This is a genomic window from Brevundimonas sp. TWP1-3, from assembly GCF_049896085.1.
In the GTDB taxonomy this organism is placed as follows: domain Bacteria; phylum Pseudomonadota; class Alphaproteobacteria; order Caulobacterales; family Caulobacteraceae; genus Brevundimonas.
The window spans coordinates 162,873-220,189 of sequence record NZ_JAFCTP010000001.1 but is presented as its reverse complement, the minus strand read 5'-3'; the positions used below and the strand labels follow the sequence as shown (position 1 = coordinate 220,189).

The following is a 57,317-nucleotide window of genomic DNA, read 5'->3' as shown; positions in this document are numbered from 1 at the left end:
CAGGGTGACGCTGTCATTGGCTGTGCCGGTGCTGATGGCGTCGCCGGTGACCGAGAGCGAGGCGTGCCAAACGCTGCCGGTCAGTTTGGAGGTCACGCCGACACCATAGGCGCCGCGTTCCGGGCCGATGGTCGAGACCATCAGGCTGCGTTCCAGGAAGGGAACCACGTCTTCCGCCGTCCCGCCCTCGACGCCGCGGTCGTTCAGGCGCTGGCCTGCCGAGACCTCCAGGTCGCGGCCGCCGATCTTGGTGTTATAGGCGACGAAGGCGTTGGCGACGCTGACGGCGTTGTCCGCGAGGTCGGCTTCGATCCAGTAGGTGAAGCCGCCGGCGATCTTGCCTTGGCCGCCAAGGCGCAGGCCGCGCAGCTCGGTCGTGGTCAGATTGCGGTTGTCGAAGTCCGAGCCGAATGTGTTGGACAGGTCGGCCGTGACGCGGATGCGCGGCTTGAAGGTGAAGCCGCCGTCCGGGCTGCGCAGTTCAGGCAGGCCCGTGGCCCAATCGACAGGCGCCGGAGCCGGCGAGGCCGTGGTGGCGGCGGTTTGAACCGAGCGCGGCGCAGATGCCGTGAGGGCGGCCGGGCTTCCAGCGACGACGGGCCCGGCTTGAGCGGCAGTCTGCGACTGCGCCTCAAGCTGTTCGAGGCGGGCGGACAGGGCCTGCACCTGAGCGCGCAGAGCGGCGATCTCGTCGGCGGACGGCGCCGACTGGGCAAAGGCGGAGGTGGCGAGCGCGGCAAGGCCGACACCCGCCGCGAAAGTGCGGTGAATGTGCATGAACAACACGTCTAAAGGACGATTGTTAAGGAGCCCCCAAATCGCGATACGGAAAACTGCGTAGCTTGGGAGCAGCGCCGCCAGAGGTTTGCAAGCGCGCCGGGATCACGCAGGTGCGAACTCACCGCCTCTACCTGGGGGCGCGGGTCTCATCGATCAGAACGGGAAGAAGATCGGGATCGCCACCATGGCCGCCACCCAGGTGACCAGGTTCAGCGGCAGGCCTACACGCACGAAGTCCATGTAGCTGTAGCCGCCCATGTTGAAGACCAGCACATTGGTCTGATAGCCGAACGGCGTGGCGAAGGCGGCGGAGGCGGCCATCATCACACAAACCAGGAAGGGCCGGGGATCGACCCCCAGGCTCTCGGCCAGGGCCACCGCGATGGGGGTGATCAGCACCGCGACCGTGGCGTTGGACAAGAGTTCGGTGGCGAACAGGGTCACGCCGTACAGCACGATCAGCGCGCCCAGCGGACCCATGGGCCGGATCACGCCGATGAGACGATCCGCGCCCGCAGAGGCCAGGCCGGTCACCTCGATGGCCGTGCCGACGACCACCATGCCGGCGATAAGCAGCAGGATTTCGGGCCGTAAGCCGGCATAGGCCTCTTCTGGCGTGATGACCCTCAACAGGATCAGCCCCACCGCGCCCGCGAAGGCCGAGGCGGCGATCGGCGCCCAGCCCAACGCGGCCGAGGCGATCACCAGGACGAAGATGGCGAGCGAGATCATCGCCGGTCGCAACTGGAAGGGTCGATCCGCCGCTCCATACAGATCAACGTCGCCCAGGTGCGCATCGCCTGAACCGTCGGACTGATTGCGCGACTCGCCCAGGCGCGGCAGGCCGAAGGGCAGGATGCGTTTACGTCGCCCTGCGGCCTCCGCCTCGGTGCGCCGGCGCGTCTCTTCCATCTCGGCCAGGCGCGCGGCCTGCGCCTCGTCCATGGCGACTGACCGGCCCAGTTGCCGGGCGCCGACGAAATAGAGCCACAGGCCCCCGACGACGGCGATGAACAGGCCCACCGGCGTGATCTCGAACAGGCCGAAGACGGGCTGACCGGCGTTGCGCGCCATGTCGTTGACCAGAAGGTTGGTCGAGGTGCCGATCAGGGTCAGCAGACCGCCCAGCACGGTGACGTGGCTGAGCGGCATCAGGAAACGCTTGGGCGACAGTTTCAGCGACTGAGCCACATCCCGGATCACCGGCGCCGCCAGCACCACCACCGGCGTATTGTTCAGGAAGCCGCCGACCGAGCCGCACAGGCCGATGACGATCCATATGCCCCTCGCGCCGATCCGGGCGGCCAGCTGGGTCGCCTGGCGGATCAGCAGACCCAGCAGGCCCGACAACTCGATCGCATAGGCGATGACGAACAGGCCGGCCAGGGCGATGACGGCGGGACTGGCGAAGGCGCCCTGCACCTCGACGGGGCGCACGACGCCCAGCAGCAGAAGCACGGCGGCGCCGGTCAGGGCGACGACGTCGGCGCGAACCTTGCCGTGGATCAGCACGCCGACCACGCCGATGAGCACCGCAAGCGCAGCGATCTGATCGAATGTCATGATCCCGTGCAGACCGCCCCCCGCCACGCTCGTCAACCTTTTTCGGATGGTCGCCCCCAAAACAGCGAACTGCGTGCTAGAGTGGTTCCATGCTCGAACCGATCGCGTCGCCTCGCCCGTCGGTCGTCGCGCTCGCGGCGTCCCTTCTCCTTTTCGGTCCCGTTCTCGGTGGTTGCCAGCGCGAGGAGGCCGAGCCTGCGCCACAGCCCGCACCCGTTGCGGCGCCGACGCCTGTGGTCACCGTCGCCTCCTCACCGACCCTGGATCGCGCAAGCCTGCTTCAGGCTGTGGACCTCGCCGCCTCGGCCTTTGCGGCGGGACATGAGGTCGGGGGCGCGTCCCTGGCGGGCCGACGGTTCGTCGTGCGCCAGGCCTTTGGCTGCGGCGGTCCGGCCTTGTCATCCGCTGAAACAACCCCCGACGACGGTCTGCCGACCCTCTCATGGGGCGAGCGCAATCAAAGCCTGAAACTGAGCCTGGCGCCCGGCGACTGGTCGCAATCGGCCCTGATCGCCGATGACGCCGAGACCTGGGAAGCGGCCGAGGGCTTCTGGCTGGCGCGTCCCTGGTTGCGGGCCGAGGGGTGTCCGGCCGCGCAGGGCGATCCTCTGACCCAGGGTCAGGCGTCGCCGCAGACCATGGGGCTGGCGGCAGTCTTCAACGAGGGCGGTTCGCGGACCGGGCGTCGCAACGGTCGCGCCTATGAGTTCACCGTGCGGGGCGAGGGCGACCAGCCGCCCGTCGCGCCTGCCCAAGGGTATCGACTGGTGCTGGAGGGCCGCATGGCCGCCTTCGCAGACGGTCGCGCCGTCCGCTGCCGCGCGTCTGGCCCGGATCAGCGGCCGATCTGCATCGGCGCCGTCCAACTGGATCGCGTCGCCTTCGAAGACGCCGACGGCAAGATGTTGAGCGAATGGCGCGACGGCTGAGGGCCTGGTCGGCCGTCAAGCGGGCTTCGGCCAGCGTCAGGCGGCGTAGTATTTGCGGTAGGCCTGGTAGTCGTAGCCGGCATGGCCATAGTCTTGTTTCGCCTGTGCCCTGACATCGACCTGGGTCAGGGTAACGCCCAGGGTGCGAGCGCCGGACTGGTTCAGGATGCGGATTGCGGCGGCGACGGCGCGGGCGGGGGTTTTGCGCCAGCGGGCCAGCAGCAGGACGGCGTCGGCCTTGGCCGCCAGGACGCGGGCGTCGGCCAGGACCAGCACCGGCGCTGTGTCGATGACGATCAGATCGAACGCCTGACGCAGTTCGACCAGCAGGGCGTCCATGGGCGGGGCGGCGAACAGGTCGTCTGCCGACAAACCGGCGCCCGACAACGGCAGGACGTGCGCGCCTGAGGCTGGGTCCAGCACCAGGAGGTTCCGCCAGGACGCCGCGCCGTGCAGCACCTCGGCCAGACCCGCATCGGGATTCAGGCCCAGCATACGCGTGACCCCGCGCCGACGCGGGTCGCCGTCGATCAGCAGGATGCGGCCGCCCGACCGGGCTGCGACGCGGGCCAGGCAGACGGCGGCGGTGGTCTTGCCCTCGCCGGGCAGGGCGGAGGTGATGGCGACGACGCGGCCGGCCGGCTCGCCCACGACGCTGACGATGGGGGTGATCGAGGTGCGCAGGGCGCGAAACGCCTCGGTGAAGACCGACAACGGTCGGTGCAGCACCAGGTCGATGGGATGCAGGTCGCAGTCTTCCAGGGCGGCGACGGACGAGGCCAGCGGGATTGCGCCGATGGGGGGCAGGCCCAGCTTGCGTTCGATGTCTTCGGGACCGCCGAGGCCGGTCTGCATCGTATTGGCGACGATGACGGCCAACGCGCCTGCGCCGACGCCCAGCACCAGACCCAGCGCGAGGCTGAGCATCAGGTTCGGCGCGCTCTGCGAGGTCGGCGGCGTGGCGCGCGAGACGATGCGGGCGTCGGCCTGTTCGACGCCGGTCTGGGCGCTGGTTTCGCGATAGCGGTCCAGGAAGGCGCGGTAGATGGCTCGGGCAGCCTCGGCCTCGCCTTCCAGTTCGCGCAGGCGGACCGAGGCGGCGTTGTTGTCGGCCAGGACGCTGCGCGCGGCGTTCAGGCTGGCCTGGACCGAGGCGGCGCGCTGCTGGGCGACCTGGGCCTGGGCATCCAGGTTGGAGACGACGCGGCGGATCTCGGCCTGGATCTGGGCGTCGATGTCGGCCAGCTCCTGGCGGGCGCGGATCATGTCGGGGTGCAGGGGGCCGTAGCGGACGGACAGGTCGGCGACGCGGGTGCTGATCGCCGCGCGCTGGGCGCGCAGGTTCTGCACCACGGGCGAGGTCAGGGCCTCGCCGACATCGTCGCCGTTCGATCCGGCCGCTATCTGGGACCGGGCGGTGCGCAGGCGCGCGTCCTGTTCGGCCTGCTGGGCGCGGGCGGACGCCAGTTGCTGATTGTAGACCGAGATTTCCTGCTCGGTCAGGGTCGCGCCCTGGGCGCTGAGCAGGCCGTTTTCGATGCGGTAGAGGGAGACGGCGGCGTCGGCGGCCTCGACCTGGCGGCGCAGGTCCTCCAGCCGGGCGCCGAGGAAGGCGTTGGCCTGGCTGTTGGCGTCGAACTTGGCCGTCAGCTGGGACTGTAGGTAGCGTTCGGCGAAGGCGTTGGCGATGCGGGCCGCCTTGGTCGGGCTGTCCGAGGTGAAGCCGACCGCCATCGAATAGGTCAGGCCGACGCGGCGCACGGTCAGGCGACGGCTGACGGCGTCGATGACCTGTTGGCGTTCGATCTCGCGGTCGGGGATCGCGGCGCGGCCGATGCGGTCGGCGAGGGCGGCGAAGGTGGATTTGCGCAGTCGGGCGTTGAACTCGGGATCCTGGGTCAGGTTCAGCGCGTCCACGACGCCGGCCGCGAGTTGGGGCGACTTCAGCACCTCGACCTCGGTGTCGACGATGGCGGCCTCGACGTCGAGGGCGGACAGGACCGCCGGGCCGGCGATCACCTGTTCCTTTCGGGTGTTGATCTGAAGGTTGGCGGTGGCGGTATAGACCGGCGTCTGGCCTAGCATCAGGGCGAGAACGATCAGGCAGACGACGACCGCGACCGCCAGGAACAGGCCGGCGCGACGGCGGAAGGCGGCGACGTAGCGTTGGAGGTCGATGTCGTCGTCGGAAGGCATGGTTCCGAGGGCAGGGTCGTTCGTCTGTGTCATCGCGCCATCGAACGGTGATCGTCCGTGTCAGTGGTGCGGCGGCGCCTTCAGGTTGTCAATCTTCGCTCGACCTAGAACCGGGCGGTGGAGCCCACGTAGAACCGCGTGGTTCGATAGTTGGGGCCTTGGGCGGCGCCGGACGAGGACTGGTCGAGCCATGTCAAGCCGGCGGTGAAGCCGTAGCGGCGATTGATCCGGTAGACCGCGCTGACCCCGGCCCCGAAGCGCGTGTCGGTTCGGGCCAGACCGTTGTAGGCGTCATCGGCATAGGTCGCCTGTGCCGTCAGGATCAGGTTGCGCAGCAGCTCGTGATCGACGCTGAGCGACAGGTCGGTGCGCAGGGCGCCGGCCGAGCCGATTACGCCCGTATCCTCGACGGTTCGTGCTGCGGCCGCAGTAACAGTCGTCAGCTGCGTAGGGAACCAGGACAGCTTCGCCCGGCCGCCGAAACCGTCCAGGTCGCCGAACGCCGCGTCCTCGAAGTCCTGGCGGATATAGCCGGCGGCGATCTCGCCCCGGATCAGGGCGCCCAGTTCGAAATCCACGCCCGCCAGGGTCTGATGGCCCGACGAGGTCCGCAGGGGCCGGCCGGCGATGCGGTCGTAGTCGCGGTCGTCGCTGGTGATCTGCAGGAAAATCGCCGTAGTGGGCGAGAGGGCGTAGTCGGCGCGGCCGGTCAGGGTGAAGACCGCGCGGTCGCGGTCGTCCTGTTCGATTACGGCGCCGGTGTCGCTGAAACCGTCGCGATAGTCGTAGCGATGAACGGCGGCGCGCGCCGAGACGCGCAGACGCCCCGTGGCCCGTTCGGCGCCGAGAGAGGCGGAGGCCAGGTCGAAGGCGATGGGACGTCGCGCGGTCGGATCGGCGCCGGCGGCGGTGCGGACCTCGTGGTCATGGGCGTAGTCGGCAGCGAAGGTGATGCTGGAACCGCGAACGACATCGAGGCGGCCGGCGCCGCCCAGATTCCAGTCGATGGTATTCTCGCTGTCGAAGTCGAGATTTCGGTCGATCTGGGTGCGGGCTTGGGCCTGGAGTGCGTGGCGGGACCAGTTGGATTTGGCGGCGATCTCGGGGCGCAGTCGCAGGGTCGTGGCGGCTTGGCGGTCGTCGTCGGCGGCGAAGACATTGTCGTCATGGACGATGTCGAACTCAAGCCGTGGGAAGACGGTGAAGCCGCCGGTGCGGATGCCCAGGGCGTCATAGGCGGGTTGCGGACGGTCGCGGACGGCGATGGCGCGGTCGCGGGCGAACAGGTCGACCGTGCGATCCTGGGCTGTCCTGACGGACTGGGCCGAGGCTTCTGACCCGCCGAACAGAGCCAGTGCGGCGGCGGCCGGAAGGATGTCGCGTCGCATCGGCCCCCGCCTTTCGCTTCAGCCGTTCTCGTATTGCCGCCACCAGGCGACGAACGTCTCCAGCCCGGCTTTCAGCGGCACCTTGGGCTGGTAGCCGCAAAGGGCGTTCAGTTTGGAGATGTCGGCATAGGTGGCGGTCACGTCGCCCGGCTGCATGGGCCGCATGACCTTCTTCGCCTCGACGCCAAGTGCGTTCTCCAGCGTCGAGATCATGTCCATCAAGCCGACCGGCTGGCTGTCGCCGATGTTGTAGACCTCATGCACGCCCTGAGCCGGCGGGTGGTCCAGCACGGCGACCACGCCGTCGACGATGTCGTCGATATAGGTGAAGTCGCGCGCCATCCGGCCCTCGCCATAGACCTCGATCGGGTCGCCGCGCACGATCTTCTGGGTGAAGCTGAAATAGGCCATGTCGGGCCGGCCCCAGGGGCCATAGACGGTGAAGAAGCGCAGGCCCGATTGCGGGAAACCATAGAGCTTGGCGTAGCTCTGGCTCATCAGTTCGCACGAGCGTTTGGTCGCGGCGTAGAGCGAGACGGGATTGACCGTCGGGTCGTCCTCGCGAAATCCCGAACCCTCCAGCGGCCGGTCGCCATAGACCGAGCTGGAGGAGGCATAGACCATATGGGTCACGCCATTGTGCCGCGCGGCCTCCAGCATCGACAGATGACCGGCCAGGTTGGACCGCTCATAGGCGAAGGGGTTCTCCAGCGAATACCGCACGCCCGCCTGGGCCGCGAGATGGACGATCCGCTTGACGCCGGCGTCGCCGACCAGCGCCCGCATCTGTTCGTGATCGGCGATGTCGGCGCGGACCATCCGAAAGCCGTCGCGGCCTTCCAGCCGCGCGGCGCGGGCCGCCTTCAGGCGCGGGTCGTAGTAGTCGTTGAAGATATCGACGCCGATCACCTGTTCGCCCCGGTCCAGCAGGCGCTCGGCGACGTGCATGCCGATGAAGCCGGCCGCACCTGTGACGAGGATCGGCGACCCCATCAGCCGCGCCCGATGCCCATGTAGCGGAAGCCGCGGCTCTTCATGTCTTCGGGCCGATAGATGTTGCGCAGATCGACCAAGACCGGCTGTTTCATCAACAGCTTGATGCGGTCCAGATCCAGGGCGCGGAACTGGTCCCATTCGGTGACCAGGACCACGGCGTCCGCGCCGACGACGGCGTCATAGGCGCTGTCCTTCATCTCGACGCCCGGCAGCAGTTTGGCGGCCTCGTGCATGCCCTCGGGGTCGAAGGCCTGGACCTTGGCGCCGGCGGCGATCAGGGCGGGCGCGATGTCCAGGCTGGGCGCGTCGCGCATGTCGTCGGTGTTCGGCTTGAAGGTCAGGCCCAGCAGGGCGACGGTCTTGCCCGCGACACTGGTTCCCAACGTCGTCGAGACACGATCGGCCATGGCCTTTTTGCGGGCGTCGTTGACCTCGACCGTGGCCTCGATCAGCCGGGTTGGAGCGCCGTACTGCTGGGCGGTGCGGACCAGGGCGATGGTGTCCTTAGGAAAGCATGAGCCGCCGTAGCCGGGGCCGGCATGCAGGAATTTCGAGCCGATCCGCTTGTCCAGACCGATGCCGCGCGCGACCTGCTGCACGTCGGCCCCGACGGCTTCGCACAGGTCGGCCATCTCGTTGATGAAGGTGATCTTCATCGCCAGGAAGGCGTTGGCGGCGTATTTGATCAGCTCGGACGTGCGTCGGCCGACGAACAGCAGCGGGCTCTCGTTCAGGTTCAGCGGACGATAGAGTTCGCTCATCACCTTCTGGGCGCGCGACCCTGTATCGCCTTCGATGTCGTCGATGCCGATGACGACGCGGTCGGGCCGTTTGAAGTCGCCGATGGCGGCGCCCTCACGCAGGAACTCTGGATTGGAGACCACGGCGAAGTCGGCGTTCGGATTGGTCTTTCTGATGATGGCCTCGACCTCGTCGCCTGTGCCGACCGGGACGGTGGACTTGGTGACGATGACGGTGAAGCCCTCGATCAGGCCCGCGATTTCTTCCGCTGCGGCGTGGACGTAGGAGAGGTCGGCGTGGCCGTCGCCGCGACGCGTCGGCGTGCCCACGGCGATGAAGACGGCGTCGGCCTTACGTATGGCCTCGGCGCCGTCCAGGGTGAAGAACAACCGGCCTTCGCGCACATTGGCGGCGACCAGGTCGTCCAGCCCCGGCTCGAAGATCGGAATCTCGCCCCGCTCCAGCCGTTCGATCTTGGACGGGTCCTTGTCGATGCACGTGACGACGTGCCCGAAGTCGGCGAAACAGGCGCCGGACACCAGGCCCACATAACCCGTCCCAATCATCGCTACGCGCATCGAAATCCCTCATCAGCGGCGACGCGACCTTTAGCGGGGCGGTGCGCTTGGGGACAATGGCTTTTGGTTTCTTGGTGCAACCGGATGCAGCCGACGCCTCGCGGCGCCGGCTGCAGGCAACAGGCCTAGAGGACGCCGATCATCGAGGCGACCAGCGGGTGACGGACGATGTCGCGTTCGGCCAGGCGAACCACGGCGATGTCCGGCACGGCCTCAAGACGAGCGGACACATCGGACAGGCCCGAGATACCCGGCAGCAGGTCGGACTGCTGGGGGTCGCCCGTGACCACCATGGTCGAGTGCCATCCCAGGCGGGTCAGCAGCATCTTCAGCTGGACGTAGGTGCAGTTCTGCGCCTCGTCCACGACGATGAAGGCGTTGTTCAGGGTGCGGCCGCGCATATAGCCGATGGGGGCGATCTCGATCAGGCCCTCGGCCATCAGAGCCTTGACCCGCTTCATCGACAGACGATCCGACAGGGCGTCGTAGAGCGGGCGCAGATAGGGAGCCAGCTTGTCTTCCATGTCACCCGGCAGGAAGCCGATCGATTCGCCGGCCTCGACGGCAGGGCGGCTGAGCACGATGCGGCCGATCTTGCCGGCCTCCAGCGCCTCGACGGCCTTGGCGACGGCGAGATAGGTCTTGCCGGTGCCTGCGGGACCGAGCGCCATGACCAGATTGTGAGTGGCGATGGCCTCCATCAGCTCGATCTGGCCCTCGGACTTGGGCTTCAGCGTCTTGAGATAGGCCTGGTCGCGGTCGTCGTTCGACGGGTTGGGCGACCAGCCCGACCGTTCATTGTGAGGGGCATGGAGCCGGCGAACTTTCGACTCCTCCATGAAGTCACGCGAATCCAGAATTCCGTGTTCACGCGTTTGACGCTTGGTTGCAGCACGCTTGGTCATGGACGCCTCCAGGGCATGAAAAAAGGCGGACCCGAACGGGCGCCGCCTTGGATGGTCTTGGGGAGGAAAGGGTCGCGGCCCGCATCGCAGCGACCGCCCGGATCGACAGCAGGGCCGTCCGCAACGGGACAGGCCCGCCGCCGAACAACCGAACCAGGATCCCAACGCGCCACGCGAAAGCCCCGACTAGTGACCGGACCGGGCTTGATCCGGCTTCGGATCCGGGGCCGAAATGACGCCCCACGAATCGCATCAACAGTTTGATGCTATCGTGGTTAGCGATCCGTTAAAGCCCTCATTTTTCAAAGATTAGGCGGTGCACTGATGACCATTTACGCTTTGGGCGACAGCAAACCGCAGCTTCCGCCGCTGGGCGAATACTGGGTGGCGCCGAGTGCGTCGGTGATAGGGAATGTGATTCTGCACACCAACGCCAGCGTCTGGTTCGGCGCCGTGCTGCGCGGGGACAATGATCCCATCACAGTGGGTCCTGACAGCAACATTCAGGACGGCAGCGTCCTGCACACCGACATGGGATCGCCCCTGACCTTGGGGCGCGGCGTGACGGTGGGGCACAAGGCCATGCTGCACGGCTGCGAGGTCGGGGACTACAGCCTGATCGGCATCGGGGCGGTGGTGCTGAACGGGGTGAAGATCGGGCGCAACTGCATCATTGGGGCCAACGCGCTGATCACCGAGGGCAAGATCATTCCCGACAACAGTCTGGTCGTGGGGCAGCCCGGCAAGGTGGTGCGCGAACGCGATCCGGCGCACATCGCCGCGCTGCAGATGTCGGCCGAACACTATGTGCAGAACTGGAAGCGGTTTGCGGCGGAGCTTCGGGCTCTATGATCCGCTGAGAACCGCCCGCGCCGCCGCCGCGTCGGCGTCGATCTGGGTCTTCAGCGCATCCAGCCCGTCGAACGTTTCCTCGCCACGCAGCCAGGCGACCAGTTCGGTGTCCAGCGTTAGGCCGTAGAGGTCGCCGTCGAAATCGAACAGCCAGACCTCCAGCAGCGGGGTCTCCAGCGCATACATGGGACGCACGCCCAGGCTGGCGACGCCGTCGATGGTCCGGCCGTCCGCCAGGCGGCTGCGCGTCGCATAGACGCCGTAGGCGGGCCGCATATAGTCGCCTAACGCGACGTTGGCGGTCGGCACGCCGATGGTGCGGCCGCGCTTGTCGCCGTGGATCACCTCACCCCGGATGGCGAAGGGGCGCCCCAGGATGGCAGTGGCGCGGGCCATGTCGCCAGCTTTGAGGGACTCGCGCACGGCGCTGGACGACAGTTTCAAGCCATCAGAGTCGTCCAGGCGTTCGGCCAACGAGACGGTGAAGCCCAGCCGCTCGCCATAGGCGCGCAAAGCCTCGGGCGAGCCGGAGCGGCCCTTGCCGAAGGTGAAGTCGAAACCGACGGCGGCGTGGCGGACGCCCAGGCCGTCGGACAGCACGCGCTCGGCGAAGGCGGCGTCGGTCATGCCGGCCATCTCGGCGTCGAAGGGCAGCAGATACAGGATGTCCACGCCCAGCGGCGCCAGGGCCTCGGCCATCTGGTCGGCGGTCATCAGGCGGAAAGGGGCGGCTTCGGGCTGGAACCAGCGGCGCGGATGGGGATCGAAGCTGACGACGCCGAGGGGCGCGCCCAGTCGTTCGGCGGCGTCATGCGCGCCGGCGATGACGGCCTGATGCCCCCGATGCACGCCGTCGAAGGCGCCGACGGCGACCGCCGCGCCCTTCAGGGCCTCGGACAGGCCGCGCCAGTCGCGGACGATCTGCATCAGCGCTGGGACGGTTTGCGCCGACGAGGGACGCGGACGACGGCGACGCCGTCCATGATCATGGACTCGCCGACGAAGCCTTCGCAGCTGAGCTTGACCCGCGCGCTCTCGGCCTCGACCTCGATCACGGTGATCACGATGCGAACGACGTCGTCGATGCGCACCGGCTGATGGAAGGCCAGGGTCTGGGAGATGTAGATCGACCCCGCGCCCGGCAGCATGGTGCCGACCACCGCCGAGCCGAACGAGGCGCTGAGCAGGCCGTGGGCGATCCGGCCGCGATAGGCGGTTTTGGACGCAAAGGCCTCGTCCAGGTGGACGGGATTGAAGTCGTCGGACGCCTCGGCGAACAGCCGGATGCGGTCCTCCGTGGCGACGACGATTTTCTCCGCGGCCATGCCGACGTGAAGTTCGTCCAGGATGTAACCACCGGACGGATGCTGCTGAACCAATTCGACCATGAAGCAGGCTTTAGCTGCGGTGCGACAAAATGGCGAGCCTTACCAGGCGAGTTCGAGCGCGGCGTATCGCGCATATGTTGTTTCAGCCTTCAGCAGATCGCCGGCGCGGGCGGGGTCAAGCGTACCGTCCTCGCCCTTGGCCTGGTCGCCATGGATGCCCTGGGCGATGAACAGGCAATCTAGCGCCTGGGCGTTGGCGCCCATGACGTCGGTGACGACGCCGTCGCCGATGCACAGGACGCGCGACCGATCGACCGGACGGCCCAGCAGGGTTTGCGCCTCGTGGAGGGCCAGGTCGTAGATGGGGGCGAAGGGCTTGCCCGCCATGACCACGCGACCGCCCAGGGATTCGTAGAGGTCGGCCAGCGACCCGCCGCAGTAGATCAACTGGTCGCCGCGCTGCACGACGCGGTCGGGGTTGGCGCATATCAGTTCGATATCGCGCGCCGCGCCGACGGAGAACCGCTCGCGATAGTCCTCGGGCGTATCGACCGTGTCGTCGAAGGGGCCGGTGACGGAGATGAAGGCGGCATCCTGGGCGCTGTCGGCGCGCTTGAGGTCCAGGCCGGCGTACAGGGGGGCATCACGCTCGGGGCCGACGATCCAGGCCGGACCGGGCGCGCGCTTGGCCAGTTCGGCGCGGGTCGCGTCGCCGGAGGTGACGAAGGCCTTCCACGCCTCGCGCGGCACGCCCAGCCCGTCCAACTGGGCGATCACATCCAAGGCCGGACGGGGCGAGTTGGAGATCAGGACGACATGGCCGCCCTCGCGGTTGAACCGCGTCAGCGCCTCGCACGGCGCGGCCCAGCTCTCGCGGCCGTTATGGATCACGCCCCAAACGTCGCAGAGCAGGATGTCATAATCGCCGGCGACGGCGCCGAGGTGGGGCAGGGCGTGGGGGAGGGTCATGGGAGGCAAGTAGAGGTTCGGGCCCTCGCGCGAAAGTCTCCTCTCCATGAAATGGGGAGGAGACGTTCAGCTCAGCCCGCTTCCTTCAACTGCCCTTCCAGGCCCTGTTCGCGGACCTTGCGGTACAGGGTTGAGCGGCCGATCCCGAGGCGCCGCGCGATCTCGCTCATATGGCCGGCATAGACCTCAATGGCGTGCTGGATCAGGTCGCGTTCGATGTCTTCCAGCGTCCGCAGATGCCCGCGGTCGTCCAGGATGCGGATCGGCTGGTCCGCCTGGCTGGCGTTATCGGCCTGGGCGCTGGCGGCCGTGGCGGCATACAGGGGCTGGGCGTCCGGCATGGGGGCGGCGATGCCCGATACGGCGGGGAAATCGTGCGGCTGAAGGAAGGGCGCGTCGGCCAGGACGATGGCGCGGAAGACGGCATTCTCCAGCTGGCGCACATTGCCGGGCCAGTCGAAGCCTTGAAGCAGAGCCAGGGTCTCGGGCGCGCAGCCGGCGATCCGCTTGCCTTCCTCGGCGTTGAAGCGGGCGATGAAATGATCAACCAGCGGCGCGATGTCCTCGCGCCGATCGCGCAGGGACGGGGCCTCGATCGGAAACACGTTCAGGCGATAGAACAGATCCTCGCGGAAGGCGCCGTCCTTGACCTGCTGGGCGGGGTCGCGATTGGTCGCCGAGACGATGCGCACGTCGATCTTGACCAGCCGCTTGCCGCCGACGGGATCGATCTCGCCTTCCTGCAGGGCGCGCAGCAACTTGACCTGCATATCCAGCGGCAGTTCGCCGATCTCGTCCAGGAACAGGGTGCCGCCGTCCGCCTCGCGGAACTTGCCCAGCGTCTTGTCCACGGCGCCGGTGAAGGCGCCCTTTTCGTGCCCGAACAGGATGGATTCGATCAGATTGGCGGGCAGGGCGCCGCAGTTGACGGCGATGAAGGGCTTGCCGGCCCTTTCGCTGGCGCCGTGCAGGGCGCGGGCGATGACCTCCTTGCCGACGCCGCTTTCGCCGGTGATCAGGACGGGGATCGAGGATTTGGCGGCCCGGGCACCCAGCGCCTTGACCATCCGCATCGGGGCGCTGTCGCCCACGATGTCGTCGAAACTGGTGCGGCCCTGGACACGCTTGGTCAGGCGTCCGACCTCGGCCGTCAGACGCTTCATCTGCATGGCGTTACGCACGCCGACCAGCAGCCGCTCGGGCCCGACCGGCTTGACGAAGAAGTCCTGGGCCCCGGCCTGCATGGCCTTGACCACCATGTCGATACCGCCGTTGGCCGTCAGCACGATGACCGGCTCGTTGATCCCGGCGCTGCGCAGTTCGGCCAGGCATTCCAGCCCCGACATCTCGGGCATGATCATGTCCAGCAGGATCAGGTCGGCCCCGCCGCCGCGCACCATCCGGTCGATGGCCTCGCCGCCGCTGGCGGCATGGACCACGGCGTTGCCGTCCCGCTCCAGCACGGCCTGGATCAGCCGGCGCTGGGTCGGATCGTCGTCAACGACCAGAATGGTCTTGGCCATGAAAGCCCCTTGTGCTGTCGCCACCCCTGTCGCGGATGGATCGTTTCGGGACGATTTCTAGGAAGTCGAGGTGAAAATCGGGTGATGGGGCATGGTGTCCGCCGCGTTAACGGCCGCTGGGATCGTCGCACCGAATCTCGGGCGTCGCCTGCAGTTTTTGACCCCCGACGATCAGGTCCGGCAGGGCGGCTGGCGCCGTGGTCACGCCTGTCGAGAGGGCTCCGTACAGGGCCTCGGCATTGCGGTTGCATGCGGCCTGATACTGCCCGACCTTGCGCCACTGCACGTCTTCGCCGTTCTGCTGGAACGCCAGGACCGTTTGCGCCATCGCCACCAGCAAGTCGTCTCGGCCGTCGCCGTTCAGATCCAGCGTCCGCACCGTGCATGGACTGGCCACGGAGCAGCCGAACAGGACATCGGCCTGGCTTTCGATCTGCGTTTGGAAGCTGACGGGAATGGTCTGACCTGCAACGGCTTTCAGACGAACGGCCGCCGCGCGATCCCGACGCGCCTTGGGCGTGTCGCCGGACCGGTAGGTTCTGGCCTTGGCCGCGCGGGCCAGGCGCGCGGTCTCGGCATTGGTGGATCGCGTCAACACATCAAGTGCGGCCGTCCCGACCTTGCCGCTCTCGAGTCTCAGGAAATCATAGTCGAAGTCCCGAGCCGAGACTGCGCCGCGTTCCAGTCGCGCGATCTGATCCTTCACCGATATCCGCGCGGGATCAGCCAGGGGGCTGAACAGGGCCAGGATGACCAGGACCGACAGGACGGCGGCGACGACATTGGTCCGCTCCAGCGGCTTCATCCAGCCGCCCGGCTTCGCTGCCGCCAGTACATAGCCCGCGCCATAGACCGCCCCGACCAGGGCGCAGGCGGCGGCGATGATCCGGTCGGGCGTCAGGCCGTGCTGGCCGATCCGCAGAGCCAGTCCCCACAGGGCCAGGACGACCAGGGGCGCGATCAGCACCGAGGCGACGCGCACGCCGTATTTCAGCACGATCGGCGGCACATTGTCGGGCCGCCCGTCCTGATAGGCCGTGTTGATCAGCACGATCAGGGCGGCGGCGGCCGACAGCACCAGGGCCGTGGCGCTGCGCGTCTCCCACAGGCCGTCCAGTCCGGTGAAGGGCAGGGCCGCCAGGAAACCGCCGACCAGCACGGTGATCACCAGCAGCAGCCAGGACAGCAGCATCAGGGCCACGGTCCGCACGCCCCGGATCAGGCCATCACGCACATCGGTCAGTTGGACCGCCGTGGCGAAGATCAGGACCGTGACGGGGATGGAAAACCAGGCTTCGCCCAGGATGTCCTGCAGGAAGCTGAGGCCGATCATCTTGAACAGGGCCGCGCCCAGGTGCAGCAACACCCAGAAGGCGCCGGTGAACCCCAGCGACAGGGCCAGCTGCACCCCGGCCTTCCAGGTCACGTCGAAATACTCGCTATAGTCGACGATCAAGCGCCGTTCGCGGATCGCCGGGACGATCAGATGATGGGCGATGAACAGGGCCGCCGCGCCGAACGCCAACACCGGGAAGCTGAGGAAGGGCGCCTGCCGGAAGGTTTCCACCGCCTGACGCGCCACATCGTGCGCACCCAGCAGGGCCAGAACCAGGGTGGCGACGGCCGTCCATGGAACCAGCGCCGCCGGCTTGATCCGCCCCGCCCCCGCCAGCAGGACGACGGGACCATAGCCTGCGGCCAGGGCCAGGGCGCCGAACACGGCCGGTGGGGTTTCAGGCCAGACATTCTTGTCCGCCGCCAGATACAGCAGATATAGCGCCAGTCCCTGAACCAGGCCGGTCGCCAACCGAATCGCGAACAGGCCCGACGCCCCGCCCAAGCCTGTGCGGCCGGTGTCTTGATGCGTCGTCTCGGTCATTCACGTGTCTCCAAAATGCAGGATCGCACGGCCGGCGCCGTCGAGAAAGCGTGACGGAAGGTTGCGACTGTCGTCTGACATCCCCAGAACAGGGGTCATGAACGCTCCTTTCAAGACGCCCAGCACCGAAGCCCCGCTGTGGGACCTGACCGATCTCTATGCGTCGCGTGACGACGCCAAGGTCGCGGCCGACCTGGAAAAGGCGCGGGGCCTAGTGGATTCGCTGAACGGCCTGAAGGGAAAACTGGCCGCCGAACAGGACGCCGCCAGCCTGGGCGCCGTGCTGGACCGGGCCATCCATCTGTATGAGCAGGCGTCGGACGTGCTGGGCGCGCTGGGCGCCTACGCCTTCCTGTCGGCCTCGACGGCGCGCGACGATGCGACGGCCCAGGGGTTCGAGGCGGATGTGCGCGAGAAGATCACCGCCATCGCCACACCGACGGTCTGGCTGACGCTGGAGATCAATCAGATCGACGATGCGGCGCTTGAGGCCGCCCTGACCGCCCACGCCGGCGCGGGGCGCTGGCGGCCGTGGTTGCGGCGGGTGCGGGCGATGAAGCCGCACGAACTGTCGTCCGAGCTGGAGACCTTCATCGCCGAGCGCGGGCCGATCACCGCTCAATGGCCGCGTCTGTTCGACGAGCAACTGGCTGCCCTGCGCGCGAAAGCGGGAAGCGAGAGCCTGACCCTGGCCGAGGCGCTGAACCGTCTGTCGGACGCCAAACCTGCACGCCGCAAGGCCGCCGCCGAGGGCCTGTCGGAGGCCCTGGCAGCCCGCGCCCCGACCCTGGCCTTGGTGCTGAACACGGTCGCCGCCGACAAGGCGATGGAGGATCGCTGGCGCGGTTTCAAACGTCCCGCCGACAGCCGCCACCTGGGCAATGAGGTGGACGGCGAGGCCGTGGACGCGATGGCCGAGGCCGTCGCCGCCGCCTATCCGCGCCTGTCGCATCGCTATTACGCGCTGAAGGCCAAGGCGATGGGCAAGGCGCGGCTGGATCACTGGGACCGCAACGCCCCGATCGAGACCACCGCGCCGCGCGCCTTCACCTGGACGCAAGGGCGCGAGATCGTGCTGGACAGTTTCTCTGACCTGGGCGGCGACTTCGCCGACCGTGCGGGCGGCTTCTTCGACAAGCCGTGGATCGACGGCCGGGCGAGGGCGGGCAAGCAATCGGGCGCCTATGCCCACCCCGTCACCGCCGACCGCCATCCCTATGTCTTCCTGAACTGGATGGGCGAGCGGCGCGATGTCCTGACGCTGGCGCACGAGCTGGGGCACGGCGTCCACCAGACGCTGGCGGCCGATCAGGGCACGCTTCTGGCCGACACCCCCCTGACCCTGGCCGAGACCGCCTCGATCTTCGCCGAGGGTCTGACGTTCGATCGCCTGCTGGCGACGGCGCCCAAGTCCGAGCAGCGCGGCCTGCTGGCCGGCCGGATCGAGGACGGGCTGAACACCGTCGTGCGCCAGATCGCCTTCCACCGTTTCGAGACCCGTTTCCATGACGAACGCCTGCAGGGCGAGGTGTCGCAGCAGCGGATCAATCAGTTATGGCTGGAGGAGATGGCCGCCTCGCTGGGGCCGTCGGTCAAGCTGAACCCCGGGTATGAACACTGGTGGCCTACGTCAGCCACTTCGTCCATTCGCCGTTCTACGTCTACGCCTACGCCTTCGGCGACCTGTTGGTGGCGGCCCTGATGGAGGCGCGACGCAATGACCCTACTGGCTTCACGCCCCTGTATCGCGACCTGTTGGCCGGCGGCGGATCGCGGACCTATGTCGAGGCGTTGAAGCCGTTCGGGCTGGACCCGCGCGACCCGGCCTTCTGGAGCGTGGGCTGCCAGAGGCTGGAGCGTCTGGTGGATCAGTTCGAAGCGCTGGCCTGAAACGATAGCTGACTGCGGGCTTGAGCGGGGCGGGCGCCTCGGTGTAAGTCCGCCATAACGACGAGGGGATTTAACGCATGGCCGACCTGCACGACACCGCCAACGCACCAGCGGATTCCGACGCGCAAGCCTATCTGCACGGCCATATGGAAGTGCGCGAGCAGGTCTCGACCTACCGTCTGTTCCTGAACCTGGCCAAGTGGGGCAGCCTGGCCATCGCCGTCCTGCTCCTGTTCCTGACCCTGTGGTTCCATCCGGGCGGCAGCTTCATCGCCGCCGTCATCGGCGCGGTCGTCCTGGGCGGCGCTGGCTTCGTGGCGCTGAAGTCCAAGCCGGACGCCGCGCACTGATCCCTTCATCGGTTGCGCGATTTCCCGCTGCGGCGGTCTGAAATCACGCGACCTGGCCAAGCTTTGGCATAACCGTGCTTTGACGGCTTGCGTCGGAACGGCCTAACCTTCGTTCAACGAAAAGAACGAGGGGATTCGCTTGGCCGTCGCTATCGCCGTCACGAGAGAACGCCGCGAAGGCGAGACGCGCTGCGCCGTCACGCCCGAGACCGTCAAGAAGCTGATCGCTCTGGGCGCGACCGTCACGGTCGAGGCCGGGACCGGCCTGGGCTCCTCCATCCCCGACGCCGACTACGTCTCGGCCGGTGCGACGGTCAAGCCGGACACCCGCGCGGTGCTGGAAGACGCAGACGTCGTGCTGAAGGTGCGCGGTCCCACGGCCCAGGAAACTAGCGCCCTGAAGCCCGGCGCCGTCGTCATCGCCATGCTGGACGCCTGGCGCGACAAGGCTACTGTCGAGGCCCTGACCGGGGCGAACGCCACCGCCTTCGCCATGGAGTTCGTGCCCCGCATCACCCGCGCCCAGGTCATGGACGTGCTGTCGTCCCAGGCCAATCTGGCCGGATACCGCGCCGTGATCGAGGCGGCCTACGCCTTCGGCAAGGGTTTCCCGATGATGATGACGGCGGCCGGCACGGTCGCCCCCGCCAAATGCTTCATCATGGGCGTCGGCGTCGCCGGGCTTCAGGCCATCGCCACGGCGCGGCGTCTGGGCGCGGTCGTCACCGCCACCGACGTCCGCCCCGCCACCAAGGAACAGGTCGAAAGCCTGGGCGCCAAATTCCTCGCCGTCGAGGACGAGGAGTTCAAGAATGCCCAGACCGCCGGCGGCTACGCCAAGCCAATGTCGGCGGAATACCAGGCCAAACAGGCAGATCTGACCGCCACCCACGTGGTCAAGCAGGACATCGTCATCACCACCGCCCTGATCCCCGGCCGCGCCGCCCCGGTGCTGCTGACGGCGGCCCATGTGGCCTCGATGAAGCCGGGCTCGGTCATCATCGACCTGGCGGTCGAGGCGGGCGGCAACGTCGAGGGCTCGAAGCTGAACGAGGTGGTGACCACCGCCAACGGCGTGACCATCGTCGGCTGGTCCAACCTGCCCGGCCGCATCGCCGCCGACGCCAGCGCCCTTTACGCCCGCAACCTGTCGGCCTTCGTCGGGCTGATGATCAAGGACGGCGCGTTGGCGGTCGATCTGGAGGACGAAATCCTCAAGGCCGCTGTCGTGACCCACGGCGGGGCCGTGGTGCATGAAGGCCTTAAGGGAGCAAACTAATGGAACACGTCGATCCCACCGTCTTCCGCCTGGCCATCTTCGTCCTGGCGATCTTCGTCGGCTATTACGTGGTCTGGAGCGTCACCCCGGCCCTGCACACGCCGTTGATGGCCGTGACCAACGCAATTTCCAGCGTCATCATCGTCGGCGGCCTGATCGCGGCGGCGGCCGTGTCGGGCGACGTGACCGGCCCCAATGCCTGGATCGCCAAGGGGGCGGGCGTGCTGGCCGTGACCCTGGCCAGCGTCAACATCTTCGGCGGCTTCATGGTCACGCGGCGGATGTTGGCCATGTACAAGAAGAAGGAGCGGCCGGCGCCCAAGGCCGCGCCTGATGCGTCGTCCGGGGCGTCTTCGTGACCGACGCCGCGCAGATCGCCATCACCGGCTCCTGGGTCGCCACCGGCGTCGGCTTCGGCCTGTGGCTGTACGGCTGGTTCGGGACCAAGATTCCGATCAAGCGCCAGCGGCTGCATGACTGCGGCATCGCCCTGGTCTTTTCGGCCATTCTGGTCCGGGTCGTGACCCAGGACCGGCCGCTGGGCGTCTTCGAATGGGCCCTGTTCTTCATCGGCCCGCTGTTCATCGTCGCCGCCCTGTGGCGGTTGGCGCGCACGTCTTGAGGGGAGGGGCGTGATGAACGCATCATTGGCCGCACTGGCCTATCTGGTTTCCGGCGTCCTGTTCATCCTGTCGCTGCGGGGGCTGTCCAGCCCCGAGACCAGCCGCCAGGGCAACACCTTCGGCATGATCGGTATGGCCCTGGCCATCGGCGTGACCCTGCTGACGCTGGGCACGACCGGCGCGCTGGACACCGTGACCCTGGCCCTGATCGCGGGCGGGGTCATCGTCGGCGGCGGGGGCGGCGCCCTGATCGCCAAGCGCGTCGCCATGACCGACATGCCGCAACTGGTCGCCGCCTTCCACAGCCTGGTCGGCATGGCCGCCTGCCTGGTCGCCATCGGCGCCGTCTATGCGCCAGAGGCCTTCGGCATCCTTTCGGACGACGGGACGGGCATCAAAACCCTATCGATCATCGAACTCAGCCTGGGCGTCGCCATCGGCGCCATCACCTTCACCGGCTCGGTCATCGCCTTCGCCAAGCTGAACGGCAATATGAGCGGCGCGCCGATCATCCTGCCGGCGCGGCACCTGATCAATGTGGGCCTGGCGCTCGGCCTGGTCTTGCTGATCGGCATCCTGATCGGCACCAATGGTGCGGCGACCTGGGCCTTCTGGGGCGTCTTCCTGATCGCCCTGATCCTGGGCGCGACCCTGATCATCCCTATCGGCGGCGCGGACATGCCGGTCGTCGTGTCGATGCTGAACTCCTATTCCGGCTGGGCGGCGGCGGCGCTGGGCTTCACGCTGGAGAACATCGCCCTGATCATCACCGGCGCCCTGGTCGGGTCGTCGGGGGCGATCCTCAGCTACATCATGTGCAAGGGCATGAACCGCAGCTTCATCAGCGTCATCCTGGGCGGCTTCGGCGGCGGCGATGCAGCCGCCGGTCCGGCGGGCGCCAAGGAGACCCGGCCCGTCAAACAGGGCTCGGCCGAGGACGCCGCCTTCATCATGAAGAATGCGTCCAAGGTCATCATCGTACCCGGCTACGGCATGGCCGTGGCCCAGGCCCAGCATGCGCTCCGTGAAATGGCCGACAAGCTGAAGGAGGAGGGCGTCGAGGTGAAATACGCCATCCACCCCGTCGCCGGTCGGATGCCGGGCCATATGAACGTCCTGCTGGCCGAGGCCAACGTCCCCTATGACGAGGTGTTCGAGCTGGAGGACATCAACGCCGAGTTCGCCACCGCCGACGTCGCCTTCGTCATCGGCGCCAACGACGTCACCAACCCCGCCGCCAAGACCGACCCGACCAGCGCCATCTACGGCATGCCGATCCTGGACGTGGAGAAGGCCGGGACGGTGCTGTTCATCAAGCGCGGCATGGGCTCAGGCTATGCGGGCGTGGAGAACGAGCTGTTCTTCCGCGACAACACCATGATGCTGTTCGCCGACGCCAAGAAGATGGTCGAGGGGATCGTGAAGGGGCTTTAGCTATCCGCGTCTATGGTTTCAGCGCAGACAGCGACTGTCCGACTTTCAGGAACACGGCACTGACGCCCACACTCGAAGGTAGGTTCGCCACTGTTCCCGCTTTCGATCATTGAGCGGCGGCCAGGTGCATGGGAATGGGACTGGACCGCTTCTCGTCCCGCTAGCTTGCACATTTCTCGATTGAAGCCGGGTGTGATGAGTGCGTAGCCACCGGTCCCTGCCGGATAGACGAAGAGTGTCCAGTTCTCGGTGTCGCCGCACGAAGCGATCATCAGCGAAGACAGCATCAGAAGGCCGAGGCGCGGAAGCCTCACGCTGCCGCGCTCGCAGGTCTCAACGTCCCCGCTTCCTGCATCAGTCTCTGCGCATTGATCGGGTCGATGTCGCAGCCGTTGGGCCAGGTCGGGACGCCCATCTCGACGAAGACGCGGGCGAAAAAGGCGGGGTCTTTCAAGGGTTCAGTCATAGGCCCCAAGGTCGTGAATTCGCTCAGATCGACGACGCCCATCGTGTCGTCGTCGAACACGATTTCCAATCGGTGATCGGCCAGCGCACGAACGCGTCGCGCACGCACCATTCTGATCTCAGTCATCCGACAGACCCTCGATCCTGAACGTCGGCTGTCCCGACACGGCCAAATCCCAATTCCGCATCAGATCGACGCGGTTCTTCATCAACCACTCTACCACATAGCGGGTTTCGCGTCGCGCCAGGCGTCCGGCTATGACCTTGCCAGTCCGAATGTCGAACAGGGCCTCGGCGTCGCCATAGGCGGCATGCAGATGTGGCGGTGCGTGATCGAAGAAGTTGATGCGGATCACGATGCCGAAGAAGATCGAGATGATGGGCATGGTTGGAGCTTAGCCGTTCTCTCACGTTCGCCCATCGCCGAAACCCCTATCGCGCAACCTTGACCGGCGCTATCACGCGTCCGTGAACGCCCTGTCCAAACCTGTCCCCGTCGCCCATCGCCGTTTCGAGGCCTTGGATTCCCTGCGCGGGGTCTGCGCCATCCTTGTGGTGATGTTCCACATGCCGGTGGCAAGCCATTGGCGCGATTGGGGTTTCATTCAGCACTCCTATCTGTTCGTCGACTATTTCTTCGTGCTGTCAGGCTTCGTCATCGCCCATGCCTATGCCGACCGGCTGAAGTCGGGGCGGGATGGGGGGCGGTTCATGGTGCGGCGGTTCGGGCGGATCTGGCCGCTGCATCTGCTGATGCTGGCGGCCTTCGTCGGGCTGGAGCTGGCGCGGCTGGCGTTTCATTTCGACAGCGCGCCGCCGTTCACGCGGGACCGGTCGATCGAGGCGATCTTCACCAACTTGGCGCTGATCCAGGCCTGGCATGTGCATCCCTATCTGACCTGGAACGGGCCGGCCTGGACGCTCAGCGCCGAATGGGCCTGCTATCTGATCTTCGCCGGCCTGGTGCTGGTCGCGCCGAAGCGTTTCCGCTGGATCGGCCTGGTTCTGGCGATCATCGGGGGCGTGCTGGTGGTCAGCTACGCCCGGCGCTGGATGAACACGACCTATGATTTCGCCGTGCCGCGCGCGGTCTATGGCTTCTTCCTGGGCTGTCTGTTGCAGGGGCTGTGGACGCGCATCCCCAGGCTCAAGGGCGGCGCCGCGACGGTGCTGGAGGTCGTGGCCATCGTCGCGGCCTGCATCTTCATCGGCTATGCCCAGGGGCCGATCACCGTGGCCGTCACCCTGGTCTTCGTGGTCCTGATCTGGGTCTTTGCGGGCGAGGACGGCGCCCTGTCACGCGTGCTGGATCATCCGGCGTTGGTCACCCTGGGGCGATGGTCGTTCGCCATATACATGGTCCACATGTTCATCCTGACCGTGATGATGATCGTGGCCAGGAAGCTGGACTGGGTGCCCGTGCGGCGGATCGATTTCGGCTCGGTCTGGCTGAACGACCTGTTCGCCGTCGCCATGTTCGGCTTCATCGTGGCGGTCGCGGTCGTCGCTCACCGACTGGTCGAACAGCCCGCGCAGCGGATGATCGACCGCTGGACCAAGCCGAAAGCGGCCTGAGCCTTTAGGCCGCCATCCGCCATTCCGACGCCCATCCCGACGCCATGTCGCCCGCGCGACCTTCGTCCCACAGCATGTCCTCGTCCGAATAGCGGCTGCTGGCGGCGGCTGAGATGACGTCGACGACCTGTTCCTCCAGCCGATCCCAGATCACGGCGAGGTCGGACGAGCCGTCGGCCTCGCAGGGCACGATGATGTAGCGGCTGGCGTTGATGGTCTGGGCGGGTTGGAAACGAGCCATGATTTGATCTCCTGAAGCGACGGCCTCTTGTCGATGATTGGGTTATGAAGCACTGTTGCGTCAGAAACGGACGTAGGTATCTGGAGCGACGGTGAGACACGACAAGGCGGCGATGGTGATCGAACTGGCGCGGCGCATGGCCGCCAGCGCCGAAGGTCTGTCCATCGACGAAATGGCCCGCGACATGCGGGTGGGCCGCCGCACCGCCGAGCGGATGCGCGACGCGGTGATGATGCTGTTCCCCCAGGTGGACGAGGTGTCGGACCCGCCGTCGAAACGCTGGCGCATTCGCGGCGGCCTGTCAGCCTTCGAACAGGCGCCGACGGCGACCGAGATGCTGGAACTGTCCAAGGCGGCGTCCGCCCTGCGGGCCGCAGGCGAACCGGCGCGGGCGATGGCGCTGGAGGGGCTGGAGCGCAAGCTGAAGGCGGCGATGCGGTCCACCACCCTGAACCGGATGGCGCCGGATCTGGAGGCCCTGGTCCGAGCCGAGACCATCGCCGTCCAGGCCGGGCCGCGTCCGTCAGCGGACGAGGCCATGCTGACCGCCATTCGCGGGGCGGTGCTGGCGCAACAGCCGCTGGGCTTCACCTATTCGCGGCCGGGCGCAGAGCCCCGTCGGCGCAGCGTCGCCCCATGCGGCGTCATGTTCGGCCGCGCCAACTATCTGGTCGCCGCCGACCGCGAGACCGGCCGCATCCAGACCTTCCGCCTGGACCGGATGAGCCACGTCGGCCCGCAGGAAGGGCTGGCCGTCCCGCCTGCCGATTTCGACCTGAGCGTCTTCGCCAGCCAGTCCTTCGGCATCTATCAGGACGAGATCGAGGACGTCGTGCTGCGGATCACGCCCCAGGGCGCGGCCGAGGCGAAGAGCTGGCGCTGGCATCCGACCCAGAGCTTCGAGGATCAGGCGGACGGCGCGGTTGTCGTGCGGTTCCGGGCCTCGGGCATGCGCGAACTGGCCTGGCACCTGTTCACCTGGGGCGAGCAGGCGCAGATCCTGGCGCCCGAACGGCTGAAGGCCGTCATGGCCGGGGAACTGGCGGCGGCGGCTCGCGCCCTGGAACGGGCGTCAGCCTGACGAAACCGTAAGCTGACGCGGCGCGTTCAGCACCGCTAGGCTTCGCGCCGACCATCCTTCAGGAGATCGCCCTTGCGCGTCCACGCCTTCGCTTCGTCCGCCATCGCCGCTGTGTTTCTCACGGGCGGCGCCTGTGCGGCCGGCCCGACCGTTTCGCGGCCTGCCGTTCTGGATGAGAGCGGACCCCAGGTGACCGTGACCCGCGACGGCGACCATCTGAACATCGACTATCGGTTCGGTCGCGACGTGCCGGTCTGGGCCTTCATGGATTCGGCCTTGGAGACGGATTCGCGCCAGCCCTGGCGGCCTCGCCAATGGGCGGTGCAGACGCCGGGCGTAGTGATGGAGCGGCGCGGGCACTACGACATCATCCGCAGCACGGACGGCGGCCCCGTGCCGCGCGAGGTGCAGTTCCGGGTCAGGCCCCAGGCGGTGGACCTGGAGGCGGAATATCCGACCCTGCTGTTCTCCAATGGCGCGGTCGCCCTGCCGACGCGACAACTGGATGTCTTCGCCCTGCCGTCCGCCCAGGCGGCGGAGGCGGTGCCGGACGACCTGAACCGGGTAACCCTGGACGGCGGATCTTCGCGCGTGACCTGGCGCGACGACAATGGGCCGGTGCTGTTCAATGGGCGTCGGCACGACCAACTGACCACGATGGACGAGCGCAGCTACGTCCTGCTGGGCGAGGCGACGGTCACGCCGGGCGAGGGGCTGTCGACCGTGATCGACCCCAACCTGCCGCCCTGGATCGGGGAAGAGATTCGCGGCTTCGCGCCCCGCGTCGGCCAATATTATCGCGACCGGCTGGGCGCGCCCGGCTCCGGCGGCGACACCCCCATCGTCATGGTGGCCTGGAACGGTCCGACCGAACAGATGACCAGCATGGGCGGCAGCGTCCTGCCTGGCCTGATCGTCATGTCGTTCGAGGGGCGGGGCGTGACCACGGCCCAGCCCGACATCATGGAGCGATCGCGTTGGTTCATCGGCCATGAGGCGGCGCATTTCTGGCTGGGCCAGACCGTCCGCTATCAGTTCGCCGACGAGGCCTGGATCACCGAGGGCGGGGCCGATCTGATGGCGGTGCGGGCGCTGAAGCGTCTGGACCCCGCCTATGACGACCGCAGCGAGCTTCAGTCCGAGGTGGACGACTGTGTGAACCTGGCCAGGAAGCCTGTGGCCCAAGCCGGAGCGCGGGGCGAACACCGCGCCTATTACGCGTGCGGCGCCGTCTTTGCCATGGCGGCGGAGGGCGCGCAGAAACAGCGGACCGGTGGCGACTGGCTCGACTTCCTGAAACCTCTGCTGCGCCAGCCGGACGGCGTGTTGAGCCGCGAGGAATGGCTGACGGCCCTGACGCGGACATCGCGCGATCCGTCGCTGCGCGGGGATATGGAGCGGCTGCTGGACCAGGGCGCGGCCGATCCGTCTGCGGTGATCGCCCGCCTGTTCCAGCGCACCGGCGTAGCCTTCCGCCTCGACAATGGCCGTATCGTCCTGAGTTGAAAACGAAAACGGCGACCGGATTAACCGGCCGCCGTCTCACGATCCGCGCTGGGGGATAATCAGCGCGGCGTCGTGGCCTCGGTGATCAGGACGCGGGCCTCGGCGACGGCCTCGGCTTCGGTCGTTTCGCCGTCCGCGATCTGCTGGGCCAGGTCCATCAACGGCATGCCGGTGACGGACCCCGTCTCGCCGATCTCCTGCAGATGGACGCCGTTATGAGCGGCGATGGCGGCGTCCCAGGCGTCGCGCACGGCGGACCAGAAGCCTTGCGTCTTGGTCCAGTAGTCGTCGCCGGCCTGGGGCGAATAGCTGGTGGACCGGTCGTAGGTGTTGATGACGTCCTCCTGGACGATGGCGACGGGCTCGCCGCCGCCCTTGCCCGACATCTTCATATTGTCCTGGATATGGACCCAGCCGTCCGGCGTCAGGATGTGGCGGTTGGTGCCGAGATAGCGGTCATAGACCGGGTTGCGCACCGCATCGCGACGCGCCAGCGGCCTCCACGTGGCATTCGAAGTCCAGGCCGACAGGCCGTTGTCATAGGTCCATCGGCCGACGCCGCCGTAGCGGGGCGAATCGTCGGTCTGCCACACCGTCTGGGACCAGGCGCCGGTGCGCTCGGCTTCGGGCACCGCCGTCAGGCTCCACTGGTTCGGCCCGGCGTAGGTCAGGACCGTCTGGGGCTGATAGACCCAGTCGTGGCGCCAGTGTTTGATGACCATGACCTGGCCCTCATGCTCCATGACCAGGATGTGCTGCAGGCTGATGCGGTCGCCCTTGTCATAGACCACGCGGACGATCTCGCTGCCGCCCGACAGCTTCTCTTCCAGCGGGTCGTAGTCGGCGCGGAAGCTGACGTTCTCGCGCATGTCGAAGTGGACGCGGTACTGGCCGGCCTGGGCCAGGATCGACTGGCGATCCCGTTCGAAGGCGCTGGCGGGCGCAGAAGCCTGCACGGTCTGGGCGGCGGCGTCCGACGCCTGTGCGGTCGAGGCGGCGGCCGTCAGCAGGGCGGCGGCGATCAATATGGCGCGCATCGGGCGGCTCCTTGAAGGGTGGGAAGATTTCATGGTCGCTTACAGACGTAGGGTCAGTGAGACGCCGAAGTTGCGGCCCGGCTGGGTGTAGGCGTCCTTGATAGTCGAGGCGGCGGACAGGCCGCGCACGTCGCTCCACCAGCCATAGGTCTCGTCCAGGACGTTGAACGCGCCGGCCCGCAGCGTGGCCCGCTCCGTCACGTTCCAATAGGCGGTCATGTCGAGCAGGGTGAAGCTGTCGCCCAGATAGCAGGCCGAGCCACACGACAGACCGCCATAGGTCGCCGCGTCCTTCTTGCCCGACCACGTCACTGTCGCCGAACCGCCCCAGACGCCGGATTGAGCGGCATAGTTCAGGCCGGCGACCACCTTGACCGGATCGATGCTGCCCAGCTCGGAGCGACGTCCGTCGGTCGTCTGTTCTCCCTCGGCATAGGCGGCCGACCCGATCAGACTGAAGCCGTTGTCCCAAGAGATGTCGGCGCGCGCTTCCAGCCCCCGGATGTCCACCTCGGTCAGGTTGACGTACTGATAGACCAGCGGATCGACGCCAGGGACGCCTGTGCCGCTGACCGCCACCTGGTCGATGAAGTTGTCATAGTGGGTGGCGAAGGCGGTAGTGTTCAGGCGCATCTTGCCGCCCTCCACATCGATGTCGCGCAGACGGAAGCCGGCCTCGAAGCTCTCGCTGGTCTCGGGCGACAGGTTTGGGTTCGGGATCGAGCGATAGCCGAAGACCGGGTTTTCGAAGAAGTTGTTCACCTGCATCGGCGACGGCGCGCGGAAGCCCAGGCTGTAGTTGGCGAAGACGCCCAGGTGCGCCCCGGTCCAATAGACCACGCCCAGCTTGGGCGAGATGTGATCGTCGCTCTGGCCCGAAGCCGCCGCCGGGAACTGGGCGTCGATCTTGGGCGACAGGTCATACCAGTCATAGCGCACGGCCGGGATGATGCTGAGCGCGCCGTCCAGCAGCTCGATCTCGTCCTGCACGAACAGGCCGGCGAGCTGGAACTCGGTCTTGGGGAAGGCGCGGATGGGGAAGGTCTCGCCTACCGGCGGGGTCACGCCGTCGCGGATGCCTTCCTGTGTGGTCATCGACCAGTCGCCGCCGACGATGACGCGGTGCTGAATGGCGCTGCCCTCGCCGAAGACGCGGGCGCCCTGGGCGGCGAAGCCATAGACCGTGTTGTCGAAGGTGGTGTCGCGGACGCGATCCACCGCAGGGGTGCGGTCCTCGAACGTATACTGACGCGTGGTGGCGTCCTGCCAATAGAACGACACCGAGCCGTCGCTGAGGCCGGCGAAGTCCTGGAAACGCCAGTCCGCGCTGACGCGGTCGCGCTGGGTTTCGTCATTGGCGGTGACGGCCAGAACGGTCGCCGAGCGGCTGCTCAACGCATCGCCGTCCATCTCCGAATCCAGATGGTCATAGGTCAGGCGCAGCGTGTGGTTCGGGTTCACCTCCCACACCAGCTTGCCCAGTATGGCGTTGGAGCTGAAGTCCTGGGGGTTCGGTTCGGTGCGGGTGGGGCCGACACCGCCGACCGAGCCCTTGTTCTCGGTCTCCTGCGCATCGCGACGCGTATAGGCCAACAGGCCCGACAGCGATCCCGACCGACCGGCGAAGGCCACGCCCTCGGTCCAGCCTTCGTCGGCGGAGTTGTAGGCCACGCGCCCGCGTGCGCCGAACGTCTGGTCGCCGGTCAGGAAGTCGGACGGATCCTTGGTCGTGAAGGCCACGGCGCCGGCGATGCCGTCCGAGCCATACAGGGCAGAGGCCGGGCCGCGCAGGATCTCGACCGACTTGATCAGGTCCAGGTCGTTGTAACCGCCACGGCCCACAGCCTGGGCCCCGAAGGAGAAGCCGGCGGGCAGGCGCACGCCGTCATTGATGATCAGCACCCGGTCGCCGCCCATGCCACGAATGGTGAAGCCGGAGTTGGCGTCGCGGCCTGCGCCGGACAGGGCCAGGCTGAACCGGGCAGGGGAGGTGGGAACGCTGACGCCCGGCTCGAACCGGATCAGATCCTTGATGTCGGTCGCCAGCATCTTCTCGATCTGGGCGGCGTCGATGACGCTGACCGTCGCCGGCGTATTGGAGGCCAGCCGTTGCGAGCGGGTGCCGATGACCACGACGGGATCAACTTCGGCCACTGGGGTTTCTGCTGCCGGAGCTTCGGCGTGCGCAGGCTGGACGATCAGGGCCGAACCGACGGCCGCTGCGGCGGTGGTGAGAAGGAGAAGGTTACGCATGAATGGCCCCGCTTGATGACAGGCAGGCGTATTAGTGCGAACGATTATCAGAATCAACCGCAATGACTGTGCAGTTTTGAACCCGAACCTTGGCCGTGACGTTGTGGCGTGATGAAAACAGCCCTGTTCCCGATGGCGGCCGCCATCGCCGCCCTGGCCGCCTGCGGCGATCAGCAGGTCAATCCGCCCAACGAGCCGGCCGCGCCGCTGAGAACGCCTGAGGCCATGCAGCAGGTGGAGGCGAAGGGGCCGTCCTCTCTGGCGGCGCGCGGTCCGCGCAGTTTCGTGGGGGTGTGGGCGGCCAATCCGCAATGGTGCGCCCGGCCTCAGGGCGAGCGCAGCCCGATCACCCTGACGCCGCTGCGGTTCGACGCCTATGGGCACAACTGCGACATCGCCAGCATCGACGAGACGGGCTCGGGCTATGTCGCGGCCTTGCGCTGCGCGACCCAGGGCCAGGCCAAGACCGAGCGGGTGCATATGAGCACGACCGGCGACGTGATGAACCTGACCTACATCGACCGGGACATGACGACGGTGAAGCTGGCGCGCTGCCCCGGTTCGCCGCGTGCGCCCGATCCCGCCAATCCGTTGGAAAAGATGATGAAGAAGGACGGGGCTGAGACCCCGCCCGCAGCGCCGCCTAGTTGAACAGGAAGTTCATCACGTCGCCGTCCTTGACGACATAGGTCTTGCCTTCGGCGCGCAGCTTGCCGGCCTCGCGGGCCTTGGCTTCGCCGCGCAGGGCGACGAAGTCGTCATAGGCGATGGTTTCAGCGCGGATGAAGCCCTTTTCGAAGTCGGTGTGGATCACGCCGGCCGCCTGAGGGCCGGTGGCGCCGACGGGGATGGTCCAGGCGCGGGCTTCCTTCGGGCCGACCGTGAAATAGGTCTGCAGACCCAGCAGCTTGTAGGCCTCGCGGATCAGGCGGTTCAGGCCGGGTTCTTCGAGGCCCAGGGTCTCCAGGAACTCCTTCTGCTCCTCGTCGTCCAGCACGGCGATCTCGGATTCGATCTGGGCCGAGATGACGACAGAGTTGGCGTTGTCCTGGGCGGCGCGGGCCGCGACCTTGTCGGACAGGTCGTTGCCCTTGTCGGCCGAACCTTCCTCGACGTTGGAGACGTAGAGGGCGGGCAGGGCAGTCAGCAGTTGCAGCATGTGCCAGGCCTTGGCGTCCTCCTTGGACACCTCGGCGGTGCGGGCGGGCTTGCCGGCGTTCAACTGGGCCAGGGCCAGATCGACCAGCTTCAGCGTCAGGCCGGATTCCTTGTCGCCGCCCTTGGCGCGTTTTTCGAGCTGGGGCCGACGGCGCTCCAGGCTCTCCATGTCGGCCAGCATCAGCTCGGTCTCGATGATCTCCAGATCGGCGATCGGATCGATGCGGTCCTCGACGTGGGTGATGTCGTCATCGACGAAGCAGCGGGCCACGAAGGCCACGGCGTCGCAGTCGCGGATATTGGCCAGGAACTGGTTGCCCAGGCCCTCGCCCTTTGACGCGCCGCGCACCAGGCCGGCGATGTCCACGAAGGTGATGCGCGAAGGGATGATCTCCTTGGACCCGGCGATCTCGGCCAAGGCTTCCAGACGCGGCTCCGGCACCGCCACGTCGCCGGTGTTCGGCTCGATGGTGCAGAACGGGTAGTTGGCCGCCTGGGCCGCCGCCGTCTTGGTCAGGGCGTTGAACAGGGTGGACTTGCCGACGTTGGGCAGGCCGACGATCGCGACTTTAAGAGCCATGGTATTCCTCGTGAGGCGCGAGCCTTTAGCGGGTTCCGACCCGTTTGTCAGGCTCGCGCTTCAACTGGGGTCAATGTGCGCCGTGACCCATGCCCGCCATGGCCGGCTGACGCACCGCCGCCTGCACCGTGATCGCCGGCGCCGAGGCGAACTGGAAGGTCAGAGGCACGGTTTCGCCTGCGACCAGCGGAGCGGTCAAGTCGATCAGCATCAGGTGGTTTCCGCCGGGCGCCAAGGCCACGGCCTGACCGGCGGGCAAAGGCAGACCCGCCGTCAGTTCGGCCATCTTCATCATGCCGTTCTCGGTCTTCATCTCATGCACCTGAAGCGATCCGGCGCGAGGGGTGGATCCGCCGGTCAGCCGATCGTCCGTCGCTGCGGTCAGGGTGACGTAGCAGCCCCCGGTCTTGGCCCCGTTCGGAGAGGGGCGGCACCAGGCATCGGTTGCGGTCACGGCGGCGGCCGTCGTTGGGCCAGATGTCTCGGCCGCCGGGGCCTTGGCCGGCTCGGATGGATTGCAGGCCGCCAGAGACAGGGCGACGGCGGCGAGAGCGAGCTTGATTTTCATGACGTCGGGTCTTTCACAAGGCGGCGGAACGGCGCCGGATCATCGGGCGTACGGCTCGATCGAGCAACACGGCCGCGACCAGGCTCAGTCCCGTCAGAGGATAGAGGATGGCGAGGGGAAGGACGATGCCCAGGACAGCGGCGCGAACGCGCGGTCCTGGCGGGGCGGGCGGCGCGCCCAGGCGGCGGCGCGACAGGTTCGGCGGACGGCGCTTCCACCACATGACCAGGCCGCTGATCGCCAGCAGCCAGACGCCGATACAGCCCAGCAGCATGACGATGCGGTTGGCCTGTCCGAACTGCGTACCCTGGTGGGTGTAGATGCCCAGTTCGATGGCTTTCGCGCCCGCGCCGAACTGATCGTAGCCGATGTCGCCCAGCAGCCGCCCGGACGTGGCGTCGATATAGAGCGAGCGGCTGTCCTGAACGCGGCGGGCCTGGGTCGTCAGCGTATAGGCCGTGCCCTCGGCCGCCGGTATGTTCACGGCATAGGGGCGTGCCAGACCGGCCTGATCCGCGACGTGCAGCACCTGCGCCAGACCGCCGTGACCGGCGTGGTCGTGTGTCATCACCATGCCCTCCATGGTCCAGCCGGCGCCGACCGGTGCGTCATGGTGCTGGGCGCGTTGCCAGGCGCCGGCGACGGGGGCGGGCGGTCGCCCCAACCCCGTCTCCTTGATCAGGCCCATGACCCGGTCGCCCCAGACCGCCGACCAGGGCATGCCCGTGACCGCCAGGAACAGGACGACACCCCCGACATAGACTCCGGTCAGCGCATGCAGATCGCGCCAGAACGGCCGACGCCCGGTGTCGGTCGTCTGCGGTCTAAAGGTCGCGACGGCTCGCCCGCGCGGCCACCACAGATAGAGACCCGTGGCGAACAGGATGATGGTCCAGCCGGCCACGATCTCGACCAGGATGTTGAACGGCCGACCCAACAGCGTCAGGCTGTGGGTCTTCTTGATCAGTTCCATGAACCCGCCAGCCGGAATGACGCCGGTGGCGCGACCGGTGTGCGGATCGACGAAGACGGTTTTCTGCACCCCGTCCGGTCGATCCACGCGAAGCCTGACGGCCTGATCGGCGCCGGCGGGCAGGACCAGATTGGCGACCCGTCCACCTCCGGCGGCTGTGGACGCGTTGGCCAGCCAGGTTTCGGGCGCGGCCTGGGTCTGCACGGCCGGCACACGGATCATGTCGCGATACAGAAACCCGTCGATCTCGTCCTTGAACAGATAGAGGCCGCCGGTCAGCGCCAGCAGCATCAGCACCGGCATGACGAACACGCCCGCATAGAAATGCCACCGCCACACGGCGCGGTAGGGACCGGACAGGTCGGCCGTTGGCTCAGAACGCATAGCGAACTCCCACATAGGCCGAGCGTCCCTCGCCGGGCACGAACACAGCCGTCGGGGCGACCCGCGCATCCGTCACGGCGTTGACGGAGGAGATGTAGTTTTCGCCTGTCAGGTTTCGTGCATCCAGGAACAGGGATACGCCATTGTCGAACCCCCAGCCCGCATTCAACGACAGGATGGCGTAGTCCGGGGCCGTCAGGGTGTTGGCATAGTCCACGAGGACATCCGACGGCGACCACTCCAGGCTGGGCGCGACGAACCAACCGGTAGGATGGACGTATTTCAGCTCGGCCCGGTACAGATGTTCGGGCACGACCGGCAGGCGATTGTCGCCGTAAGTCCGATCACCGGCGAAGACGAAGTCGGACCAGGCGTAGGTCTGTCGCAGCGTCAACCGGCCGTGGGGGCCGGCCATGATCCGCCAGTCCAATCCGGCTTCGATTCCCTGGTGAACCGTGTCGCCCGCATTGAATGTGGAGGCGGGAATGTCCGGGGTGACGATGAAGTTCAACAGTTCGCCGGTGATCTCGGCGCGATAGGCCGACAGGTCGAAGGTGAAGGGACCGCGACGTCCTCGGGCGCCGATTTCGGCGGTCCAGGCATCCTGAATATCGACATCGACGAAGCGCGGTATCGCGCCTTGGACCAGCGCATTATAGCCGGGCGCCTCCACCGAACGCGTCAGGTTGGCATAGACCTGCGTGCCCGTCTCGTCTTCCCAAAGCAGACCGATGCGCGGCGAGAACCAGTCGAAGGTCACGTCCGCATTGTTGCTCGGGGCCAGATTGTTGGTGAAATCCCGCTCTGCGCGGCCATAGCTTCCGCCCGCGACTAGAGCCAGTCGATCGGTCACGAACAGGCGCCCCTCTGCGAAGACATCCAGGCCGATGGCGTCCTGAACCGAATCGCCGATCCTGGCGCCGGGTCGCGCGCCGCCCGCCGCCACGAAGGTGAAGGCGTCGGTCGCGCCGCCGCGATAGCTGAAGCCGGCATAGGCGTCGGCGCGCAGCCCCATCACCTGCCCGTTCCAGTCCACGCGGCCATAGCCGCCCCATTGCAGGCTGTTCTGGTCGATGACGATGGAGATCGGGTGATACAAATCCTTGTCCACGACATAGGCCGCGCCCTCCAACATCAGGCTGTCGTCGATCCTCCAGCGACCCAAAACGGTGGTGCGCAGGGACTTCACGTCTCTGGCAAAGGCCAAGGTGCGATTGCTGGCGGGCACGTCTCGCGGGTTGGTCAGGGCCTGTTGTCGCGTCACGGCGGATGACACCGACTGGTCCAGATCATTGCCCTGCACGATTAGGCGCAGCTCGCGGTCCGTGCCGAACGTACGACCCAGGTTCAGGGTCAGGCGTTTGGAGTCCGAGCTTTGATTGTCCCGGAAGCCATCGGAACGGGCGACAGTGGCGGCGGCGTAGACGTCCCAATCGCCCAGATCGCGGGCGATGGCGACGTGGCCGCGTTGCGTATCGAACGATCCGCCTTCGATACGGATCAGGTTCCGACTGGCGGCTGTCCGACCGGTGGGTGTCACCACATTGATCGCGCCGCCCAAGGCTGCGCCGCCAAAACGAAGGGCGTTCCCGCCCTTGTAAACATCAATATGGCGCGCGATCAGGGGATCGATCTCCTGAAACTCACCGAATCCGTCGGGCGCGTTGAAGGGGACGCCGTCCTGAGCCAGCAGGACGCCACGCAGATGGGCGCCGTTGCCGATGCCCGAGCCCCGAATCGAAAGCCGCACTTCTTCGCCCCAACGGCGCTGGGCGAAGACGCCGGGCACGCCGCGCAAAGTGTCGGCGAAGCTGAGCGCATAGCGGTCCTGATAGGTCTCCGACGCCACTACGGCCACGGCGCCGGGGGTGCGCGACAGCAGGGCGCGGGCGTCTGCGACAACGGCGGGGTCTTCGGCGTTGCGACGGCCGGTGACGATGACACTATCGAGCACGGTGGGCTCGGAGGTCTGCTGGGCGAAGGCGGGACTGGCCCATCCAGCGCTCGCCAAGGCGGTAAGCAGCAGCGCGCACGGCGCTGCGGTGGTCTTGAAAGACATGATGATCCTGAAATCAGAACAATAAAGACGCGCGGGCGTGAAGGCCGGCGCGGGCTTGAGGTCTGGTTCAGGTTTTGGGTGGTGCGGTGGACGGCGGGCGCGGCGGGGCACGCGCTGGTGGGGGCGGGCTGACGCTGGCGACGACATAGACGACGCGTTCGGCGATACGAACGACCGGGGCAGGTTGCGGCGCGGGCGGGCAGGGCAGGGCGGCGGCCAGAGGCATGACGCAGGCCGCGCACTTGGCCCCGACATGCTTGTTGACCGGGCCGTCCATCCCGCCGGACTGGATCGTCTGCGGCCCTTCGGCGGAACAGATGACCAGAGGCTGGCCCGGTTGAACCGCCGCCAGGGCAGCGAAGGGCAGCAGGCTTCCAAGCACGAGCGCGAAGACCGCCGCCAGGAAGGCGAGCGATTTCGAGGTGGACCAATTATCGGCCTGGCAACGGATCACGCCTCGCCTCTACGGCGTTTTGGGACGACGGTATAGGCGGCGGTTTGTCCTAAAGCTCGCCGCGTGCCGCCTGACGTGGGCTGAACTTGGGCGCGGGGGCCAGGCGCATGACCTCGCCCTGATAGCGTTCGTCATCGCCGGTGGCGGCGAAGGGCAGGGCGTCGGCGCAGGCCTGGAGCATGGCGTCCAGCCACGGCTGTTCGGCCTTATGGAAGTCGCCCAGTACGTGGGGCATGACCAATTCCTTCTCGCCTGGATGGCCGATGCCCATACGGGCGCGGCGGAAGTCGGCGCCCAGGTGGCTGATCAGCGAGCGGACGCCATTCTGGCCCGCTGCGCCGCCGCCAGTCTTCATGCGGAAACGGCCGGGCGCTAGATCGATCTCGTCGTGGAAAACGATGATTTCGGACGGCTTGATCTTGTAAAAGCGCGCCGCCTCTCCGACAGCCCGGCCGCTTTCGTTCATATAGGTCTGAGGCTTCATCAGCAGGACCTTGACCGGCCCATCGGCCGTCTCGACCTGGCCCTCGCTGACGATCGACTGGAACTTGGCCCGCTCGGGACCGAAGTGCCATCGGCGCGCGATCTCGTCGGCGGCCATGAAGCCGATGTTGTGGCGGTTCTTCTCGTATTTGCCGCCCGGATTGCCGAGCCCAGCGATGATGATCATGGCGTTCTCATGCCGTGTGCGTCGGGCAAAGAAAAGCCCCGCCGCGGCGAACCGGGCGGGGCGCAATCTTCTCGAAGAGCCGAAGGATCAGTCTTCGGTCTTCTCGACCGGGGCGGTTTCGGCAACGGCTGCGTCGGCGGCTTCGTCAGCGGCTTCAGACAGGGCGGCCGACGAGATCTTGATCGTGGCGATCACGAAGTCACGGTCGGTGATGGTGGCTTCCGCACCCTTGGGCAGCTTGATGTCCGAGATACGGATGGTGTCACCGATTTCGGCCTTGGCCAGATCGACCACCAGCTCTTCCGGGATCTGGTCGGCGCGGACCAGGATTTCAACAGCGTGACGCACGACTTCCAGCGAGCCGCCCTGACGCGAGAACGGCGCTTCGTCGGCGTTCAGGAAGTGGACCGGAACTTCGATCTTGAGCGGGGCCTTCGCGTCGACGCGCATGAGGTCGAAGTGCAGGGGACGGTCCGACACGGGGTCGAATTGGATGTCCTTGGCGATGACCGGCTGGGTCTCGTCGCCGTACTTCAGGGTCACCAGGTGGCCCAGCAGCTTGCCGGTGTAGAGGGACTTGCGGAAGTCCTTCTCGTTCACGGAGATGGCGACGGGGGCTTGTTCGCCGCCGTACAGGACGCCCGGCACGAAACCGGCGCGACGCGCGGCGCGAGCGCCGCCGGTGCCGACGCCATCGCGGACGTCCACGTTCAGAATGATCTCGGCCATGTGGCTCGCCTCAACAACAACGGAAACGCCGCGCCAACCCTGGGCTCTCGCGGCGGGGGTGATGAACCCTCGAATTCAAGAGCGCGGGCTATTACACGCATCAAGCCCAGGGCGCAACCGTTAAAGGTTCCGCTTAAGCCGCCTGGGCCCGATCCTTCAGCAGGGCGCCGGGCGCATCCACGATGCCCAGCAGTTCGGCGGCGTTGAACGGCTTGGCCAGGTGGTGGTCGGCTCCGGCCGCGCGTCCAGCGGCCACGTGTTCGGGCATGGCGTTGGCGGTCAGCATGACGATGGGCGTGCGATCCATCCCCATCGTGGCCTCGTGCAGGCGAATCTCTTGCGTGGCTGTCAGCCCGTCCATGACCGGCATCTGCATGTCCATCAGAACAAGGTCGAACGTGTCGGCCCGGAAGGCCTCCAGCGCCTGGACGCCGTTCTCGGCGATTACGATCTGGGCGGGGGTCTGGGCGAGAATCAGTTCGATGACGCGGCGATTGGTCGGGTGGTCGTCCGCCACCAGCACCCGCACGACGCGCTGCTCCTCGTCGGTATGGGTCTCTGCAGCCAGAGGCTCCCGGCTCTTGGGAGCTTCGCATTGCCTCAACGGCAAGGTCAGGATGAAGGCGGCGCCGCCACCCGGCTCGCTTTCGCATCCCAGGTCGCCGCCCATCATTTCCGCCAACTGACGGCAGATGGACAGACCCAGGCCGGAGCCCCCGAACTTGCGCGTGATGCCGCCGTCAGCCTGTTCGAATCGGCTGAACAACCTGCTGCGAGTCGCGGCGTCGAAACCGATGCCGCTGTCCTCGACGGTGAAGCGCAGCATCGGGCGCCTGTCCTGATCCAGACCGCGCTGGACGATCAGCCCCACGAAGCCCTGGCTGGTGAACTTCACCGCATTGGAAATCAGATTGGTCAGCACCTGTTTCAGGCGCACCGCGTCCCCCAGCACCCAAACGCCGTCTTCCAGATCAATGTCGATGTGGAAGTCCAGGTGCTTCTCGCGAGCGTTCTCGGCATACAGCTGAGCCGCCTCGCGCACCACGGTCGCCAGTTCGAAGGCGTCTTCGGTCAACTCCAGCTTGCCCGATTCGACACGCGCCAGGTCCAGAATGTCGCTGAGCAGGGTCTGCAGCGTCTTGCCCGAGGCCTGCATCAGATCCAGCATCTCGCGCTGGTCCGGCGTCAGTTCGGTCTTGGACAGGGCCTGCGACAGGCCGATTACCCCATTCAGAGGCGTGCGAATTTCGTGGCTCATATTGGCCAGGAACTGGCTCTTGGCGACGTTGGCGGCCTCTGCGGCGTCGCGCGCCTCGGCTAGGGCCTGGGCGTCGCGTTTCAGATCGGTGATGTCGTTGCAGACGGTCACCGTGCCGCCTTCCGAGGTGCGCCGATCCTGGATGCGCAGCCAGCGACCGCCGGCGATTTGTTGTTCGCCGTTGGACGACAGCTGACGTCGCGCCGCGATACGCTCGTTCAGCCATTCTTCTTCGCGCCCCAGCGCCTCGGCGTAGCGGCCTTCGTCGATCCCGATCCGCAAGGCCTCACGGAAGGGAAGGCCGACGACCAAATGGGGTGCAAGCTCGGGGTTCACCTCGGCATAGCGGGCGTTCCACAGGACCAGCCGATCCTTCGAATCATAGAAGCCCAACCCGTCAGGCATCGCATCGACCGCCTCTCGAATGCGGCGCAGCGCCGTTGCGCGCGACATATAGGCCATGACGCCCAGGGCGGAGGCGACGCCGCAGATCAGCAGCAGGATGGCGCCCAGCAGCACGCGCATGGCTTCGGTGGAAATGCCCTGATCCGTCGAAACGCTGGGGCTAGGGGTGACGGTGATCGCCGCCATGCCGACGAAATGAAGCACGATCACCGCCATTGCGAGGCCGGCAGCCGTGACGACCAGCCTGACGATCCCGCCGCGACGATAGAAGAAGGCGGTCGTGCATCCGACGGCCATGGCGCCGATGATGGAGGCCGCCACCATGCCGGGGTCCCAGCCGATATGCGCCGGCGCCCTGATCGCGGCCATGCCGAGATAGTGCATGGCGCCGACGCCCGCGACGGCGATCACGGCGGCCAGGACGCGCCAGATTCGACCCTTGCCCATCATCGTGGAGCCGATCGTCAGGCCGATCATGGCGAGGGCGACGCCCAGGGAAGCCAGTGTCAGAAACAGGTCGTAGCGCACCGGTACGCCGGCGACGAATCCCTGCATGGCCACGAAATGGGTGGCCCATATGGACAGGGCGCCGATCAGCGTCGCCATGAGGACCGCACGGCGGCGTCGAACAGGGTCGCGCGCGCTCATCCGCTGCATGACATGGGTCGAAACACCCATACCGACCAGGCAGATCAGGGCGGCGAACACAGTGATCCGCCAGTCGTGATCGCGCGTGATGCAAAAGATGATGCGGTCCACGAGGCTTCTCCTTGGCGAATACGCTCGCAGAAAATCCTAAAGAAACCGTGCGGCGAAGCTTGCTCAATCAGCAGGCTGTCGGAGCGCCGTCACAGAATCCGTGCAAGGATCGCAAAACGCGTTCCAGAACGAGGTCGCTCCGACTCCATGCCTTACGAAGTCTCGCCATCGCCCGTCGCGCCGGTTTCCACCTCGCGCCTATGGACGGTGGGCGCCAGCATCGGCATCGCCATCGTGATCCTGCTGGTCCTGGCGATCCTGCATCCCGAGTTGGCGAACTGGCTGGTCGGCGGGGCTGTGGTCGTGGCGGCTTCGGCCTGGCTTCTGAATATGTCTGAAACGGCGGCGACGGCACCGACCGCGAATGAATCCGCCGCGGCGGAGTCTTCCACGGATGTGGTGACGGGCGACCTGCTGGATCGGGTGTTCGAGGCGCTGGACGACCCGGTGCTGGTCGTCAGCGGTGGCGAGCCGGACGATATCGCCGGCCGGCGCATCGTCATGGCCAATGGCGCCGCGCGCGACCTGTTGCGGATTCAGCGTCAGGGCGCCTTGCTGGTTCAGGTCATTCGTGAGCCCGGCGTGCTGGAGGCGGTGGACGAGGCCCTGTTCGGCGGTACTGCGCGCACCACCGACTACGCCACGGGCGGTCAGAGAGATCGGCGGTGGCGGGCCTGGACCCGGCCCCTGTCGGTCGAGACAAGCACGGCGCCGGGGGCGGAACTGGCCTTGCTGGTTCTGCGTGACGAGACCGACGCGCGGCGCACCGAAATGATGCGCGTCGATTTCCTGGCCAACGCCAGCCATGAACTGCGCACGCCGCTGGCCTCGCTAAGCGGCTTCATTGAGACGCTTAAGGGCCATGCCCGAGACGACGTCGCCGCGCGCGACCGGTTCCTCGACATCATGTCGGCCCAGGCGGATCGGATGGGGCGTCTGGTCGCGGACCTGCTGTCGCTCAGCCGCATCGAACTGAACGAGCATATTCCGCCCTCGGGCCGGGTCGATCTGGACCGCGCCGCTTCCGACGTGGTGGACGCCATCAGCGTGCTGACACGAGAAAAAGAGATCGTCATCGCCCTGGACCAGGGGGAGGCGAGGGCGTCGATCAGCGGGGATCGCGACGAGATTCTGCAGGTCGTGCAGAACCTGCTCGACAACGCTGTCAAATATTCGTCACGGAGCGGGACAGTCGAGATTTCGGTCCGTTCGGACCTGTCCTTCGACGAGGCCTGGGCGTCGCGCATGCCCGGCGCGACCCGGCTGCCGCTGGTCACGCCGGACCGTGCCTCCGGCATTTCCTATGCCGCCGTGACGGTGCGGGATCATGGACCCGGCATGGCGCGCGAACACCTGCCACGCCTGACCGAGCGCTTTTATCGGGTGGAAGGCCAGAAGAGCGGTGAGCGGCAGGGGACCGGCCTGGGGCTCGCCATCGTCAAGCACATCATCAATCGGCACCAGGGCGGCCTGGTCGTCGAAAGCGCGCCGGGCATGGGCGCCGCCTTCACCGCCTGGTTCCCCCAGCCGGTCGAGCGGCGCTAGAGCCGCAGGGACCGTCGCTGTCACCCAACTGTCATCGACCCGTCGTAATCCGCTGAACATTCGCAGGCAGTAGTCGCGCCGCGTCGGTCCCGATGTTCAGGACCTTCGCCGATTCGCGCACGGCGCTTCGGACTTCTGAATGATCTGGATTTATCTGCTGATCCTCATCGCGCTGAGCGCGGCCGCCTTCGTCGGCGGACGCGAGCTTGCGCGTCGTCGCGCGATCGGCGCCAAACCCCATTCCCGGCCGGGTCAGCACGGCGCCTACGCCCTAATCTGGGTCGCGGCGCCCGCCCTGCTGGTTCTGATCCTGGCCTCGGTCTTCTCTGCACCGCTTCAGCGCCAGCTGACCGCCGTCGGCACGCCTGACGCCGTCGCCGCTCTGGAACACTTCCGCCGCGACGCCTTCTTCGCCGACGCCCACCGCGTCGGTCGCGGCGAGCCTGCGCTGCAGATCTGGGAGCGCCCGCTGGCCGAGCATCTGCCGGTCGAGGCGCGCCGCATGGTCCGCATCGAGCGCACCCTGTCCTGGGGCGGCGGGATCGCCGCCATCCTGGCCGCCATCCTGGGCGGCCTGTTCGCCCTGACCCAGATCAAGCCCCAGACCCGCGCCCGCAACCGTGTCGAGGGCTGGATCTACGGAGCCCTGTTCGTCTGCTCGGCCATCGCCGTCCTGACGACGCTTGGCATCATCGCCTCACTGGCGTTCGACAGTTTCCGCTTCTTCCAGACAGTGCCGATCCTCGACTTCCTGTTCGGCACCCAGTGGAGCCCCCAGATCGCCATCCGCGCCGATCAGGTCGGGTCGTCGGGCGCCTTCGGGGCCGTGCCCCTGTTCGCCGGCACCCTGCTGATCATGGTGATCGCCATGTGCGTCGCCGCGCCCATCGGCCTGTTTTCGGCCATCTATCTATCAGAGTACGCCGGCCGCACGACCCGCGCGGTGATCAAGCCGCTGCTGGAGATTCTCGCCGGCGTGCCGACTGTCGTCTACGGCTTCTTCGCCGCCCTGACGGTGGGGCCGCTGCTGCGGGTCTTCTTCAATGAGATTGGCCTGTTCCTGATCGGTGGGCCGCTGGACGGACTTGGCCAGTATCTGGCGCTGGTGCAGAACCAGATGGCCCTGACGGCCGGCGCCGTGATGGGCATCATGCTGATCCCGTTCGTGTCTTCGCTGTCGGATGACATCCTGAATGCGGTGCCGCAATCGCTGCGTGACGGCTCCTTCGCCATGGGGGCGACCAAGTCCGAGACGGTCAAGCGGGTTCTGCTGCCTGCCGCCTTGCCGGGCATTGCAGGCGCCCTGCTGCTGGCCGTGTCGCGGGCGATCGGCGAGACCATGATCGTGACCATGGCCGCAGGCCTGGCTGCCAACCTGACCTTCAATCCTCTCGACACCGTGACGACCGTCACCGTGCAGATCGTGACCCTTCTGACCGGCGACCAGGAGTTCAACAGCGCCAAGACCCTGTCGGCCTTCGGCCTGGGCCTGACCCTGTTCCTGGTGACCCTGGTGCTGAACATCATCGCCCACCGGATCGTCCAGACCTATCGGGAACAATATGACTGACGCGACCCCCGATCGGATCGACGGCGTGGCCGCCAAGGGGCGGCTGGATCGTCTGCGCGCGGGCCTGAAGCGTCGGCACGCCAAGGAAACCCGCTTCAAATGGTATGGCCGTCTGGCCATCGCCGCCGCTATGCTGTTTCTGGCCGTCCTCTTGGTCCGCATCGTCGAACAGGGCCACACCGCCTTCTACACCCATACGGTGACCGTGCCGGTCTATATGGACCCCGCCCGCGTCGATCGCGCCTATCCGCAAGGCTCCAACTTCGAACAGTTGGCCGCCGAGCAGCAGTTGGCCCGTATGGGCATCCAGGACGACGCGGCCGGAACCAGGGCCGCGCAGATGAAGCGGCTGTTCTCGTCGGAACTGAAGTTCGTCGCCGCCGACCTGGTCTCCAAGCGCAGCGAAGTCATCGGCGAGACCGTGCCCCTGGCCGTGCCTCTGTCCGACGACGCCGACCTGTATCTGAAGGGCGAAATCTCCAGGGATACGCCGGAGGACCAGCGCCGCCTGACCGACCAGCAAATCGTCTGGCTGGACCGGATGCAGACCGAGGGCGTCATAGGCTCGCACTTCAACACCGCCCTGTTCACCAACGGCGACTCGACCCAGCCGGAACTGGCAGGCGTGCTGGGCGCCGTGGTCGGCTCGGCCCTGATGCTGATGGTCACGGCCCTTATCGCCATTCCGCTGGGCGTCGGCGCCGCCATCTGGCTGGAAGAGTTCGCGCCCAAGAACAAGCTGACCGACATCATCGAGGTCAACATCAACAACCTCGCGGCCGTGCCGTCGATCGTCTACGGCCTCCTGGGGCTGGCCCTGTTCATCAACTGGATGCACCTGCCGCGCGCCAGTCCGATCGTCGGTGGTCTGGTCCTGGCCCTGATGGCGCTGCCGACCCTGGTCATCGCAACACGCTCGGCCCTGAAAGCGGTGCCGCCATCGATCCGCGAGGCGGCTCTGGCCATGGGCGCGTCCAAGACGCAGACCGTGTTCAGCCACGTCCTGCCGCTGGCCATGCCCGGCGTCATGACCGGCGCCATCATCTCCATGGCCCATGCCTTGGGCGAGACCGCGCCGCTGCTGCTGATCGGCATGGTCAGCTTCGTGCCTGGCGTGCCGGCGGCCATCGACCAGCCGGTCGGGGCGCTGCCCTCGCTGATCTACATCTGGGAGAACGCCTCGGAGCGGGCGTTCCACGAACGCACCGCCGCGGCGATCATCGTCCTGCTGGTCTTCATGATCATCATGAACGCGGCGGCCATCATCCTGAGGCGGCGCTTCGAGCGCCGGTGGTAAGAGAATGAAATTCCGTATTTTCCGCTCCGCCGAAGACCAGTCCGGCGCCGGCCCGGTCGATCCGACCGAGACCCCGCGCATGGGCGGCCAGGTCCTGCCCGAAGTCACGCCGTCCAAAGCCCGCGCCGCCGCCGAGCCGCGTCTCGAAGACGCAACGCCCGTGTCGAACGCCACCGTCGTGGACAGCCCGCCGGTCGGCCCGATCAAGATCGCCGCGCGCGATGTCTCCGTCTTCTATGAGGGCAAGCAGGCGCTCTACGACGTCTCGCTGGATATCCCGGACAAGACCGTCACGGCCCTGATCGGCCCGTCGGGTTGCGGCAAGTCGACCTTCCTGCGGACGATGAACCGCATGAACGACACCATCGCCGGGGCCAAGGTCACCGGTCGGATCGCGATGGACGACGAGGACATCAACGACCGTTCCATCGACCCGGTGCTGCTGCGCGCCCGCGTCGGCATGGTGTTCCAGCGCCCGAACCCCTTCCCCAAGTCGATCTACGAAAACGTCGCCTACGGCCCGAAAATCCACGGCCTGGTCTCGTCCAAGGCCGAGATGGACGACGTGGTCGAAAAGGCCCTGAAGCGCGCCGGACTGTGGGAAGAGGTCGCCGACCGCCTGCAATCGTCGGCCATGGGCCTGTCGGGCGGTCAGCAGCAGCGTCTGGTCATCGCCCGCGCCATCGCCGTGAACCCCGAAGTGATCCTGATGGACGAGCCCTGCTCGGCCTTGGACCCCATCGCCACGGCGCGGATCGAGGAACTGATCGACGAACTGCGCGAGCGGTTCTGCATCGTCATCGTCACCCACTCGATGGCCCAGGCCGCGCGGGTGTCGCAACGCACCGCCTTCTTCCACATGGGCCGTCTGGTCGAGACCGGGGATACGGAAGACATCTTCCAGAATCCGCGCGAACGGCGCACGCTCGACTACATCACGGGACGCTTCGGCTAATCCGATGAACCAGCACACGGTCAAGGCCTACGGCGACGAGCTGAACCAGATCACGGCGGAGGTCGCCCGCATGGGCGGCCTCGCCGAGGCCCAGGTCGCGGACGCCATCGATTCCGTCGCCCGGCGCGACATCGCCCTGGCCCGCGCCGTGGTCGAGCGCGACCTGAAGCTCGACGCCCTGCACCGGGATATCGAGAAAAAGGCTATCCGCCTGATCGCCCTGCGCCAGCCGGTCGCCAGCGACCTGCGCCGCACCTTGGGCGCCATGAAGATCGCCACCGATCTGGAGCGCACCGGCGACCTGGCCAAGAACATCGCCAAGCGCGCGCTGATCCTGGCCGAGGGCGAACCGATGCAGCCCCTGACCCGCTCGATCGAACGGATGGGCCGGTTGGTCTCCACCCGTTTGCGCGACGTGCTGGACGCCTACACCGCGTCGGAACTGGATCGCGCTGTCGCCGTCTGGCAGACCGACGACGAGGTGGACGAGCATTACAACGCCCTGTTTCGCGAACTGCTGACCTACATGATGGGCGATCCGCGCACGATCGGCGCCTGCACCCACCTGCTGTTCATGGCCAAGAACCTGGAACGGATCGGCGACCACGCGACCAATATCGCCGAGACCGTCCACTACGAGATCACGGGCGAAGACATCGTGGGCGAACGCCCGCGGGCCCAGCCCACGGCCGAGGATTCCGATCCGACGCCAAACCTTTCGACGCACTGAGCCGAGACCGGAGACACGACGTGCAGCCTTATATCCTTGTGATGGAAGACGAGGACGCGCTGGCGACCCTTCTTCAGTACAACCTCGAAAAGGAAGGCTACGACGTCGCCGTCGCCGCCGACGGCGAGGAAGGCATGCTCCAGATCGACGAGCGCCTGCCCGACCTGGTCCTGCTCGACTGGATGCTGCCCAAACTGTCGGGCATCGAGGTGTGCCGCCGCATCCGCGGCAAGGCCGAGACCCGCAACCTGCCGATCATCATGCTGACGGCGCGCGGCGAGGAGAGCGACCGGGTTCGGGGTCTGGACACCGGCGCCGACGACTACCTCACCAAGCCCTTCTCGATGGTCGAGTTGATCGCGCGCATCCGCGCCGTCCTGCGTCGCATCCGTCCCGGCCTGGCCGACGACCGCCTGAACCACGGCGACATCATCATCGACCGCGTCTCGCACCGGGTAAAGCGCTCGGGCCAGGAAGTGCACCTCGGCCCGACCGAGTTCCGCCTGCTGGACCACTTCATGCAGCATCCCGGCCGGGTGTTCAGTCGCGAACAACTGCTCGACGCTGTCTGGGGCTCGGACGTCTATGTCGAAGCCCGCACCGTCGACGTCCACGTCGGCCGCCTGCGCAAGGCCCTGGCCATCGCGGACGAAAGCGCCAACCCGATCCGCACGGTCCGCTCGGCGGGCTATTCGCTGGATCTGGAAGGCTGAGACAAAAAGGGCGGCTCTCGGAGCCGCCCTTTCCAATTCAGATCTGCTCGGCGACTACTTCGTCGGGGTCCAGCGCATAGACCGTGGCGCAGTATTCGCAGGTGACGTGAATCTTGCCGTCATCCTCCAGCATGTCCGTGCGCTCGGCCGGGTCGAAGGAGGCCAAGACCGAGGCAATGCGGCCGCGAGAACAACGACAAACGGCCGTCAGTTCGCGCGCGCCTTCCAGCCGCACGCCGTCCTCGTGGAACAGGCGGAACAGCAGGGTCTCGGGCGAGATGGTCGGATCGACCAGTTCATCATCGCCCAGGGTGCCGAACAGGGCGCGGGTGCGATCCCAGACTTCTTCCGTGGAGCCGCGTGCGTCGTCGCCGGCGATGATCTGAATCATCGCGCCGCCGGCCCGCCATTGCGAGCCCGTCTCGGTCTGAACCTGACCGACGGCCAGCCGCACCTTGGTCGGCACCTGTTCGGACTGTTGGAAGTAATGCTCGGCCGCCAGCGAAAGGCTCTCGCCCTCGATCGGCGTGATCCCCTGGGTGCGTTCGAAGTCGGGGCCGCGATCCAGCGTCATGATGAAGACGCCCTGGCCCAGCAGCGATCGGGCGCCGGGACGCGCGAACCCGCTGGATGCCTCGGCGACCTCGGCCTCGTCGTAGCGGCAATAGCCTCGCAAGCTGCCGTCGGTGCCATAGTCGGCGACCACATAGCGCACCGGCCCGTCGCCCTGTGCCTGAACCAGCAGGCGGCCCTCGAACTTCAGGCTGGAGCCGATCAGGGCCGCCAGCGCGCAGGCCTCGCCCAGCAGGGCGGCGACCGGCTCTGGATAGGCGTGGGCGGCCAGGATCTTGTCGATGGTCGCGCCCAAACGGACCAGGCGGCCGCGCACGGGCCAGCCCTCGATCTGGAACGCGGCGGCCAGATCGTCGGAAACGGGGGTGTGAGGCGCGTGATCGGTCACGGCGAGGTCCTTTGGCGACGTCATTTCGGGATCGCGGCTATTTAGGCGCCCGAAGGCCCGATGATAAGGGGTTGATCTATTGCGGCGCGGGGAGGCGTTCTGCGCGATGATTTGTTCTGCCTCGCCAACACGACGGAACCGTTTCCAGCGCGGTTCGCTCTTTTGGCTCAAGCGGAGCCGTCGCTCTGCCTATCACCACGCCAATCACTGAAGAGGTTCCGCCGATGATCCGCGATATCGATCCGATTGAAGAGATTCGCAAACATCCCGGCATCACCGCCGGCAGCCTTGCCGCCGTCGTCCTGGGCGCGGTCGCGGTCGTCTATCTGACGCAACGCAGCGGCCCGACCCGTTATCAGCGCATCAAGACCCGCATCGACCCGCGCGGATGGGTGGATACGTCGGAACTGCGCGATCGCTTCCATGACGCCGTCGACGCCTTCCGCCACCGGGCCGAGGATGCGGGCGAGCGCGCCGGCGAACTGTCACGCGACGCACGCCATCGCGCCGCCGACGCCGCCTATGATGCGCGTGATCGGGCCGATGAATGGTTCCGTTCGGCCCGCAAGAGCTCCAAAAAGGTGTTGAAGAAGCAGGGCAAGACGGCGCGCCGTTATGCCGACGATGCCGGCGCCTATGCTCGCGATCATGCGCGCGAAGGCGGGGCGATCCTGGCCGTGGCCACCATAGCCGCCGCCATCGGCGCGGCCGTGCTGGAAAGCCGCCGTCCTGACAGCCGCGTGCGCCGCATCGTTCGCTTCTGACATTTTCTTGCCGCCCGCCGTGTGAAAATCGCGACGGGCGGCAAGGTTTAAGCGCAACTGAGCCCAATCATCAGCACGGCTTGGCTTTGCCGCAAGCGCGAAGGCCGCTAAGACGCCGCCCATGAGCGCGCGCCCCACACTGATCTTCGACTTCGATTCGACTCTGGTAGATTTCGAGACCCTTGAGGCCCTGGCCGATATCGCCTTGGCCGATGCGCCGGGCGCGGCCGACACACGGGCGCAGATCGCGGCCCTGACCGATCAGGCCATGGCCGGAGAGCTGGAATTCGGCGAGGCCCTGCGCCGTCGTCTGGCCTTGCTGCCCCTGACGCGCGCCGATGTCGCGGCTTTGGCGCAGACGGCATCGGATCATCTGACGGCGTCCGTCCGCCGCAACCTGAACTTCTTCCAGCAGAACAAGGGCAAGGTCGTCATCCTCTCGGGCGGCTTCCGGGAGGTGATCGCGCCGGTCGCCGAGGAACTGGGTGTCCCGCCCGACCGAATCTTATGCAACGACCTGGTCTATGACGCCGACGATCGCGTGATCGGCGTGGACGACGCCAATCCGCTGTCGCACGCCAACGGCAAGCCGGCCGCCATCCACGCCCTGAACCTGTCGGGCCGGGTGGTCATGATCGGCGACGGCTGGAACGACGCCGAGGTCAAGCTCGCCGGGGCCGCCGACGTCTTCTACGCCTTCACCGAGGTCGCGCGCCGCGCGTCTGTGGTCGAGGTCGCCGACGCCGAGGCTGCCTCGTTAGACGAGGTGCTGCATGCCGAGGGCCTGGTCGGCCGCTGGTCCTTCCCGCGCAGCCGGATGAAGATGCTGTTGCTCGAGAACATCCACCCCGCCGCCGTCGAACGGCTGGAGGAGGCCGGCTATTCGGTCGAGACGGTCAAGGGCGCTCTGGACGAAGAGGACCTGATCGCCGCCATCAAGGGTGTCCATGTCTTGGGCATCCGCTCCAAGACCACGGTCAGCCGCCGGGTGCTGGAAGAGGCCGATCGGCTGATGGCCGTCGCCGCCTTCTGCATCGGCACCAACCAGATCGATCTGGACGCGGCGTCGGATCACGGCGTGGCGGTGTTCAACGCGCCCTATTCGAACACCCGCTCGGTCGTCGAACTGGCCATCGGCCTGATGATCGTCCTGATGCGCGACGTGGCGGACAAGTCGGCGGCCATGCATGTCGGCAAGTGGAACAAGTCCGCGACGGGCTCCAAGGAGCTGCGCGGCAAGACCCTGGGCATCGTCGGCTACGGCGCCATCGGCAGCCAGTTGTCGGTGCTGGCCGAGAACCTGGGCATGCGGGTGCTGTTCTACGACCTGTCGGAACGGCTGGCTCTGGGCAATGCGCGGCGGATGCGTTCGCTGGATGCTCTGCTGGGCGAAAGCGACGTGGTCACCCTGCATGTCGATGGGCGCAAGGATAACGCCAACATCTTCGGTGCGGCCCAGTTCGCCAGGATGAAGGAAGGCGCGCTGTTCCTGAACCTGTCGCGCGGCCACGTCGTCGATGTCGGCGCCCTGTCCCAGGCCATGGATTCGGGCCGCGTCGCCGGGGCCGCCGTGGACGTCTTCCCGGAAGAACCCCGCACCAATGCGGATCCGTTCGAAAGCCCATTGCAGGGCCTGCCCAACATGATCCTGACGCCCCACATCGGCGGCTCGACCGAGGAGGCGCAGGAAGCCATCGCCGAGTTCGCGGCCGAACGGTTGCTGGGCTATCTGAATCGCGGCGACACCACCTTCAGCGTGAACCTGCCGAACGTGCAGTTGGCCGAGGTGTCCGGCACGCACCGCATCCTGCACATCCACAGGAACCAGCCGGGCGTCCTGGCCGAACTGAACCGCGCGCTGGCGTCGGCGGGTCTGAATATTCTGGGGCAACACCTGAAGACGGACGAGCGCACCGGCTATGTCATCACCGACGTGGACCGCGACTACGATCCGGAAGCCTTGCGCGAACTCAAGACCGTGCCGGGCACGTTGAAGTTCCGCACTTTGCAGTAGGCGTTCGATTTTCCTCCGAAGGCTGACGTTGCGGCATCTTGCGCTCTGCGCCAACTGGCGCATCCTCTCGTCCAACGGCCGCGAACCATGACGGCTGCGGGAGGATTCATATGTCACGCTATCTCACCGGCGGCGCCGTCGCCGTTCTGGCGCTCGCCGCCTGCGCCTTTGCAGGCTCGGCCTCGGCCCAGACCTACAACCGTCTCGTCGTGTTCGGCGACAGCCTCAGCGACAACGGCAACCTGTTCCTGATCTCGGGTGGGACCCAGCCGCCGTCGCCGCCCTATGCCCGTCGATTCTCGAATGGGCCGACGTTTGTCGAGCTGCTGGGCTTCAACGCCGCCAACTTCAACGGCTCGGTCACGGGCAGCATCAACTACGCGTTTGGCGGCTCGCGCACCGACGCCTCGGCCGGCGTGCCGTTCGGCATGTTGAACCAGCTGTCGCGCTATACGGCTGCGGGCGGCCGATTCAGTTCGACCGATCTGGTCAGCGTCCTGGGCGGCGCCAACGACATCTTCCAGGGCCTGCCCGCCGCCGGCGCCTCCGCCAGCCCGGTCGCCGCCATCACGCCGGTCGCCACAACGGCTGCCGCCAACATCAACAGCCTGGTCAACACCGTGGCGGGCGCGGGCGCAGGCACGGTCCTGGTCACCAACCTGCCCAAGCTCAGCCTGACGCCACAGTTCCGCGGCACGATGGGGGCGCCCTTGGCTGACTACGCCGTCACCACCTTCAACACCGCCCTTCAGACAGGGCTGACGACCACGGCCGCCGCTCGCCCGGGCAGCAACATCATCATGATGGACCTGTTCAAGGTCAGCGATACCCTGGCCGCCAATCCGGGCCAGTTCGGCATCACCAACATCACCCAGAAGTGCTTCAACGGGGTGACGGTCTGCGCGAACCCCGACAGCTATTTCTACTTCGACGACGTCCACCCGACCGCGGCGGGGCATAGGATCCTCGCCCAACTGGCGACCGATTATCTCTACTATGGCGACATCGGCGCCCAATCGACCTTGCAGGGCGAGACGACCTATCGTCACCGCGAGGATGCCCTGGACGCCGCCGGCGAGGCCCTGTCGGGCCGCGAGGCCTGGGAGGCTGGGGTGTCGATCACCACGGCGGCCTTGATCGACAGCGTCGATACCGATGCGCGGGGCTCGGTAACCGAATCGTCCAGCGACGGGTGGGGCGGGCGGATCGCGCTGGAGGCAGGACCCTCGGCCAACTGGCGCTTCGGCCTGGCCGGCACGGCGCGCAAGACCGACGTCGAAAGCCAGGCCCTGAACTTCAACGTCGAGAGCTTCGGCCTGGACGTCTATGGCGGCTGGCGCTCGGGCGACCTGTTCGTCAACGCCGCCGTCGGTGTGGCGCGCGACAATATCGACGACATCGAACGCCTCACCAGCCTGGCGCCCATCGTCCATACGGCCGAGACACGCGCGCTCAGCACCGGCGCGCGCCTGCAGGGCGGGATGTGGTTCGACATGGGCGGCATCGCCCTGTCGCCCCGAGCGGCCCTGGCCTATGTCTCAAGCGACGTGGACGGCTATTACGAGCAGGGCGTCGCGGCCCAGTATCAGTATGGCGACCGCACGGTGAAGGCCCTGACCGGCGAGGTCGCCCTGCGCGCCGAGGCCGAAATGGGCCGGTTCGGCGTGTTCGCCGAGGGCGGCTATCGTGACGCCCTGGACGACAGCTCCGATCCGGTCCGCGTCGGCATATACAACAACCCCGCCCAGGTGCTGTCGCGCGAGATCGAAGATCCGTTCGGCGGTCAGTTCCTGGCCTCGGCCGGCGTCGAGGGTTCGTTGGGACCGGTCAAGGTGACGGTGGCCTATCGCGGACGCTTCGGCGACCACGCCGACAGTCACATGGGCGGCATTCAGCTGAAGCTGCCTCTGTAGGCCGAAGGTGCGGGGAGGGGCCTCAGCGCCCCTTCTTGCGCACCCACATGGCGGCGTCGGCCTCGGTCAGCCAGGTCTCGGCGTCGGTATGGCCGTCCCAGGCGCGCACGCCGAACGAACCGCCCAGTTCGGTCTTTTGTCCATCCCAGACGAAGCCTTCGGTCTTCAGGGCCTCGGACAGTTGGCGCGCCTTGGCCCGGCCCTCGTCGTAGCCCGCATGCAGCATCAGCAGCGCGAACTCGTCGCCGCCCAGCCGACCCACGGCGTCCGACTCGCGCAGATTGGCCAAGAACAGCTCCGCCACCGCCACTAGTGCCGCATCGCCGGCGGCATGGCCCAGCCGGTCGTTGACGCTCTTGAACCCGTCCATATCCAGATACAGCAGCACGGCCGGCACCCCGTGACGCTGGCAATAGGCCATCGTCTTATGCAGGGCGGCGATGAAGCCGCGGCGGTTCAAGGCGGGCGTCAGCACATCGTGGTCGGCGGCGGCCTCGGCGGCGGCGGCGCGCGTCTTCCACGCTTCCAGCTCGACGCGCAGGCGCTCGATCTCGGCGGTCAGGTCGTGTTCGGCCACGTCGGTCACGGCGCAGGGATGGCTCCGATGGCGCGACTCAGTCTGCGTCGCGCGGTCGAACGATGGTAGAGCGTGATCCGCCGACATTGAAGGCCGACAATAAGGGCCTGTGAGCCTGAAACCGCCCGCTTGCGGTTGCGGGCGTCACCCGCGTGCTGTAACGGGCGCCTTTCCGCGAGGGGCCTTACAGACATGGCGACTTCCGCACCGCCGGTGGCGATTATCATGGGCAGCCGGTCCGACTGGCCGACCATGAAGCTGGCCGCCGACCGCCTGGACCAACTGGGCGTCGCCTGGCAGGCCAAGGTCGTCAGCGCGCACCGCACGCCCCAGCGCCTGGTCGAGTTCGCCACGGGCGCCAAGGCCGCAGGATACAAGATCATCATCGCCGGGGCCGGGGGCGCCGCCCATCTGCCGGGCATGGCCGCCTCCATGACCGAACTGCCGGTTCTGGGCGTGCCGGTCCAGTCCAAGGCCCTGAAGGGCATGGATAGCCTGCTGTCCATCGTCCAGATGCCGGCCGGCGTGCCCGTAGCGACCCTGGCCATCGGAGAAGCGGGCGCCGCCAACGCCGGCATTCTGGCCGCCCAGATCCTGGCCCTGTCCGACGAAGGGCTGGCGGAACGCCTGGCCGCCTTCCGCACCGCCCAGACCGATTCCATCGCCGAAACCGTCGAGGACTGAGTGCCCGATCTTCCGCTTCCCCCCGGTTCGACCTTCGGAATCATCGGCGGAGGCCAGCTGGGCCGGATGCTGAGCCAGGCCGCCTCGCGCCTGGGCTTCGACGTCGTCATTCTGGACCCCGAGGCCGACAGCCCGGCGGGCCGCGTCTCGGCGCACCAGATCGTCGCCGCCTATGACGATCCCGACGCCCTGACCGCCCTGGGCCGCGCCGCCGACGTGGTCACTTTCGAATTCGAGAACGTCCCTGCCGATTCCATCGAACGCCTGGCCGAGGCCGGCGCCTTGGTCGCGCCGGGGCCGACCGCGCTGCGCGTGTCGCAGGACCGGGTGGACGAAAAGACCTTTCTCAACGCCGTCGGCGCGCCGACGGTCGCCTTCGCCGTCGTCGATACGCTGGACGATCTGGTCGTCGGCCTGACGGCCCTGGGCGTGCCGGCTCTGCTGAAGACTCGCCGCGAAGGCTATGACGGCAAGGGCCAGGTCTGGATCCACGCCATCGAGGACGCGCCCGCCGCCCTGGAAAGCCTTGGCGGCCGTCCGGCCATTCTGGAAGCCAAGGCGACCTTCGTGCGCGAACTGTCGGTCATCGCCGCCCGCGACTGGGACGGCCATATGTCGGTCTATCCGCTGGGCGAGAACCGGCACGAGGGCGGCGTCCTGCGCACCACCCTGGCCCCCGCCGCCGTGGACGAAAAGACCCAGGTCCGCGCCCGCGCCGTCGCCGAGGCGATTCTCGACGGGCTGGACTATGTCGGCGTGGTGGGCGTCGAACTGTTCGACCTGGGAGACGACGTCCTGTTGGTCAACGAGATCGCTCCGCGCGTCCACAACACCGGCCACTGGACCCAGGACGGCTGCGTCTGCGACCAGTTCGAACAGCACATCCGCGCCGTGACCGGCTGGCCGCTGGGCCCGACGACCGCCCACGCCCGCATCGAAATGACCAACCTGCTGGGCGACGAGGTCGAAGACTGGCGCAAGCTGTCGGCCAAGTCCGACGAACGCCTGCACCTCTACGGCAAGGCCGAAGCGCGGCCGGGCCGCAAGATGGCGCACGTGAATAGGGTGCTGGGGGCGGTCTGATATTTGAGTTGCGCTGAACGCAACTTGCGTCATGGTTGAACCATGTCGGTGTCACTCGCTCTTTCGCTCGCGCTTCTGCTGGTCTCGACCTCGGCTGCTGGGGTGATCAGTGCATGGAGTCCTCGCCGATCGTCGCTTTTCGGCGCTCTCGGCGTGTCCTTGGTCGCGGCCGCCATGGCCTTGATTGTCGCCGGTGTGGACCTTGGTGGGCGCCTGGGACGAGATGCTGCCGAGCGCGACAATCGATCCCCAATCACCAAGAGCGTCTGAACATGAACACCTCAATGGTCCTGTTCTTAATAGCGATGGCATTAGCCCTGATCAGTTCGTCAGCGGCTGCCTACGGCGTGCGCGCAGACCGGACGGATTCAAACAGCGGCCGCTCACGCGTCGTGGCAGGCGCCACACTTGGCGTCGCGGTTCTGATCCTAGGCGTCGGGGTCTACCAGCTTGGACAACAATCCGGTCGCGATCAGGCGCTTCGCGATAATCGTGCCGAGCTTCGGTCCGCTAAGGTCTAGGCTTTCGCCCCATACCGCATCCGGCTCAGCGCATCGCTGACCTTTCGGAATGGCGCATCGAAGTCCTTGCCCGCCTTCCACTTTTCGAACGCCATGACGTTCTCAATGCGGCGGGCGACGAAGGCTTCCGCCGCCTCGCGGCCGTCGAACCAGCGCATGGTCAGGGCGGGGATCAGAATGCCCGAGAGGATGGTGCGCTTCGAATAGTGGTTCCAGTCGGTCGCCTCGTCCCCGGCCCAACGCCACAGATGGTCGGCGCTCTCCCAGGCCAGTTTCAGCCCCAGGTCGGCGTTGGTCGGCAGGGCCAGGAAGGCGGCACAGCGGCGCGTGGCCTCCAGATCGGCGGCGCCGGCCTCCATTCGTTCGGACACGGCGCGGGCGATTCGCTCGCGAATCTTCAGGGACTTGGCGTCGATCTGGCCCAGGACCGCCAGAGCTCGCGCGTCGTGGCGGCGTGACAGCAGGGCGGCGAGATCGCGCGCGCCGTTGGGCAGCAGCAGTTCCTCGTCGCCGCGCGACAGGCCGCACGCCTCGCAGGCCTCGCGCACCAGACGCGCGTTCCAACCCAGCGCCGGCGCGCGGGCGATGGCGGCGTCCAGCACGCTCTGTTCGGTCCGGTCGGCCCAGTCTGTCGTGTCGATCATGGCCTGATCATACGCCTGTCGCGCCGGGGTTTCGAGCCTTGAAGAATGGTCGCGACGATCTGGACAGGTGCGGGCGGCTGGTGTATCAGCGCGCCTTCATCCGAGGGCCCGACTTTCGGAAGACGATTTTATTTTGTTCGCCCGTCTCCCTTACAGGACGCGGCGGGCGGCCAAAGGAGAGTTCAACCTGGTACAGATTTTCGTTCGCGATAATAACGTCGATCAAGCGCTCAAAGCCCTAAAGAAGAAGATGCAACGCGAAGGCAGCTTCCGTGAAATGAAGCGCCACGTGCATTACGAAAAGCCGTCGGAAAAGCGCGCCCGTCAAAAGGCCGAGGCGATCCGTCGCGCCCGTAAGCTGGCCCGCAAGCGCATGCAGCGCGAGGGCCTGCTGCCCGCGCCGAAGCCGCGCGTTCCCGGCGCTGGCGCCGGTGGCGGCAGCCGGTAATATCCTTGCGTAAGCCAAAAAGATTTGAGGCCGCCTCCTTCGGGAAGCGGCCTTTTTCTTTGTCCCCTCCCCGCGAAGCGGGGAGGGGGACCGCGCGTAGCGGGGTGGAGGGGCTCTTGGTATCCCACAGGCGCCTGTGATGCGGTGAAGAGCCCCTCCGTCACGGCGCGAAGATGCGCCGCGCCACCTCCCCATCGCTGCGCGATAGGGAGGAGACGGATCCGCGCCCCTACGTCCGCCCGGTGATCGCCCGGCCGAAGCTTTTCCAGCTCAGCTTCACGTCCGACAACGCCCCTGCGCGGAAGGCGCGCCCCGCGATCCAGACCATCAGGGCGGCGGTGGCGAACATGCCCACCAGCGTCAGAATCACCTCGACAAGCGGCGGATCGCTGGGCGCGCGGGCGCTCATCAGGAAGGGGGTGAAGAAGGGAATCCACGACAACACCTTGACCACCGGGGCGTCCGGGCTGGTCAGGGCCATCTGCATGACCAGGATCGGCACGACCAGGATCATCATGATCGGCCCCATCAGCGTCTGGG

Annotated in this window: 52 protein-coding genes and 1 pseudogene (2 of these 53 cut by a window edge); 24 read left to right on the top strand and 29 right to left on the bottom strand. The window is 67.0% G+C overall.

Annotation, left to right across the window (positions count from 1 at the left end; genetic code table 11):
• Nucleotides 1-777 carry the 5' portion of an OprO/OprP family phosphate-selective porin gene (locus ACP693_RS01165; protein WP_426016042.1) on the bottom strand. 624 nt of this gene lie to the left of the window's left edge, so 777 of the gene's 1,401 nt are visible here — the first part of the coding sequence; its start codon is at nt 775-777; its stop codon lies off the left edge, out of view.
• Between the two features lie 156 nt (nt 778-933).
• On the bottom strand, nt 934-2,343 hold the full coding sequence (locus tag ACP693_RS01160; protein ID WP_426016044.1) for an SLC13 family permease: 1,410 nt from the start codon (nt 2,341-2,343) through the stop codon (nt 934-936).
• A gap of 89 nt (nt 2,344-2,432) precedes the next feature.
• Here ACP693_RS01160 and ACP693_RS01155 point away from each other — a divergent pair, with 89 nt between their 5' ends.
• Nucleotides 2,433-3,272, top strand: coding sequence for a hypothetical protein (locus ACP693_RS01155; RefSeq protein ID WP_426016046.1), 840 nt, complete (start codon nt 2,433-2,435; stop codon nt 3,270-3,272).
• Nucleotides 3,273-3,308: 36 nt separating this feature from the next.
• Here ACP693_RS01155 and ACP693_RS01150 read toward each other — a convergent pair whose 3' ends face one another.
• The 5 genes from ACP693_RS01150 to ACP693_RS01130 form a co-directional block, all read right to left on the bottom strand.
• Complete coding sequence (locus tag ACP693_RS01150) at nt 3,309-5,468, bottom strand: GumC family protein (RefSeq protein WP_426016047.1); 2,160 nt, start codon at nt 5,466-5,468, stop codon at nt 3,309-3,311.
• A 104-nt stretch (nt 5,469-5,572) separates the two neighbouring features.
• A complete protein-coding gene (locus ACP693_RS01145) occupies nt 5,573-6,856 on the bottom strand; it encodes an outer membrane beta-barrel protein (RefSeq protein ID WP_426016049.1) in 1,284 nt (427 codons plus the stop codon).
• A gap of 18 nt (nt 6,857-6,874) precedes the next feature.
• Entirely contained in the window at nt 6,875-7,849 is a 975-nt protein-coding gene (locus ACP693_RS01140; RefSeq protein WP_426016051.1) for an SDR family NAD(P)-dependent oxidoreductase, read from the bottom strand.
• Complete coding sequence (locus ACP693_RS01135) at nt 7,849-9,171, bottom strand: UDP-glucose dehydrogenase family protein (RefSeq protein ID WP_426016053.1); 1,323 nt, start codon at nt 9,169-9,171, stop codon at nt 7,849-7,851. The genes ACP693_RS01140 and ACP693_RS01135 overlap by 1 nt, the downstream gene beginning before the upstream one ends.
• 125 nt (nt 9,172-9,296) lie before the next feature.
• Nucleotides 9,297-10,088, bottom strand: coding sequence for a PhoH family protein (locus ACP693_RS01130; RefSeq protein WP_426019553.1), 792 nt, complete (start codon nt 10,086-10,088; stop codon nt 9,297-9,299).
• A 312-nt stretch (nt 10,089-10,400) separates the two neighbouring features.
• On the opposite strand from ACP693_RS01130, the gene ACP693_RS01125 reads away from it, so the two are divergent.
• On the top strand, nt 10,401-10,928 hold the full coding sequence (locus ACP693_RS01125) for a gamma carbonic anhydrase family protein (RefSeq protein ID WP_426016055.1): 528 nt from the start codon (nt 10,401-10,403) through the stop codon (nt 10,926-10,928).
• Here ACP693_RS01125 and ACP693_RS01120 read toward each other — a convergent pair.
• The 5 genes from ACP693_RS01120 to ACP693_RS01100 form a co-directional block, all read right to left on the bottom strand.
• Nucleotides 10,923-11,855 (bottom strand): bifunctional riboflavin kinase/FAD synthetase, encoded by a 933-nt coding sequence (locus ACP693_RS01120; protein ID WP_426016057.1) that lies wholly within the window; start codon nt 11,853-11,855, stop codon nt 10,923-10,925. The genes ACP693_RS01125 and ACP693_RS01120 overlap by 6 nt on opposite strands.
• Entirely contained in the window at nt 11,855-12,316 is a 462-nt protein-coding gene (locus ACP693_RS01115) for a MaoC family dehydratase (protein WP_426016058.1), read from the bottom strand. The genes ACP693_RS01120 and ACP693_RS01115 overlap by 1 nt, the downstream gene beginning before the upstream one ends.
• Before the next feature lie 39 nt (nt 12,317-12,355).
• On the bottom strand, nt 12,356-13,225 hold the full coding sequence (locus tag ACP693_RS01110) for a TIGR01459 family HAD-type hydrolase (protein ID WP_426016060.1): 870 nt from the start codon (nt 13,223-13,225) through the stop codon (nt 12,356-12,358).
• Nucleotides 13,226-13,296: 71 nt separating this feature from the next.
• Nucleotides 13,297-14,748: a sigma-54-dependent transcriptional regulator gene (locus ACP693_RS01105; RefSeq protein WP_426016062.1), complete on the bottom strand. Its 1,452-nt coding sequence runs from the start codon at nt 14,746-14,748 to the stop codon at nt 13,297-13,299.
• Nucleotides 14,749-14,854: 106 nt separating this feature from the next.
• Complete coding sequence (locus ACP693_RS01100; RefSeq protein WP_426016064.1) at nt 14,855-16,627, bottom strand: DUF4153 domain-containing protein; 1,773 nt, start codon at nt 16,625-16,627, stop codon at nt 14,855-14,857.
• Nucleotides 16,628-16,724: 97 nt separating this feature from the next.
• Between ACP693_RS01100 and ACP693_RS01095 the strand changes: the two are divergent.
• The 6 genes and pseudogenes from ACP693_RS01095 to ACP693_RS01070 all read left to right on the top strand — a co-directional run bounded on the left by ACP693_RS01095 (nt 16,725) and on the right by ACP693_RS01070 (nt 22,203).
• Nucleotides 16,725-18,517 (top strand): annotated as a pseudogene (locus tag ACP693_RS01095) (M3 family oligoendopeptidase).
• A 77-nt stretch (nt 18,518-18,594) separates the two neighbouring features.
• The gene (locus ACP693_RS01090) at nt 18,595-18,867 is read left to right on the top strand and encodes an aa3-type cytochrome c oxidase subunit IV (RefSeq protein ID WP_409712953.1); all 273 of its coding nucleotides are present in this window, start codon (nt 18,595-18,597) and stop codon (nt 18,865-18,867) included.
• A 139-nt stretch (nt 18,868-19,006) separates the two neighbouring features.
• Nucleotides 19,007-20,146, top strand: coding sequence for a Re/Si-specific NAD(P)(+) transhydrogenase subunit alpha (locus tag ACP693_RS01085; RefSeq protein ID WP_426016067.1), 1,140 nt, complete (start codon nt 19,007-19,009; stop codon nt 20,144-20,146).
• A complete protein-coding gene (locus tag ACP693_RS01080; protein ID WP_135195131.1) occupies nt 20,146-20,505 on the top strand; it encodes an NAD(P) transhydrogenase subunit alpha in 360 nt (119 codons plus the stop codon). Before ACP693_RS01085 ends, ACP693_RS01080 begins: the two co-directional genes overlap by 1 nt.
• Complete coding sequence (locus tag ACP693_RS01075; protein WP_426016068.1) at nt 20,502-20,768, top strand: hypothetical protein; 267 nt, start codon at nt 20,502-20,504, stop codon at nt 20,766-20,768. Before ACP693_RS01080 ends, ACP693_RS01075 begins: the two co-directional genes overlap by 4 nt.
• A gap of 13 nt (nt 20,769-20,781) precedes the next feature.
• Nucleotides 20,782-22,203, top strand: a complete 1,422-nt coding sequence (locus ACP693_RS01070; RefSeq protein ID WP_426016070.1) for an NAD(P)(+) transhydrogenase (Re/Si-specific) subunit beta — start codon at nt 20,782-20,784, stop codon at nt 22,201-22,203.
• A gap of 310 nt (nt 22,204-22,513) precedes the next feature.
• Here the strand turns inward: ACP693_RS01070 and ACP693_RS01065 are convergent, their stop codons facing one another.
• Nucleotides 22,514-22,795, bottom strand: a complete 282-nt coding sequence (locus tag ACP693_RS01065; RefSeq protein WP_426016071.1) for a DUF2442 domain-containing protein — start codon at nt 22,793-22,795, stop codon at nt 22,514-22,516.
• Nucleotides 22,788-23,054, bottom strand: a complete 267-nt coding sequence (locus ACP693_RS01060) for a DUF4160 domain-containing protein (RefSeq protein ID WP_426016073.1) — start codon at nt 23,052-23,054, stop codon at nt 22,788-22,790. Before ACP693_RS01060 ends, ACP693_RS01065 begins: the two co-directional genes overlap by 8 nt.
• Nucleotides 23,055-23,136: 82 nt before the next feature.
• On the opposite strand from ACP693_RS01060, the gene ACP693_RS01055 reads away from it, so the two are divergent.
• On the top strand, nt 23,137-24,243 hold the full coding sequence (locus ACP693_RS01055) for an acyltransferase family protein (protein WP_426016075.1): 1,107 nt from the start codon (nt 23,137-23,139) through the stop codon (nt 24,241-24,243).
• 4 nt (nt 24,244-24,247) lie between these two features.
• Here the strand turns inward: ACP693_RS01055 and ACP693_RS01050 are convergent, their stop codons facing one another.
• A complete protein-coding gene (locus ACP693_RS01050) occupies nt 24,248-24,484 on the bottom strand; it encodes a hypothetical protein (protein WP_426016076.1) in 237 nt (78 codons plus the stop codon).
• 91 nt (nt 24,485-24,575) lie between these two features.
• Here ACP693_RS01050 and ACP693_RS01045 point away from each other — a divergent pair, with 91 nt between their 5' ends.
• Both ACP693_RS01045 and ACP693_RS01040 read left to right on the top strand, forming a co-directional pair.
• The gene (locus ACP693_RS01045) at nt 24,576-25,565 is read left to right on the top strand and encodes a helix-turn-helix transcriptional regulator (protein WP_426016078.1); all 990 of its coding nucleotides are present in this window, start codon (nt 24,576-24,578) and stop codon (nt 25,563-25,565) included.
• Between the two features lie 72 nt (nt 25,566-25,637).
• Complete coding sequence (locus ACP693_RS01040; protein WP_426016079.1) at nt 25,638-27,071, top strand: hypothetical protein; 1,434 nt, start codon at nt 25,638-25,640, stop codon at nt 27,069-27,071.
• Nucleotides 27,072-27,130: 59 nt separating this feature from the next.
• Here the strand turns inward: ACP693_RS01040 and ACP693_RS01035 are convergent, their stop codons facing one another.
• Together ACP693_RS01035 and ACP693_RS01030 are read right to left on the bottom strand one after the other, a co-directional pair.
• Entirely contained in the window at nt 27,131-28,108 is a 978-nt protein-coding gene (locus tag ACP693_RS01035; protein ID WP_426016081.1) for a DUF6607 family protein, read from the bottom strand.
• A 39-nt stretch (nt 28,109-28,147) separates the two neighbouring features.
• Complete coding sequence (locus ACP693_RS01030) at nt 28,148-30,361, bottom strand: TonB-dependent hemoglobin/transferrin/lactoferrin family receptor (RefSeq protein WP_426016083.1); 2,214 nt, start codon at nt 30,359-30,361, stop codon at nt 28,148-28,150.
• Between the two features lie 111 nt (nt 30,362-30,472).
• Here ACP693_RS01030 and ACP693_RS01025 point away from each other — a divergent pair, with 111 nt between their 5' ends.
• Complete coding sequence (locus tag ACP693_RS01025) at nt 30,473-31,012, top strand: hypothetical protein (protein WP_426016085.1); 540 nt, start codon at nt 30,473-30,475, stop codon at nt 31,010-31,012.
• On the opposite strand, the gene ychF is transcribed toward ACP693_RS01025, so the two are convergent.
• The 8 genes from ychF to ACP693_RS00985 all read right to left on the bottom strand — a co-directional run bounded on the left by ychF (nt 31,005) and on the right by ACP693_RS00985 (nt 40,358).
• The gene (ychF, locus tag ACP693_RS01020) at nt 31,005-32,099 is read right to left on the bottom strand and encodes a redox-regulated ATPase YchF (protein ID WP_135195140.1); all 1,095 of its coding nucleotides are present in this window, start codon (nt 32,097-32,099) and stop codon (nt 31,005-31,007) included. The two genes, ACP693_RS01025 and ychF, sit on opposite strands and share 8 nt — an antisense overlap.
• Nucleotides 32,100-32,169: 70 nt before the next feature.
• Nucleotides 32,170-32,667: a copper chaperone PCu(A)C gene (locus ACP693_RS01015; RefSeq protein WP_426016087.1), complete on the bottom strand. Its 498-nt coding sequence runs from the start codon at nt 32,665-32,667 to the stop codon at nt 32,170-32,172.
• A gap of 13 nt (nt 32,668-32,680) precedes the next feature.
• Nucleotides 32,681-34,024 (bottom strand): PepSY-associated TM helix domain-containing protein, encoded by a 1,344-nt coding sequence (locus ACP693_RS01010; RefSeq protein WP_426016089.1) that lies wholly within the window; start codon nt 34,022-34,024, stop codon nt 32,681-32,683.
• A complete protein-coding gene (locus tag ACP693_RS01005; protein ID WP_426016091.1) occupies nt 34,014-36,083 on the bottom strand; it encodes a TonB-dependent receptor family protein in 2,070 nt (689 codons plus the stop codon). Before ACP693_RS01005 ends, ACP693_RS01010 begins: the two co-directional genes overlap by 11 nt.
• A gap of 67 nt (nt 36,084-36,150) precedes the next feature.
• Nucleotides 36,151-36,537: a hypothetical protein gene (locus ACP693_RS01000; RefSeq protein ID WP_426016093.1), complete on the bottom strand. Its 387-nt coding sequence runs from the start codon at nt 36,535-36,537 to the stop codon at nt 36,151-36,153.
• A 49-nt stretch (nt 36,538-36,586) separates the two neighbouring features.
• The gene (pth, locus tag ACP693_RS00995) at nt 36,587-37,207 is read right to left on the bottom strand and encodes an aminoacyl-tRNA hydrolase (RefSeq protein WP_426016095.1); all 621 of its coding nucleotides are present in this window, start codon (nt 37,205-37,207) and stop codon (nt 36,587-36,589) included.
• Between the two features lie 87 nt (nt 37,208-37,294).
• A complete protein-coding gene (locus ACP693_RS00990; protein ID WP_426016097.1) occupies nt 37,295-37,936 on the bottom strand; it encodes a 50S ribosomal protein L25/general stress protein Ctc in 642 nt (213 codons plus the stop codon).
• Between the two features lie 133 nt (nt 37,937-38,069).
• Complete coding sequence (locus ACP693_RS00985; RefSeq protein ID WP_426016098.1) at nt 38,070-40,358, bottom strand: ATP-binding protein; 2,289 nt, start codon at nt 40,356-40,358, stop codon at nt 38,070-38,072.
• Between the two features lie 147 nt (nt 40,359-40,505).
• On the opposite strand from ACP693_RS00985, the gene ACP693_RS00980 reads away from it, so the two are divergent.
• From ACP693_RS00980 to phoB, 6 genes are all read left to right on the top strand, one after another.
• The gene (locus tag ACP693_RS00980; RefSeq protein WP_426016099.1) at nt 40,506-41,903 is read left to right on the top strand and encodes an ATP-binding protein; all 1,398 of its coding nucleotides are present in this window, start codon (nt 40,506-40,508) and stop codon (nt 41,901-41,903) included.
• Between the two features lie 139 nt (nt 41,904-42,042).
• The gene (gene pstC / locus ACP693_RS00975; protein ID WP_426016101.1) at nt 42,043-43,473 is read left to right on the top strand and encodes a phosphate ABC transporter permease subunit PstC; all 1,431 of its coding nucleotides are present in this window, start codon (nt 42,043-42,045) and stop codon (nt 43,471-43,473) included.
• On the top strand, nt 43,466-44,770 hold the full coding sequence (gene pstA, locus ACP693_RS00970) for a phosphate ABC transporter permease PstA (protein WP_426016103.1): 1,305 nt from the start codon (nt 43,466-43,468) through the stop codon (nt 44,768-44,770). Before pstC ends, pstA begins: the two co-directional genes overlap by 8 nt.
• A 4-nt stretch (nt 44,771-44,774) precedes the next feature.
• Complete coding sequence (gene pstB / locus ACP693_RS00965; RefSeq protein ID WP_409715866.1) at nt 44,775-45,725, top strand: phosphate ABC transporter ATP-binding protein PstB; 951 nt, start codon at nt 44,775-44,777, stop codon at nt 45,723-45,725.
• A 4-nt stretch (nt 45,726-45,729) separates the two neighbouring features.
• Nucleotides 45,730-46,455: a phosphate signaling complex protein PhoU gene (gene phoU / locus ACP693_RS00960; protein ID WP_346496427.1), complete on the top strand. Its 726-nt coding sequence runs from the start codon at nt 45,730-45,732 to the stop codon at nt 46,453-46,455.
• Nucleotides 46,456-46,475: 20 nt separating this feature from the next.
• Entirely contained in the window at nt 46,476-47,168 is a 693-nt protein-coding gene (phoB, locus tag ACP693_RS00955) for a phosphate regulon transcriptional regulator PhoB (protein WP_135195153.1), read from the top strand.
• Between the two features lie 37 nt (nt 47,169-47,205).
• Here the strand turns inward: phoB and ACP693_RS00950 are convergent, their stop codons facing one another.
• Nucleotides 47,206-48,129 (bottom strand): Hsp33 family molecular chaperone, encoded by a 924-nt coding sequence (locus ACP693_RS00950; protein ID WP_426016105.1) that lies wholly within the window; start codon nt 48,127-48,129, stop codon nt 47,206-47,208.
• Between the two features lie 224 nt (nt 48,130-48,353).
• Here ACP693_RS00950 and ACP693_RS00945 point away from each other — a divergent pair, with 224 nt between their 5' ends.
• The 3 genes from ACP693_RS00945 (at nt 48,354) to ACP693_RS00935 (ending at nt 52,820) form a co-directional block, all read left to right on the top strand.
• Nucleotides 48,354-48,893, top strand: a complete 540-nt coding sequence (locus ACP693_RS00945) for a hypothetical protein (RefSeq protein WP_426016107.1) — start codon at nt 48,354-48,356, stop codon at nt 48,891-48,893.
• Between the two features lie 121 nt (nt 48,894-49,014).
• Nucleotides 49,015-50,907, top strand: a complete 1,893-nt coding sequence (serA, locus tag ACP693_RS00940; protein ID WP_426016109.1) for a phosphoglycerate dehydrogenase — start codon at nt 49,015-49,017, stop codon at nt 50,905-50,907.
• A 110-nt stretch (nt 50,908-51,017) separates the two neighbouring features.
• Nucleotides 51,018-52,820, top strand: coding sequence for an autotransporter domain-containing protein (locus ACP693_RS00935; RefSeq protein ID WP_426016111.1), 1,803 nt, complete (start codon nt 51,018-51,020; stop codon nt 52,818-52,820).
• 22 nt (nt 52,821-52,842) lie between these two features.
• On the opposite strand, the gene ACP693_RS00930 is transcribed toward ACP693_RS00935, so the two are convergent.
• A complete protein-coding gene (locus tag ACP693_RS00930; protein ID WP_426016113.1) occupies nt 52,843-53,406 on the bottom strand; it encodes a GGDEF domain-containing protein in 564 nt (187 codons plus the stop codon).
• 183 nt (nt 53,407-53,589) lie between these two features.
• Here ACP693_RS00930 and purE point away from each other — a divergent pair, with 183 nt between their 5' ends.
• Together purE and ACP693_RS00920 are read left to right on the top strand one after the other, a co-directional pair.
• Entirely contained in the window at nt 53,590-54,081 is a 492-nt protein-coding gene (gene purE / locus ACP693_RS00925) for a 5-(carboxyamino)imidazole ribonucleotide mutase (protein WP_426016115.1), read from the top strand.
• Complete coding sequence (locus tag ACP693_RS00920) at nt 54,082-55,164, top strand: 5-(carboxyamino)imidazole ribonucleotide synthase (RefSeq protein WP_426016116.1); 1,083 nt, start codon at nt 54,082-54,084, stop codon at nt 55,162-55,164.
• 517 nt (nt 55,165-55,681) lie between these two features.
• Here ACP693_RS00920 and ACP693_RS00915 read toward each other — a convergent pair.
• Nucleotides 55,682-56,329 (bottom strand): COQ9 family protein, encoded by a 648-nt coding sequence (locus tag ACP693_RS00915; RefSeq protein ID WP_426016118.1) that lies wholly within the window; start codon nt 56,327-56,329, stop codon nt 55,682-55,684.
• A 187-nt stretch (nt 56,330-56,516) separates the two neighbouring features.
• Between ACP693_RS00915 and rpsU the strand changes: the two genes are divergently transcribed.
• The gene (gene rpsU / locus ACP693_RS00910; RefSeq protein ID WP_135195633.1) at nt 56,517-56,777 is read left to right on the top strand and encodes a 30S ribosomal protein S21; all 261 of its coding nucleotides are present in this window, start codon (nt 56,517-56,519) and stop codon (nt 56,775-56,777) included.
• Between the two features lie 229 nt (nt 56,778-57,006).
• Here the strand turns inward: rpsU and ACP693_RS00905 are convergent, their stop codons facing one another.
• Nucleotides 57,007-57,317, bottom strand: the end of a protein-coding gene (locus tag ACP693_RS00905; RefSeq protein WP_426016120.1) for an ABC transporter permease. It continues 1,048 nt past the right edge of the window; the window shows 311 of its 1,359 coding nt (coding positions 1,049-1,359); its start codon lies beyond the right edge, outside the window; the stop codon is at nt 57,007-57,009.

Coding starts and splice junctions, on each gene's coding strand:
- ACP693_RS01140 (WP_426016051.1), bottom strand. CDS start 7,849: ATGGGGTCGCCGATCCTCGTCACAGGTGCGGCCGGCTTCATCGGCATG.
- pstB (WP_409715866.1), top strand. CDS start 44,775: ATGAAATTCCGTATTTTCCGCTCCGCCGAAGACCAGTCCGGCGCCGGC.
- ACP693_RS01010 (WP_426016089.1), bottom strand. CDS start 34,024: ATGCGTTCTGAGCCAACGGCCGACCTGTCCGGTCCCTACCGCGCCGTG.
- ACP693_RS00980 (WP_426016099.1), top strand. CDS start 40,506: ATGCCTTACGAAGTCTCGCCATCGCCCGTCGCGCCGGTTTCCACCTCG.
- ACP693_RS01160 (WP_426016044.1), bottom strand. CDS start 2,343: ATGACATTCGATCAGATCGCTGCGCTTGCGGTGCTCATCGGCGTGGTC.
- ACP693_RS01105 (WP_426016062.1), bottom strand. CDS start 14,748: ATGGCCAAGACCATTCTGGTCGTTGACGACGATCCGACCCAGCGCCGG.
- ACP693_RS01150 (WP_426016047.1), bottom strand. CDS start 5,468: ATGCCTTCCGACGACGACATCGACCTCCAACGCTACGTCGCCGCCTTC.
- ACP693_RS01025 (WP_426016085.1), top strand. CDS start 30,473: ATGAAAACAGCCCTGTTCCCGATGGCGGCCGCCATCGCCGCCCTGGCC.
- ACP693_RS01135 (WP_426016053.1), bottom strand. CDS start 9,171: ATGCGCGTAGCGATGATTGGGACGGGTTATGTGGGCCTGGTGTCCGGC.
- phoU (WP_346496427.1), top strand. CDS start 45,730: ATGAACCAGCACACGGTCAAGGCCTACGGCGACGAGCTGAACCAGATC.
- ACP693_RS00915 (WP_426016118.1), bottom strand. CDS start 56,329: ATGATCGACACGACAGACTGGGCCGACCGGACCGAACAGAGCGTGCTG.
- ACP693_RS01100 (WP_426016064.1), bottom strand. CDS start 16,627: ATGACCGAGACGACGCATCAAGACACCGGCCGCACAGGCTTGGGCGGG.
- pth (WP_426016095.1), bottom strand. CDS start 37,207: ATGATCATCATCGCTGGGCTCGGCAATCCGGGCGGCAAATACGAGAAG.
- ACP693_RS01145 (WP_426016049.1), bottom strand. CDS start 6,856: ATGCGACGCGACATCCTTCCGGCCGCCGCCGCACTGGCTCTGTTCGGC.
- pstC (WP_426016101.1), top strand. CDS start 42,043: ATGATCTGGATTTATCTGCTGATCCTCATCGCGCTGAGCGCGGCCGCC.
- ACP693_RS01120 (WP_426016057.1), bottom strand. CDS start 11,855: ATGCAGATCGTCCGCGACTGGCGCGGCCTGTCCGAGGCCCTGAAGGGC.
- ACP693_RS01155 (WP_426016046.1), top strand. CDS start 2,433: ATGCTCGAACCGATCGCGTCGCCTCGCCCGTCGGTCGTCGCGCTCGCG.
- ACP693_RS01080 (WP_135195131.1), top strand. CDS start 20,146: ATGGAACACGTCGATCCCACCGTCTTCCGCCTGGCCATCTTCGTCCTG.
- pstA (WP_426016103.1), top strand. CDS start 43,466: ATGACTGACGCGACCCCCGATCGGATCGACGGCGTGGCCGCCAAGGGG.
- ACP693_RS01050 (WP_426016076.1), bottom strand. CDS start 24,484: ATGGCTCGTTTCCAACCCGCCCAGACCATCAACGCCAGCCGCTACATC.
- ACP693_RS01125 (WP_426016055.1), top strand. CDS start 10,401: ATGACCATTTACGCTTTGGGCGACAGCAAACCGCAGCTTCCGCCGCTG.
- ACP693_RS01070 (WP_426016070.1), top strand. CDS start 20,782: ATGAACGCATCATTGGCCGCACTGGCCTATCTGGTTTCCGGCGTCCTG.
- purE (WP_426016115.1), top strand. CDS start 53,590: ATGGCGACTTCCGCACCGCCGGTGGCGATTATCATGGGCAGCCGGTCC.
- ACP693_RS01110 (WP_426016060.1), bottom strand. CDS start 13,225: ATGACCCTCCCCCACGCCCTGCCCCACCTCGGCGCCGTCGCCGGCGAT.
- ACP693_RS01065 (WP_426016071.1), bottom strand. CDS start 22,795: ATGACTGAGATCAGAATGGTGCGTGCGCGACGCGTTCGTGCGCTGGCC.
- ACP693_RS01060 (WP_426016073.1), bottom strand. CDS start 23,054: ATGCCCATCATCTCGATCTTCTTCGGCATCGTGATCCGCATCAACTTC.
- ACP693_RS01035 (WP_426016081.1), bottom strand. CDS start 28,108: ATGCGCGCCATATTGATCGCCGCCGCCCTGCTGACGGCCGCCGCCTCG.
- ACP693_RS00945 (WP_426016107.1), top strand. CDS start 48,354: ATGATCCGCGATATCGATCCGATTGAAGAGATTCGCAAACATCCCGGC.
- ACP693_RS00990 (WP_426016097.1), bottom strand. CDS start 37,936: ATGGCCGAGATCATTCTGAACGTGGACGTCCGCGATGGCGTCGGCACC.
- ACP693_RS00935 (WP_426016111.1), top strand. CDS start 51,018: ATGTCACGCTATCTCACCGGCGGCGCCGTCGCCGTTCTGGCGCTCGCC.
- ACP693_RS01115 (WP_426016058.1), bottom strand. CDS start 12,316: ATGGTCGAATTGGTTCAGCAGCATCCGTCCGGTGGTTACATCCTGGAC.
- ACP693_RS01005 (WP_426016091.1), bottom strand. CDS start 36,083: ATGTCTTTCAAGACCACCGCAGCGCCGTGCGCGCTGCTGCTTACCGCC.
- ACP693_RS01090 (WP_409712953.1), top strand. CDS start 18,595: ATGGCCGACCTGCACGACACCGCCAACGCACCAGCGGATTCCGACGCG.
- ACP693_RS01015 (WP_426016087.1), bottom strand. CDS start 32,667: ATGAAAATCAAGCTCGCTCTCGCCGCCGTCGCCCTGTCTCTGGCGGCC.
- serA (WP_426016109.1), top strand. CDS start 49,015: ATGAGCGCGCGCCCCACACTGATCTTCGACTTCGATTCGACTCTGGTA.
- ychF (WP_135195140.1), bottom strand. CDS start 32,099: ATGGCTCTTAAAGTCGCGATCGTCGGCCTGCCCAACGTCGGCAAGTCC.
- ACP693_RS01030 (WP_426016083.1), bottom strand. CDS start 30,361: ATGCGTAACCTTCTCCTTCTCACCACCGCCGCAGCGGCCGTCGGTTCG.